At 42.4% G+C, this 41505-nt stretch carries 33 protein-coding genes; 28 read left to right on the forward strand and 5 right to left on the reverse strand.

Going from position 1 to position 41505, the window contains the following annotated elements; genetic code table 11:
* Window positions 1-117: 117 nt before the first annotated feature.
* Entirely contained in the window at window positions 118-1608 is a 1491-nt protein-coding gene (locus tag EKM61_RS04510) for a flavocytochrome c (RefSeq protein ID WP_068224112.1), read from the forward strand.
* A gap of 188 nt (window positions 1609-1796) precedes the next feature.
* Here EKM61_RS04510 and EKM61_RS04515 read toward each other — a convergent pair whose 3' ends face one another.
* On the reverse strand, window positions 1797-2666 hold the full coding sequence (locus EKM61_RS04515; protein ID WP_068224117.1) for a YitT family protein: 870 nt from the start codon (window positions 2664-2666) through the stop codon (window positions 1797-1799).
* Window positions 2667-2784: 118 nt separating this feature from the next.
* Between EKM61_RS04515 and dapB the strand changes: the two genes are divergently transcribed.
* From dapB to EKM61_RS04540, 5 genes are all read left to right on the forward strand, one after another.
* Window positions 2785-3573 (forward strand): 4-hydroxy-tetrahydrodipicolinate reductase, encoded by a 789-nt coding sequence (gene dapB / locus EKM61_RS04520; RefSeq protein ID WP_068224120.1) that lies wholly within the window; start codon window positions 2785-2787, stop codon window positions 3571-3573.
* Window positions 3570-4778: a CCA tRNA nucleotidyltransferase gene (locus tag EKM61_RS04525; RefSeq protein WP_068224123.1), complete on the forward strand. Its 1209-nt coding sequence runs from the start codon at window positions 3570-3572 to the stop codon at window positions 4776-4778. Before dapB ends, EKM61_RS04525 begins: the two co-directional genes overlap by 4 nt.
* A gap of 396 nt (window positions 4779-5174) precedes the next feature.
* On the forward strand, window positions 5175-7058 hold the full coding sequence (locus EKM61_RS04530) for an ABC-F family ATP-binding cassette domain-containing protein (RefSeq protein ID WP_068224126.1): 1884 nt from the start codon (window positions 5175-5177) through the stop codon (window positions 7056-7058).
* Window positions 7059-7073: 15 nt separating this feature from the next.
* A complete protein-coding gene (locus EKM61_RS04535; RefSeq protein WP_068226214.1) occupies window positions 7074-8021 on the forward strand; it encodes a thymidylate synthase in 948 nt (315 codons plus the stop codon).
* Between the two features lie 12 nt (window positions 8022-8033).
* Window positions 8034-8528 carry a dihydrofolate reductase gene (locus EKM61_RS04540; RefSeq protein ID WP_068280573.1) on the forward strand — a complete coding sequence of 165 codons (495 nt, stop codon included), beginning with the start codon at window positions 8034-8036 and terminating at the stop codon, window positions 8526-8528.
* 606 nt (window positions 8529-9134) lie between these two features.
* Here EKM61_RS04540 and trhA read toward each other — a convergent pair.
* Complete coding sequence (gene trhA / locus EKM61_RS04545; protein ID WP_068224133.1) at window positions 9135-9782, reverse strand: PAQR family membrane homeostasis protein TrhA; 648 nt, start codon at window positions 9780-9782, stop codon at window positions 9135-9137.
* Window positions 9783-9935: 153 nt separating this feature from the next.
* Between trhA and EKM61_RS04550 the strand changes: the two genes are divergently transcribed.
* The 6 genes from EKM61_RS04550 to ppsA all read left to right on the forward strand — a co-directional run bounded on the left by EKM61_RS04550 (window position 9936) and on the right by ppsA (window position 16853).
* On the forward strand, window positions 9936-10781 hold the full coding sequence (locus EKM61_RS04550) for a DegV family protein (protein WP_068224134.1): 846 nt from the start codon (window positions 9936-9938) through the stop codon (window positions 10779-10781).
* Window positions 10782-10850: 69 nt separating this feature from the next.
* Complete coding sequence (locus tag EKM61_RS04555; RefSeq protein WP_225359746.1) at window positions 10851-11738, forward strand: SGNH/GDSL hydrolase family protein; 888 nt, start codon at window positions 10851-10853, stop codon at window positions 11736-11738.
* Window positions 11738-12370 carry a YpmS family protein gene (locus EKM61_RS04560; protein ID WP_068224137.1) on the forward strand — a complete coding sequence of 211 codons (633 nt, stop codon included), beginning with the start codon at window positions 11738-11740 and terminating at the stop codon, window positions 12368-12370. The genes EKM61_RS04555 and EKM61_RS04560 overlap by 1 nt, the downstream gene beginning before the upstream one ends.
* Window positions 12370-12597, forward strand: a complete 228-nt coding sequence (locus EKM61_RS04565; RefSeq protein WP_068224139.1) for a YozE family protein — start codon at window positions 12370-12372, stop codon at window positions 12595-12597. Before EKM61_RS04560 ends, EKM61_RS04565 begins: the two co-directional genes overlap by 1 nt.
* Before the next feature lie 16 nt (window positions 12598-12613).
* Window positions 12614-14050 carry a S41 family peptidase gene (locus EKM61_RS04570; RefSeq protein ID WP_068224141.1) on the forward strand — a complete coding sequence of 479 codons (1437 nt, stop codon included), beginning with the start codon at window positions 12614-12616 and terminating at the stop codon, window positions 14048-14050.
* Between the two features lie 409 nt (window positions 14051-14459).
* Window positions 14460-16853: a phosphoenolpyruvate synthase gene (ppsA, locus tag EKM61_RS04575; RefSeq protein ID WP_068224143.1), complete on the forward strand. Its 2394-nt coding sequence runs from the start codon at window positions 14460-14462 to the stop codon at window positions 16851-16853.
* A 259-nt stretch (window positions 16854-17112) separates the two neighbouring features.
* Here the strand turns inward: ppsA and EKM61_RS04580 are convergent, their stop codons facing one another.
* Window positions 17113-17670 carry a TetR/AcrR family transcriptional regulator gene (locus tag EKM61_RS04580; protein ID WP_125636164.1) on the reverse strand — a complete coding sequence of 186 codons (558 nt, stop codon included), beginning with the start codon at window positions 17668-17670 and terminating at the stop codon, window positions 17113-17115.
* Between the two features lie 141 nt (window positions 17671-17811).
* Here EKM61_RS04580 and EKM61_RS04585 point away from each other — a divergent pair, with 141 nt between their 5' ends.
* From EKM61_RS04585 to EKM61_RS04630, 10 genes are all read left to right on the forward strand, one after another.
* A complete protein-coding gene (locus EKM61_RS04585) occupies window positions 17812-18681 on the forward strand; it encodes an SDR family oxidoreductase (RefSeq protein WP_068224151.1) in 870 nt (289 codons plus the stop codon).
* Window positions 18682-19450: 769 nt separating this feature from the next.
* Window positions 19451-20305 (forward strand): ribosome biogenesis GTPase YlqF, encoded by an 855-nt coding sequence (gene ylqF, locus EKM61_RS04590; RefSeq protein WP_068224154.1) that lies wholly within the window; start codon window positions 19451-19453, stop codon window positions 20303-20305.
* The gene (locus tag EKM61_RS04595; protein ID WP_068224157.1) at window positions 20298-21056 is read left to right on the forward strand and encodes a ribonuclease HII; all 759 of its coding nucleotides are present in this window, start codon (window positions 20298-20300) and stop codon (window positions 21054-21056) included. The genes ylqF and EKM61_RS04595 overlap by 8 nt, the downstream gene beginning before the upstream one ends.
* A 59-nt stretch (window positions 21057-21115) precedes the next feature.
* Entirely contained in the window at window positions 21116-21988 is an 873-nt protein-coding gene (dprA, locus tag EKM61_RS04600) for a DNA-processing protein DprA (protein WP_068224160.1), read from the forward strand.
* Window positions 21989-22098: 110 nt separating this feature from the next.
* The gene (gene topA / locus EKM61_RS04605; RefSeq protein WP_068224165.1) at window positions 22099-24177 is read left to right on the forward strand and encodes a type I DNA topoisomerase; all 2079 of its coding nucleotides are present in this window, start codon (window positions 22099-22101) and stop codon (window positions 24175-24177) included.
* A gap of 15 nt (window positions 24178-24192) precedes the next feature.
* Window positions 24193-25503 carry an FADH(2)-oxidizing methylenetetrahydrofolate--tRNA-(uracil(54)-C(5))-methyltransferase TrmFO gene (trmFO, locus tag EKM61_RS04610; RefSeq protein ID WP_068224168.1) on the forward strand — a complete coding sequence of 437 codons (1311 nt, stop codon included), beginning with the start codon at window positions 24193-24195 and terminating at the stop codon, window positions 25501-25503.
* Between the two features lie 66 nt (window positions 25504-25569).
* A complete protein-coding gene (xerC, locus tag EKM61_RS04615; protein ID WP_068224171.1) occupies window positions 25570-26475 on the forward strand; it encodes a tyrosine recombinase XerC in 906 nt (301 codons plus the stop codon).
* Window positions 26476-26498: 23 nt separating this feature from the next.
* Window positions 26499-27044 (forward strand): HslVU peptidase proteolytic subunit, encoded by a 546-nt coding sequence (gene hslV / locus EKM61_RS04620; protein ID WP_068224173.1) that lies wholly within the window; start codon window positions 26499-26501, stop codon window positions 27042-27044.
* A 15-nt stretch (window positions 27045-27059) separates the two neighbouring features.
* The gene (gene hslU / locus EKM61_RS04625; protein WP_068224176.1) at window positions 27060-28475 is read left to right on the forward strand and encodes an ATP-dependent protease ATPase subunit HslU; all 1416 of its coding nucleotides are present in this window, start codon (window positions 27060-27062) and stop codon (window positions 28473-28475) included.
* A 189-nt stretch (window positions 28476-28664) separates the two neighbouring features.
* Window positions 28665-29555: an aldose 1-epimerase family protein gene (locus EKM61_RS04630; RefSeq protein ID WP_068224186.1), complete on the forward strand. Its 891-nt coding sequence runs from the start codon at window positions 28665-28667 to the stop codon at window positions 29553-29555.
* Between the two features lie 78 nt (window positions 29556-29633).
* Here the strand turns inward: EKM61_RS04630 and plsY are convergent, their stop codons facing one another.
* On the reverse strand, window positions 29634-30254 hold the full coding sequence (gene plsY / locus EKM61_RS04635; protein WP_178378329.1) for a glycerol-3-phosphate 1-O-acyltransferase PlsY: 621 nt from the start codon (window positions 30252-30254) through the stop codon (window positions 29634-29636).
* A gap of 305 nt (window positions 30255-30559) precedes the next feature.
* Here plsY and parE point away from each other — a divergent pair, with 305 nt between their 5' ends.
* From parE to pflA, 4 genes are all read left to right on the forward strand, one after another.
* On the forward strand, window positions 30560-32572 hold the full coding sequence (gene parE / locus EKM61_RS04640; RefSeq protein WP_068224188.1) for a DNA topoisomerase IV subunit B: 2013 nt from the start codon (window positions 30560-30562) through the stop codon (window positions 32570-32572).
* Window positions 32573-32590: 18 nt separating this feature from the next.
* Window positions 32591-35050, forward strand: a complete 2460-nt coding sequence (parC, locus tag EKM61_RS04645) for a DNA topoisomerase IV subunit A (RefSeq protein WP_068224190.1) — start codon at window positions 32591-32593, stop codon at window positions 35048-35050.
* Window positions 35051-35419: 369 nt separating this feature from the next.
* Entirely contained in the window at window positions 35420-37681 is a 2262-nt protein-coding gene (gene pflB, locus EKM61_RS04650; protein ID WP_068224192.1) for a formate C-acetyltransferase, read from the forward strand.
* A gap of 167 nt (window positions 37682-37848) precedes the next feature.
* The gene (gene pflA / locus EKM61_RS04655) at window positions 37849-38664 is read left to right on the forward strand and encodes a pyruvate formate-lyase-activating protein (RefSeq protein WP_068224194.1); all 816 of its coding nucleotides are present in this window, start codon (window positions 37849-37851) and stop codon (window positions 38662-38664) included.
* A gap of 78 nt (window positions 38665-38742) precedes the next feature.
* Here the strand turns inward: pflA and EKM61_RS04660 are convergent, their stop codons facing one another.
* Window positions 38743-39189 carry a universal stress protein gene (locus tag EKM61_RS04660; protein WP_068224197.1) on the reverse strand — a complete coding sequence of 149 codons (447 nt, stop codon included), beginning with the start codon at window positions 39187-39189 and terminating at the stop codon, window positions 38743-38745.
* Between the two features lie 194 nt (window positions 39190-39383).
* Here EKM61_RS04660 and EKM61_RS04665 point away from each other — a divergent pair, with 194 nt between their 5' ends.
* Window positions 39384-40340 (forward strand): LysR family transcriptional regulator, encoded by a 957-nt coding sequence (locus EKM61_RS04665; protein WP_068224198.1) that lies wholly within the window; start codon window positions 39384-39386, stop codon window positions 40338-40340.
* 43 nt (window positions 40341-40383) lie between these two features.
* Window positions 40384-41313 carry a manganese-dependent inorganic pyrophosphatase gene (locus tag EKM61_RS04670; RefSeq protein ID WP_068224200.1) on the forward strand — a complete coding sequence of 310 codons (930 nt, stop codon included), beginning with the start codon at window positions 40384-40386 and terminating at the stop codon, window positions 41311-41313.
* Window positions 41314-41505 lie beyond the last annotated feature (192 nt).

Here is a 41505-nt window from a genome sequence, read left to right on the forward strand (position 1 = left end):
GAGCTTGCGTTTATTTTTTTGCCAAAAAAGCCAATAACCACACGCCTTTGGCGTGATTATTAGCTTTCAAGTTTCAGTACAATATCTAATGTAGGATAAAAAGAGGAGGGCTATGTTGTGAAGCAAGGGAAGTTATTTACTGTTTTTGCGTCTGCGTTGTTGCTCGTTTCTAGTTCATTGGGTCTGGTCAGTGGGGTTAGTGCTGCCAGTAAGACGGATGTAACGACATCGGCGTCGAAGGCAAAGTACACGCCAGACAAGGATTTGAAGGGTAAGTACGATGTTGTTATTGTTGGGGCCGGTGGTGCTGGGATGGCGGCCGCTTTGTCTGCCAAGCAGAAGGGCTTGAACCCAGTTATTTTGGAGAAAATGCCAGTTGCTGGTGGCAATACGCTGAAGGCTTCATCGGGAATGAACGCTTCAGAGACCAAAGTTGAAAAGGCAAATGGTGTCAAGGATAGCAATAAACAATTTTACGAAGAAACGCTTAAGGGCGGCCAATACACGAATAATAAGGCACTTTTGCATTATATGGTAAATCACTCAGCGTCCGCGATTGATTGGTTAGATAGTATGGGCATGAAGCTTGATAAACTAACTATTTCTGGTGGGATGAGTGTTAAACGAACACACCGACCACATGATGGTTCAGCGGTCGGGCAGTATTTAGTCAATGGCTTACTGCGAAACGTTAAGGAAAAGAAAATTCCAGTATTCGTAAATGCTGATGTGACTAAAATTAACGAAAAGAATAACAAAGTTTCCGGTGTCAAAGTTGTTATGAATCAAGATAAGACGAAAACAATTAGTTCCAAGGCCGTGATTGTTACCACTGGTGGTTTTGGTGCTTCTAAGAAAATGATCAAACAATATCGGCCTGATCTAGCGAAATACGTGACGACTAATCAAGCTGGTAGTACTGGTGATGGGATTAAGATGATCAGAAAATTAGGCGGCTACACGGTTGATATGAATAAAATTCAAATTCACCCAACGGTTTATCAAAAGCCACCATATTTAATTGGTGAGGCAACTCGTGGTGAAGGCGGCATCTTGGTTAATAAACAAGGTGATCGTTTCACAAATGATATGTCTACCCGGGACAAGGTTTCGGCCGCAATTAACAAGCAATCCGGGAAGATGGCCTACGTTTTATTTGACGCCGGTGTAAAGCAACGTTCTTCAGCGATTGATGAGTACGAAAAGAAGGGCTTCACTAAGAAGGCCGCAACAGTTGAAGAATTGGCTAAGGAAATCAACGTCCCAGCCGCTGAATTACAAAAAACTGTGACAACTTGGAATCAGGCTGTTGCTAATAAGAAAGATACGCAGTTCCAGCGAACAACTGGTATGGATCATCAGTTGAATCAGGGACCTTACTACGCGATTCCAGTTGCGCCTGGTATTCATTACACAATGGGTGGCGTGAAGATTAACACTAAGACGCAAGTGCTCAAGAAGTCCGGCAAGGCAATTCCTGGTTTGTACGCTGCTGGTGAGGTTGCTGGTGGTTTGCACGGCAATAATCGAATTGGTGGGAACTCAGTTGCAGATATCATCGTGTTTGGTCGGCAAGCAGGTGACCAAGCAGCGGATTATTTGAAATAATTAATTAGGTTATAAACTAAAAACTGAGCAGCATGTCCGCAAATTAGACATGCTGCTCAGTTTTTGATTTCTATTCATTTTGGTCCTAACTGTCGTTGAAAATTAGTGTGACCAACCTTTTATTGACTGATTTAAACGTGCTTGAATAAGCAGTAGACGTTGTTTTTCCAACATGCGCCAACCCATCCCTAAAAAAACGATCGTCCCTTGCGTTTATAAGTAAAGCCCTCACCAATTGCCTCGTGAACGTTGATGATCGACACGAAGGCTTGCGGATCACGATAGGCAATAATTCGTTTGACGGCGGCGATTTCATTTGGTGCGACCACGCAATAAATGATTTGTTTTTGTTGATTTTGGAAGCCGCCGGTACCATTGAGAAAGCTAACGCCGCGTTCAAGTTGTTCCATGAGATCGCTGGAGATTGCTTGATAATTTTCACTGATGATTAGGACACCTTTGGCCGCGTACGCTCCTTGTTGGGTGAAATCAACGACTTGGGAGAAAATGAATGAGGCCAGCAGGGTGTACATCATGTGGCGAATATCTAGGTAGCTTAAGGATAATAGTAAAACAACGGTGTCAAAGATCAGCATTGTGCGGCCCATGGAAACGCCGCGGTTACGCTCGATAATTTTAGCAATCACGTCACTGCCACCAGTTGTGCCGCCGGAACGGTAGATTAAGCCGCTGCCGAAACCGCCGCAAAGCCCGGCCATGACACCAGCAATGAAGAGGTCGTGGTGCAGGTTGAGTTGAACGGGCAGTCGTTGCCAAATCCACAAGAAGACGGATAACATGACGGTTCCGTAAATGGTTAGAATTAAAGCGTGGCGACCTAAATATTTATAACCGATAAAAATTAACGGAATGTTAAGCACCAGGCTTGAGTAGGCGGGATTAATTTGGAACCAGTAACGCAAAATTAAAGTGATCCCGGTAATGCCACCCTCGGCCAAGTGACTGGCAATGTTAATGCTGACGAGGCCTAGTGCGTAGAGTGCACAGCCTAAAGTGATGAGCAATAAGTCTTGTAGTCTAATCCGTGTATTTTCCAAATAACCGCCTCCAAAGTAGCCCTCAATTGCATTATACCGAATTAAGCTAACTTTACCCGTTTTATTAGAAAGTAAATTTTGTTACTATAGAAGTATCTTGAAGAAAAGGGTGATCGGTTTGAAGAAAATTGTTGTCGCTGGTTTTAAAGGGCGCATGGGCTCTACCGCAGCAAAGATGGTTTTAGATAATGAAGATTTTGACTTAGTTGGGGTTTATGATCCACGAGCAACGGAGACAAGTCTCGCTGGGGATGCCACTTTTAATAACGTTGACGTGCCAGTTTTTACTGAACGCGAAGCTATTCTTAGCGTTAAGCCCGAGATTTGGATTGATTTCACCGTTCCCGCAGCTGCCGTTAAAAACACTAAGTTTGCCCTTGAACACGATATTTCACCAGTTGTGGGCACGACTGGCTTCACCGATGACGATGTTAAACAGTTACAGGCCATTGCCAAAAAGCGCCAAGTTGGTGGCCTAATCGCACCTAACTTTGGCTTAAGTGCCGTTTTAATGATGCAGTTTGCTAAGCAGGCAGCCAAATACTTCCCTGATGTTGAAATTATTGAAATGCACCACGATAATAAATTAGATGCCCCAAGTGGCACGGCTTTAAAGACGGCTGAAATGATGCAAAAAGAGCGGGGCGACAAGCCACAAGGTAATCCTGATGAAACTGAATCCTTACCTGGTGCGCGGGGTGCTAACTACCACGGCATGCGCATTCATAGTGTTCGCCTTCCTGGTTTAATTGCCCACCAACAGGTTCAGTTTGGCGCTGTCGGTGAAGGCTTGACGATTCGGCAGGATACCTATGATCGTGCTTCCTTCATGACTGGCGTTGCGTTAGCTTGTCGTAAGGTAACCGACCACCACGAATTATTTGATGGATTAGAGTATCTACTATGAAATTAAGCACCATTCCCGAAGAATTCACCCAAGCAATACCGATTATTCAGGCAATTGAACAGGCCGGTTATGCGGCTTATTTCGTTGGCGGTAGTGTTCGTGACGCCATTTTAGGTAATAAAAAAATTCACGATGTTGATATTGCCACCAGCGCCTACCCGGCCGAAGTGAAGGCTATTTTCCGGCGAACGATTGATACGGGCATTCAGCACGGCACGGTCACAGTGATGGAAAAGGACAATGCCTATGAGGTGACAACCTTTCGCACGGAATCCACTTACCAGGATTTTCGCCGGCCTGATCACGTTACCTTTGTCCGTTCTTTAGATGAAGATTTAAAACGCCGGGATTTCACGATTAACGCCTTAGCTTTGCGCCACGATGGCACGATCATTGATTTATTTGATGGCCTGACGGATTTGAAACACGGTTTGATTCGGGCAGTCGGTATTCCTGAGGAGCGTTTTCATGAAGACGCCTTACGCATGATGCGCGCAGTGCGTTTTCAAAGTCAGTTAAATTTTGAGCTTGAACCGTTGACTGAAGCGGCAATCGCTAAAGAACATGACTTGTTGGCCAAGATTGCGGTGGAACGAATTCACGAAGAATTTGTCAAACTATTATTGGGCCAAAATCGGGCGGCTGGTTTGAAAACTTTTGTCGAAACTGACCTCTACCAAAAATGCCCCGGTTTTCGTTCCGCCGGCGCCAATCTATTACGAATTGCCGACTTACCGGATAGTCGTCTAGTCCGCGAAAAGAGTGTCTGGCTACTGATTGCCTATGAATTAGGTTTGGACACAACGGCAACGCGGCAGCTATTAAAGCAGTGGAAATCGTCTAACGAATTAGTGAACAACGTTGGCAACAACGTCACTTTGCTGGCAAAATTTTTGGCCGATCACATAACTAACTGGGATTTATATGCTGCTGGTCGCGATAATTTATTGTCCGTTAATGAAGTTGCCACTTTGCTGGGTGCCGGCCAGACTCCGGCAACGTTGACGACGGTCTATTCGTCCTTAGCAATTCACGACAAGCACGAATTAGCCGTTAACGGCGCCAATTTAATTCAACAGGCTGGGGTTAAACCAGGTCCGTTATTAGGCGATATCTTGGCCAAACTGGAACGGCAAGTGGTGGAAAACCAGTTAGCTAATGATAAAGCTAGCTTGTTGGCGGCGGCAAAAGAACTTCTAAACTAAGGCGTGTTTGGAAAATAGCCTTAATTAGTGATTTTTCTAACCAATTTAGTTGAGTAAAGATGTTAAAATTGATTCTTTAGATGGTAAAACAGCAGATTGCGTTAACTGCTGTTTTATTTTTATCATTGGTTAATAAATGTTTTTTTGCAAATAGCTTACTGTGACTGGAATGTAGTTGAAGAGCGTGGTTACAGCGGTTAAATGCTATTACTGATAGCCGTTTAATTGGCGGAAACGTGTTTGGAAAAGCAGGTTCCTGCGGTTGGCTACAACAGCCAAATCACCTTTTTCAAAGGTGATTCGTCTGTTTAGGCCAATCCTCAGAACCTGAACGCTTTTCCAAACACTCTGTTTTTATAGTATGATGGACTGTGAATATAGTTGGGGAGAAAATGTATGCAAACTTTAGCAGTAGAAGATCTGACCAAAATTTATGGTGAAAAAACGCTGTTTGATCATATTTCGTTTATGATTAAGGAAGGCGACCGTATCGGTTTAATTGGAACTAACGGAACGGGGAAAACCACTTTACTGAACGCAATTACTGGTTTGGACAGCTATGATGCGGGGTCTGTGGTGACGCCGAAACAGTACCGAATTAGTTATTTGCAACAGATACCACAATTAAATGATGAGTTGTCAATCATGGCCGCTGTTTTTGCCGGGGATAACCCGATTTTTAAAACGATTCAAGAATACGAAGGTGCGCTGCAACAATTAGGGGAACAGGCCACTAATGAAAAAGTGCAGGACCGTTACACTAAGGCCGAACAGGCGATGAACCGTGATGACGCTTGGACGGCGGATACGCAAATTAAATCAATTTTAAATCAGCTTAAGATTACCGATCTCAATCAGAAGATTGGGACGCTATCCGGTGGGCAAAAAAAGCGGGTCGGTTTGGCGCAGGTATTGATTGAGGCGCCGGATCTATTAATCCTTGACGAACCTACCAATCATTTGGACTTTGAGTCAATTGCCTGGTTGGAGTCTTATTTAAGTAGTTACAAGGGTGCTTTGTTGGTCGTAACCCATGATCGTTATTTTCTTGATCGGGTGACTAATCAGATTTATGAGCTTTCTTTTGGTAAACTGGAGGCTTACACCGGCAACTATGAAAGCTACTTAGGGCAAAAAGTGAAGCGGGATGCGACTGAAAGTGAACAAGCCGCTAAGCAGAAGAAACTTTATAAAAAAGAATTAGATTGGATGCACGCTGGCGCCAAGGCACGTTCTACGAAACAGCAGGCCCGCATTAATCGCTTTAATGACCTGAAGGAATCGGTCAGTGGTGGCACGAATAGCCAAGATGATGTTGATATCAACCTGGGCCAGCAACGTTTGGGCAAAAAGGTGTTGCAACTTAAGGATGCAAGTCTGACTTTTCACGACCACGTGATTATGAAAAACTTCGACCTCATGATTCAAGGTGGCGCCCGCTTGGGAATTACCGGTGAAAATGGTGCCGGTAAGACAACCTTCCTAAACGCTTTGACGGGCAAGTTACCTTTAACTAGTGGCACCTTGATTCTCGGTGAAACGGTCAAAATTGGTTTTTATACGCAGATTACAGAACCGATGGATCCAGATAAACGCTTAATTACTTATTTGCAAGAAGTCGGTGAACAGGTCGTTAATAAAAATGGCGATACGGTGAGTGTGACGCAATTATTAGAACAGTTTCTTTTTCCACGATTTATGCACGGCACACTGATTCGCAAGCTATCTGGTGGTGAAAAACGCCGCCTGTATTTACTGAAAATTTTAATGACGCAACCGAACGTTTTATTACTCGATGAACCAACGAATAACCTTGATATTGGCACATTGACGGTGCTTGAAAATTATCTAAAAACCTTTAATGGTGCTGTTATCACAGTTTCACATGATCGTTATTTTCTTGATCACGTTGCGGATGAATTGTTGATCTTTGATGGCAGTGGTGAGATTGAACGTTTCACCGGCCAGCTATCGGATTACTTAAAAGAAGCCGCTAAACCAAAGCAAACTGCTCCTAAGGCGGCCCCAGCACAAAAAACACAAAGCACGGAACAGGCAAAAAAAGTTAAATTAACTTATAATGAAAAGAAAGAGTGGGCAACCATTGAAGCCACAATTGATGGACTTGAGCAACAACTCGAACAAGTTCAGAAAGAAATGGCCAACAATGGGGCCGATTATGGTAAGTTAGCGGAACAACAACAGTCAGTGGATGAGTTAAATCAACAGATTGAAGAAAAAATGCAACGGTGGGATTATTTGAGCCAGTACGCAAACTAAGGCGGTGCAATGAACTTGGAAGAGGAATATTTAAACCTAGCTCGTAAAATTTTGAAGGATGGTCACTATAAGGACGATCGGACCAATACTGGGACTTACAGTATTTTTGGCTACCAAATGCGTTTTGATTTAAGCCAAGGATTTCCTTTATTAACAACTAAAAAGGTGCCTTTCGGTCTCATTAAAAGTGAATTGCTCTGGTTCATTAAGGGCGACAGTAACATTCGTTATTTGTTACAGCACAAGAATCATATTTGGGATGAATGGGCTTTTGAGCGTTACGTGAATAGCAAAGATTACCAGGGCCCTGATATGACTGATTTTGGCCACCGGCACCTGAGCGATCCTGAATTTAATCAGCAATATCAAGAACAGATGCATTTGTTTGACGACCGAATTTTAGCTGATGAGGCTTTTGCCAAACAGTACGGCGAGCTGGGTAATATTTACGGTAAACAGTGGCGGGCTTGGAAAACGAGTCAGGGCACAACCATTGATCAACTTAAAAACGTTATTGATGCAATTAAGAAGACCCCGGATTCTCGGCGCCTGATCGTGTCGGCCTGGAATCCAGAAGATGTTCCCAATATGGCCTTGCCACCATGCCACACTATGTTTCAATTTTACGTTAACGATGGTAAATTAAGTTGTCAGCTTTACCAACGTAGTGGCGATGTTTTCCTTGGGGTACCGTTTAACATTGCGAGTTACGCGTTGTTAACAGCCTTAATCGCTCACGAAACTGGGCTTGAGGCTGGTGAATTTATTCACACGTTAGGCGACGCTCATATTTACAAAAACCACGTCAACCAAATTGAAGAGCAATTGCGGCGGGAAGTCCGACCAGCACCAACGTTAGTCTTAAATCCTGACAAGCAAAGTATTTTCGACTTTGACGTCAGCGATATTAAGGTAACGAACTATGATCCGCAGCCGGCCATTAAAGCGCCAGTTGCGGTGTAATGAGGTGAGCAAATGTTAGCTTATATGTGGGCTGAAGATAAGAATCACTTGATTGGCGCAAAGGGTGCTTTGCCCTGGCATTTACCTGCCGATTTGAAACATTTTAAGGATGTTACTATGGGTAAGCCAGTCATTATGGGGCGCAAAACTTTTGTCGGAATGGAACAGGCACTGCCTAATCGACTTAATATTGTATTAACGCGAAAAAAAGAATTGACCGTCCCTGATGGCGTTATGGTGCTTCACAGTAAGCAGGCCGTTTTGGATTTTGCGGACCTACACAACGATGAAGAAGTTATGATTATTGGCGGTGCTAAGATTTTCAGTTTATTCGCCGATGTTGTGCAGCGCCTGTACATTACGCGCATTGATGGTGCTTTTTCGGGCGATACGTACATGCCAGAGCTTAATTGGAAAGCTTTTGAAATGATCGACCATTTTGATGGCAAAGTTGATCAGGACAACAAGTACCCGTATACGTTTGCGACTTACCAACGGAAGAGCTAAGGCTTGCCGCGAAGGTAGAATTAGTTTGGTTGATTGAAAAATAATGTAAAAGTTATTTAAAAAGTATGTTAAAAAACGCGAAATGGAGGCCGAAATTGGTCGTCTATTTCGCGTTTGTGTTTTTTGGATTGTTTGTTGTAGGTGAAGTTATGTTTGAAAATTGGCTTTGATTGGATTTAGTCTGGCCAATTTGGCGGAAACGTGTTTGAAAAAGCAGATTATTGCGTATAGCTACGCCGGTCGAACGATCCGCTGCGCGTCTCTTTTCGCCCGGCTGCCATGTTTCTTGCGGTGACTGAGACGAACTTAGTCGAGGAAACACAGTTATGGACTTTATAACTGTGCTCCCTAGTTTTCGCCACAAGAATGGTCAACGTCCGTAGCATCAAAGAATATTGGCGTTCTTCGCTAATATTCCTCCTACATTGCGGAGTAGTAGGCTATACTTCATAATCTGAACGCTTTATCAAACACTCTCGACTAAAATGTGCCTAAAAAGGCAGCTTCCTGCGCTTAGCTACAATCGCCAAATAATTCATTGCATGAATTATTCGTCAATTTAGGCTAATGCTCAGAAGCTAGACGCCTTTTGAGGCACTCTGCTTTTTATACAAACAACAAAATCGAAAAGTACATGAAGCCTGTTCCTAGTAGAACAAATAGGTGCCAGATGACGTGGATGAATTTGATTCTGGGGAAGCTATAGAGGACTGCGCCTAGGGTGAAGGCCACTCCTCCGGCGACTAGTAGCCAGAAGCCAATTGGGCCTAGGTGCTGGTAAAGTGGTTTCATGGCGACTAGGCAGCCCCAGCCCATTAGCACGTATATGACGGTTGTTAAGTGATTTAATTTATTGCCGGCAATTGATTTAAAGATAACGCCAAATATCGCTAAGGTCCAAATCACGGCACATAAGACGTAACCCAGTGTATTGTGTAACGCGATTAGGCAATATGGCGTGTATGATCCGGCGATGAGTAAGTAGATACTGCAATGATCAAATACTTGGAAAACGTGCTTGGCCCGGGTAAAAATTAGACTATGAAATAAAGTCGAACTGAGATAAAGGATCATGAGCGTAATGCCGTAAATTGTGTAAGCAATTGTTTGACCAACTGTGTTAGCTTTGATCAACAAAAAAATTAGGCCGACGACACTTAAAACAAAGCCAATACCGTGAGTTACTGCATTTAGGACTTCATTGACGATGAGGTAGCGCCGAGAAAATGGTGACTGCTGAAAAGTACCATGCATAACTGTTACTCCATTCTTTAATTTTTAGCTGTAGCAGTGAAAAACAGAATTTAATCTGCTATACTAGTCAATATTAGATAAATACCATGTCCACAATTTCATTGTAGCATGGTTTAAAAAACCTTAGTAAGAAAGTGTGGCTGAATAAAAGTCATGGCAACTATAAAAATTGTAACCGATTCTTCGGTTCAACTCACACCAGAAGAAATTGAACAGAATCACATCACTGTTATACCGTTGTCCGTTATGATCGACGACACGGTGTACGTGGATGGTAAGACAATTACTCGTCCTAAGTTTATTGAATTAATGGGTCAGGCGAAGGCTTTGCCCAAAACCAGTCAGCCGCCAATTGGCGAATTTATTGAGCTCTTTGATCAGCTGGGTGAAGATGGCAGTCAGGTTATTGCCCTTCATATGACGGATGCCATTAGTGGTACCGTTAATACAGCGCGCCAAGCAGCTCAATTAAGCAAAAGCGACGTTACCGTTCTAGATTCCCGGGAAACTGATCGCGGGATGGCTTTTCAGGTCTTAACGGCTGCTCGGATGGCCCAACAAGGAAAAACCAAGGCCGAGATTTTAGCTGCTTTAGAACGGGTTAAGGGCAGTACTAAACTTTATATGGCAGTTATGACCTTAGACAATATTGTTAAGGGTGGTCGGGTTAGCCGGGTAACTGGTTTGATCTCCAACATTCTTAATATGAAGGTTATCTTTGAGATGGTCGATGGTGAACTACAAGTTCGAACCAAAGGCCGGGGCATGAAGACCGTTAACAATTTTATGCGCGAATTAATTGCCAAGTTGGAAAAAATTCCGAATATCAAGGAAATTGGTATTTCCCACGTGGCCGCGGATAAGGTAGTTAATGGGTTTAAAGCCGATTTGGAGAAGGCGTTACCTAAAGTTCCTGTCTTAGTTCGCGACACAAGTCCGATTATCGCAACTTATGCCGGGCTAGGCGCTTTTGCCATTATGTATTACACGGAAGATTAATGATTTTTAAAGGGCGTAGACGTTATTTGTCGTAGCCCTTTTATTTTTAAATTGTAAGGAGTTGGCAAGTTGAAAGTCCTGAAGCGATTACGGGATATCTTGCTTGCACTAGTTGTACTGGGAATTGTTGCGCTAGGCGTTTACTTTGGGTTTAACCATTTTTATCCAGAAACTGTGCAGCAAAAGACCCACCAGGTGACCAAAAAGAAGCAACCAGCTAAAAAGAGCCAAATTAATTTGGTGGCATTAGGTGATTCGTTAACGCAGGGTGTTGGTGATCAGAACAAGGCTGGCGGGTACGTGGGCATGATTAAGCACTCGTTAGTGGATAAGGATCAGGTTCAGGTTAAAACAGCCAACTACGGGGTTGCTGGCGATACGAGTACTCAGATCGATCACCGCTTGCAATCCCAAGCAGCAATTCAGACCTCGCTCAAAAAAGCAGATGTCATTGTGATGACAGTTGGCGGTAATGATCTGATGGGTGTTGTCAAAAAGGATATGCTTGATACTAACGAAAAGGATATTCAAGTGGCGCAAAAAAGTTACACCGCACACTTAACGACCTTGCTGGGGCACGTGCGGCAATATAATGCTAAGGCACCGATCTTTTTGTACAGTATCTACAATCCTTTTTACGTTTATTTCCCTAAAATGACTAAAATGCAGGATGCCGTTGTGAGCTGGAATACAACGTCACAACAAGTTTTGCAACAGAGCCAACCTAGTCATTTCGTCAATATTTGTAATCTAATGTCTAAAAGCTCAGTTTTAACGAAACAAGCTAAGGACAGTAGTGGTGGCAGCAGTAGTAGTAATAGTAGCAGTAGCGATAAAAAGAATCCGTTAATTTCGACTGAGGATAACTTTCACCCCAACGTGACGGGCTATCGGAAAATGACGCAAAAATTATACACTAGCATGCAGCAAAACCAGAAAGAGTGGCTAGAAAAATAGTGACAACAAGAACACAAAAAAAGACGAAGCCAACGCCAACTAGTTTTAATATTTGGAAATGGCTTTTTATAATCTTAGTGGCAATTATCGTCGGTACCGGCGTCTATTTTGGCCACAAAATAACCCAACCACCGGCCCAGACCGCCCCGAATGAACAATTAATTAAGCGCCAAGCAACTTTTTCGGTTAATTTAAATAAATCCCAAGTGAACGATGTTATCGGTTATTATTTAAACCACTATTTGAAGAAAACCAAGATTAAATACACTTTCGATCTTGGCGATCAGGCCGTCTTAAAGGGCAAATTCAAATTATTGGGTTACGGCGTGCCCTTTAGTATTTACCTGGATCCGTACGTGATGGAAAATGGTGATGTTCAATTAAAGGCCAAGCGAATGGAAATCGGCGCGTTATCCGTGCCAATTAAAGTTGTGATGAATTACATTGGCAATAGTTATAAATTCCCTAAGTGGGTCGTTTTGAATAGTAAAAAAGAGACGATTCAACTGCGACTTAATCAGTTTAAGATGAAAAACGGGATGCAGATCAAGGCTAAGAAAATCGACCTAGCAAATAATAAAATCAATTTAGATGTTTATCTGCCCCAGGTAACCAGTGAAGGAGGACAATGATGCGAAAAAGTTTCTATCAATTTTTAATGACGCAACGTAACCCTAACAGTCATGATGAAGTTGCGGAGTTTGCGGCAAATGCTTTTTTTGATCAAAGCTTTCCTAAGTTAGAAGAGGATTACGATAAAATTTCCAAATACCTTGAAGAAAACGGTGGTTATTTACCGACGATGACAATCTTCGATGAGGCGTTTCAACGATATCAGGAACAGGCAAGTTCACTGTAGTTAGCGGAGGCAAGTTATGGCACAGAAGAAGCGTAAACGGCAGGTTCGCCTGCCTATTTTTATTAGTTCAGTTGTATTAGCGTTTGTCGTGGGTGTTTTTGGTACGGTGATTTTGTTAACCGCCCACTTTAATGCGCAACAGGCAGCAACTGGGAGTTATCCAGCGGGCTTTGAAAAGCTAAATGCAGTTTACCAAACGATTGACCAAAATTATTATAAAAAGGTCAGCAAAAAGAAATTAATGAATGGGGCCATTAACGGCATGATTAGTAGCCTAGGCGACCCATATTCAGAGTACTTAACTGGCAGTGATGCTGGCGATCTTAACAACACAATTTCTGGTAATTTTGAAGGAATTGGGGCCGAAGTTCAAAAAGCTGGCGGTCGCATTCAGATCATTTCGCCGATTGCTGGTAGTCCGGCCAAAAAAGCGGGCTTACGGGCCAATGACGTTATTATGTCAATTAATGGTGACTCAACTTCTGGTTTGACGGTTAATCAAGCCGTCGCCAAAATTCGCGGTAAAAAAGGCACTGACGTCAAATTAACGATTAAACGAGGCGACCATAATTTTAATGTCACCGTTAAACGCGATGTCATTCCGGTTAAAACCGTTAACGCCCATATCGTCAAGAAACAACCAACTGTTGGCTACATTCAGATCACGACTTTCTCTAACCCAACCTTTAAAGAAATGAAAACGGCGGTTAAAAAATTACGGAGTGAAGGGGCCAAATCCTTTATTGTCGATGTTCGGGGCAACCCTGGCGGCTTAATGGATCAAGCACTGAAGATTTCTAGTATGTTCCTGAAAAATGGTCAAACCATCATGAAGGTTCAACCACGGACAGGCCAACCAGAAGTTTATAAGGCCAGTAAGAAGAAGGACGGCGGCTTTAAGATTACTGAGCCAACTACCGTTTTGATCGATGACGGTAGTGCCTCAGCTGCCGAAATCTTCTCGGCCGCTTTAAATCAATCGGCCCACGACCCATTAGTTGGGACTAAGTCGTTCGGTAAGGGCACTGTCCAAAACGTCACTAACTTTAAGGATAAGAGTGAATTCAAAATCACGATTGCCAAATGGTTAACGCCAAACGGTGATTGGATCAACAAAAAGGGCCTAACGCCAACAACGAAGGCCGATTATCCAAGTTACGCCTATCTGTCAGTGGTCAACGGCAAGAAAACTTACCAACAAGGTGACGTTAATACCAATATCAAGACGCTGCAAAAGGCCCTAACTGCCTTAGACCAGAACCCAGGCGAAGCAAACGGCTACTTTAGTCCGCAAACCGAGCAAGCAGTGAAAGCTTACCAAGCCACTGCCAAATTACCTCAAACTGGTAAACTTGATCCAGCCACAATTGACAAAATGCAAGTTGCCTTGACTCAGAAAATCAGCCAAAATGATGTCCCACTAGAAAAAGCATTAGCACAAATGAAAAAATAACGACTAACTTTAACGGAGATTACCTATGTAGTGATTTAGTGGTTGAAGCCATTAAGTTGTAACTCTGTTGAGTTAAGTTTGTTTGAATAGTGCTAAGGTTTCAGAATTCGATTAACGTAAAGCCCTTTAAATAGGGCTTTTTGTTTGGCTAAAAAAATTACACTGCGTAAAATTTTGCTAGATCGAGTAGTAAAAAGGCGTATTTTGCCCAATTATTCGAATCTTTCGTTAAAACCAATTCATGATTCTTACAGTACTGCTGGGGACATTTTGGATACTAATAGGCCTATCACTTCCCCTTTATGCGAAGTTGAACTACAATGAAGTATATTGACGTAATCGCTTTCACCAAAAACCTGATGTTTGCGGTCAATAAAATTTAAGTGATTAATTACAGGGAGGTAATTTCATGAGTAGTCGTGATACGGCAAATGTTTTATGGTTTAATGAATTGCACCGTGAGGATGTTAACCTAGTAGGTGGTAAATCTTCGTCACTGGGGGAAATGACCTCTTCAATGGATATTCCAGTGCCATATGGCTTTGCTACGACTGCGCGGGCCTATCGTTACTTTATGGACCAAACGGGATTAAATGATAAAGTTAATGCTTTGCTTGATGGGATCAAAGATTATGAAAATTCGGATGAACTACGCGTGGCCTGCGAGCAGATTCGTAATTTAATTGTTGGGGCGACTATGCCAGAAGATTTGGCGAATGATATCAAACAAGGGTACGCTGAACTGGCCAAGAAGGTCGGCCAGGACAATCCATTCGTTGCGATTCGTTCTTCCGCAACGGCTGAGGATTTACCAGATGCTTCGTTTGCCGGCCAGCAGGAATCTTATTTAAACATAAAAGGTGCCGCGGACGTTGTTGACCGGGTCAAGCAATGTTATTCTTCACTCTTTACTGACCGGGCGACCTATTACCGCCACAAACAAAATTTCCCCCAAGAAAAAGTAGCTCTCTCAGCAGCAATTCAGATGATGGTCTTTTCTGAGGCATCCGGCGTCATGTTCTCCGTTAACGTTGCCAATGGTGATGACACTAAGATCGTGATCGACGCCATCTATGGTTTAGGCGAGTACATTGTTTTAGGCAAGGTTACACCAGACCACTTTGTAATCGACAAACAATCGAAAAAAATTGTTGAGAAAAACATCATTAAGCAATCGGTTGAATTAGTTCGACTTCCCGATGGCGGAACCAAAGAGCAAGCCGTTCCTGCCGAATTACAGGAGCAGCCAGCACTGACGGATAAGCAAGTGATTGAGTTGGCTGGTTACGTTTTGAAAATTGAGCAACACTACGGCTGCTACATGGATATGGAATACGCCTTAGATGCTAATACTAAACGGCTGTGGGTCGTGCAAGCACGGCCAGAAACTGTCTGGTCACAGCGTAATAAGAAGAAATCTGCTGCTGATGACGATAACGTAGTTGCAGCGGCTGATGCCAAAGTTGCCGTTCGGGGCTTACCAGCTAGTCCTGGTTTAGCCAGTGGTGTGGTTCACGTCATTGATGATCCGAAAGATATTGATCAATTCAAATCGGGCGAAGTTTTAGTGACACTAATGACTTCACCGGATTGGGTTCCGGCTATGAAAAAGGCAGCGGCAATCGTTACCAATAATGGCGGGATGACTTGCCACGCGGCGATCGTTTCCCGCGAAATGCAGATTCCTTGTATCGTTGGAACTAGAAGTAAGAACCTTGCGGCAACTGATGCCCTTAAAGATGGCGATGTGGTAACCGTTGATGCTAAAAACGGGGTCGTTTATCATGGTAAAGTTGCCAGTATGTTCAAGCCAGACGACGCACCGGCAACTGCTCAAGCGGTGGTTGCGGAAACCTTTGCGCCAACTGCTACCGGCGTCATGATGAATCTCGGCGATCCCGAATTAGCCGATAAGTATGCTTCCTTACCAGCTGATGGGATTGGTTTGATGCGGGAAGAATTTCTCTGGACCACTTATATTCACGAACATCCGTTATATTTAATTGATCAAGGTCACCCGGAAAAGGTGGTCAATCAGTTGGCTGACGGCGTTGCCAAAGTTGTTCGAGCAATGGCCCCGCGACCTGTTATCCTGCGGCTTTCAGACTTCAAGTCAAGTGAATACCGAAACCTTAAGGGTGGCGAGAAATATGAACCACATGAACCTGCCGATTTATTAGGCTGGCGTGGAGCTTCGCGTTACTACGATCCTAAGTACATCAATGCCTTCAAGCTTGAATTAGCGGCGGTTAAAAAAGTCCGCAATGAATTTGGCCTGAAGAATCTGAACGTCATGATTCCGTTTGTACGGACAGTCGCCGAAGCCGAAAAGGTCACCACAATTATGCACAATGAAGGCTTAGTTCGTTCTGCGGACTTCAAAGTCTATATGATGGCAGAAATTCCGTCCAATATTATTCTGGCCGACCAATTCAACCAATTCATTGATGGCTATTCAATTGGATCAAATGACCTAACCATGCTGATTCTGGGCTGCGATCGGAATAACGATACGGTTGCCAGTCTCTTTGATGAACGAAATCTTGCCGTTAAACGCGCTATTCGGCACCTAATTGAAACCGCTCACAAAGATGGCAAAACTGTTTCAATCTGTGGTCAAGCGCCTTCAGAATATCCCGATTTCACAAACTTCCTAATTCAAAGTGGCATTGACTACGTTTCGGTTAACCCGGATATGGTTAAGGAAACTAAGCGCAATGTGGCCCACTTTGAACAACGAATTATGCTTGATAAGGCCACTGGAAACGGCCTGCAAGATCAAACTGATTATGATTGGAAATAATCAAATTGAAATCTAGAAAAAATTAAAGAGAACCTGTTTCAATAAGTAGCCAACGCCTTGTTGGTTACGGCTAAGCTTTTTGGAGAATCAATTGTCTTTTAATTGGTTCTCTTTTTTTGGTTACGATCGTTTAAGTGAGCATAGCTTTATAGCTGTTTGACCATTATTGAAGTTATCTGCTCAAATTTTAACAATTAGTACTGGAACTGTTTTCCCTTCCGCTGAATTAACGTAGCTCGCGAACGCTATAGAAATATCATTAATTCACGATACCTGAAATATGTTTTGCAAGTTCAGCGCTGACAAGCATTGCCATTTGTTCAGCACTTTCTTTCATTCCCGTTTGACTCCAGGCTAGAAGGGTACTGAAAAAGCCACCAACTACAAAGCGAATATTATAATCCGTAACTTCGCCAGGACATTCTTCGACACAAACGATGGATTCAGAAAAAGAAACGACAAAACTGACCAATTTATCAAATAATATTCCAGTTAATCGTGATCGTTGGAGATTGAGAATGAATTGCAGGTGCGGCCGAAAACAAACAAAAAAAGTGTAGCTTAGTTCGTAATTATTAATCTTGTCTTTTTTAAGCTGTGCCTGATAATCGGCCATAATATCGTTAAGGTGTTCGGAGATCAAATCTTCCAAAATATTGTAATGTCGGTAAAAGGCCATCCGCGAGACCCCCGCCTTACGGGTAACCGCTGAAATAGAAAGATCATTGAGATCCGTAAAAGTCATTAACTGCATTAAAGCATTAAATAGACTTTCTTTTGTGAGTTGGGTTTGTTCACTATTGGATTGATTAGCCATAACAATTTTCCTCCTTTTGTAACAGCAGCCCCTTATTTGATTGAATTGTAAGGTTTCAATCACTAGACTGTTACTGTATTTGAGCTATTATACACCTTGGCCTTATTTGGCAAGAGTCTAAACAAACGGAGGAATTTTAATTTGAAAACATGGTTTATTACTGGTGCAACAGGCGGTTTAGCCTCACAAGTAGTGAAGCGTTTATTGGAACGTGGTGACCAAGTTGCTGCAACGGTGCGCAAAATGGGTGCCTTAGATCAAATCCAAAAGAATTACGGTCCTCACCTACGACAATATCAGTTAGATTTAACAAATCCAGATCAGATTAGTGAAGTTGTCGGGCAAGCATTTAATGATTTTGGGTCGATTGATGTTATTTTAAACAATGCCGCTTACGGTCTATATGGTGCGGTTGAAGAAGTGAGCAATGAACAAATTCAACGATTATTTCAGGTAAATGTATTTGGATCGTTGCGGGTGGCTAGAGCAGTCATGCCATTTTTACGTCACCAGCACGATGGTCAAATCGTTCAAATTGCTAGTATGGCGGGAGAATATTCAGAACCGGCAATGGGGCTTTATAGTGCCTCAAAATGGGCAATTGAAGGTGCCTTTGAGGCCTTATCAAAAGAGGTTGAGCCATTTGGCGTTAAAGTTTTGATTGTGGAACCTGGTGGAATTCGAACTAATTTTGCTGGTAAAAAGGCTTCAGTTGGAAAGGCCATGGATGCTTATCAGGATACGCAAGTAGGCAAGTTTATGAACCGCTTAACGGGACAAGTGTCCGCTGTGGATGCGGAACGGATGAAACGATTAATTGTTGGTGATCCCGGGAAAATGGCCGAGCAAATCATTCATCGTGTAGATCGTGGTGCCGGACCTTTGCGAATAGCGTTGGGAAGTGATGCTTACACTAAAATCCGTAAGAGTCTTGAGCAGCGGTTATCTGATTTAGATGCCCAGAAGAAGATTTCTTATTTGACTGATGCGGATGATACGAAAATAAAGTAAACTAGAGGAACATCATTTAGAAAAATACCCTATTTTCAAATTCTACCTGAATAAAAAGGACCTAGTAGCGGTTAAAAAAATCCGCTATCTAAAGTATCTTTGTGTTAGCATTTCAACTAGCCGTCCTGAATTTAATTATTGATTTATGAGTGAATTATCGAGTTGGATACAATCTACGACTCTACCGATTCACTCTTTATTTGGGTTAGAAAAGATTTTAAAAGGTTGCCTGTTTTTATAGATAATCTTTTGAACGAATCATTTATAATGATGGATTTATAGTCAATTAATTTCGTAGTTCAGGAATGATTTTTCCATTAAAAGCAGTGTGGTTATTTGAGAATTACAGCAAAATAATCATAATGATGGTAAAATAGATCAAGCTAATTAAGCCCTATTTTGTCCTTTTGTGGTTCAAAAAGGATAAAACATGTATTTTGAAGAAAAATATGAGTTCACATGGAAGAAAAACGCCATTTCCTACAGTTTTCGCCACATTTGTTGTTCAGTTCTGACGGACAGGGAGCGGTGAAAAAGTTGGTTTCGGCGACGTTTTAGTCCCGGCCGCGCCCCCCTCAACATTTAGAAAAAATTGATAATGGAATTTATACACTTGAAAATGCCATACAGAATAAATTGGTGGTGGCAGTTAGTCGATATTGCATTAAGTAGGTAATAAATTGGGTAAAAGAAAAAGATACTCAAAAGTTACTTAATTTACAAAAAAAACCAGGGTGCTTAAGGCCTTGGTAAAAAGGAGTTACACACTATGGCAACAATTCAATGGTACCCCGGGCACATGGCCAAGGCCAAAAAACAAGTTCAAGAGAACTTGCACTTGGTTGATATTGTTTTAGAGATTGTTGACGCGCGAACGCCGAATTCATCCCGGAACCCAATTTTGGATAAGATCATCGAGCAAAAACCACGCCTAATGATTTTAAATAAGGCTGATTTGGCTGATCCAGTGCAATCGGCCGCTTGGATTAAGGAATTTACGGCCAATGGTCTGCCGGCAATTGCGCTGGATTCCCAGCACAATAAGGGCGTTCAGCAAATTGAAAAGATGGCCCAACAGATCTTACACGATAAAATTAAACGACAACATGAGCGTGGCATTAAGAACAAGCCGATTCGGGCTATTTGCATTGGCATCCCCAATGCTGGTAAATCAACGATCCTAAATCGCTTAGTTAAAAAGAATGTGGCTCAAACTGGCGATCGTCCTGGGGTGACGAAGAAGCAGCAGTGGTTGAAGGCCGGTAAAAATATGGAGTTACTGGATACGCCAGGAATTTTGTGGCCCAAGTTTGAGGATCCCTTGGTTGGAAAAAAATTGGCCTTAACCGGTGCGATTAAGGATTCGATTTACCACGCGGACGACGTTGCCTTGTACGCTTTGGATCACTTTAAGGCAACCAATCCCCAGTTGCTACTGGAACGTTATCGCTTGGCACCGGAAGATCTGAATTTATCGACAGCCGATTTATTGCTTAAAATTACACAAAGAATGGGCTTAAAGGACGATTTTGATCGTGCCAGTGAACGCCTGATTCTCGAGATCCGTAAAAATAAATTAGGTCGCTACACCCTAGACACGCCAGGTGATGAAATTAATGGCTAAGGAATCAATTAAGGCGATTCGTGAAAAATTATTGCAGGATCCTTCAGCGGATTATTTGGCCAGCTTGGCAACTGATCCCCGTAAAGGTGTGCAACAATTATTGCAGCAGGTCGCTAAACGACAAGCGGCGCAAAAGCAGCAACTGGCGACGTTCTTGAGCAAACGTCATTTTGAAGATCAACTATGGCCGCAGTACCCACTGATTGCTGGTATGGACGAGGTTGGACGGGGGCCACTAGCTGGTCCTGTGGTTACGGCTGCCGTGATCTTGCCCCATGATTTCGCCGTGCTAGAAGTTAATGATTCCAAACAGTTGTCGCCCCATAAGCGGGTGCAGTTGTACAACCAGATTCTTGAAACAGCCGTGGCAGTCAGTGTTGGCGTGAGTGATGTTGCGGTGATTGACCGAGTGAATATTCTTGAGGCAACTAAACTGGCGATGCAGCAGGCAATTCGCGATTTGGCCGTTCAACCAGATTATGTGTTAATCGATGCGGTTAAGGTGGACACTGGCATTCCCGCTACTAGCATGTATAAAGGTGACGCGAAAAGCATCAGTATTGCTTCCGCCAGCATCGTTGCCAAGGTCATTCGTGATCGGTTAATGATTGCCTATGACCGTGCCTATCCAGGCTATGATCTGGCTCAAAACGCCGGCTACGGAACGCAGAAACATTTGGCGGGTCTTGCTAAATATGGCGTTACGCCAGCGCACCGGAAAAGTTTTGCCCCGGTCAAAAAATATTTATAATACTTTAAGAACTCCTTTACGTAGATTATTAATAAATCCCGTTAAAGGAGTTTTTTGGAATGCAAAAACGTGAATTACTCTTACAGTTACATTTGGCCCAGGGCATTGGTTTGGCCAGCGAAAACCACTTGGCAAAATTATTGGCCAAGTTACCTGCGGATTTTGATTGTAATCATTTGAAAACCACCCAACTGGCTACGTTGGCTAAGTTGACGACCGCTAACCGCAGCCGCTTTAGTGCTGATTTTCGAACGGAGGAGCACTTAGCTCGTTGCTGTCAACAAGGGGAGAACTATTTGACAATTTTTGACGCGGCCTATCCAAAACGACTACGGGAAACTTATCAACCGCCAACTGTCCTGTTTTACCAAGGAAATCTCGCGCTACTACAGACCACTTGTTTAGCGATTGTTGGTGCGCGGCAAGCCACTAGTTATACGCCGCAAGTACTTAAGAATTTCTTACCTAGTTTAGTCAAGGTCCGGTGCACAATTATGAGTGGTTTGGCTCAGGGCGCTGACGGTTACGCCCACCAATTGACCTTGGCCAGCGGCGGGCAAACAATCGCGGTGATCGGCACTGGGTTAGATACCTATTATCCCAAACAAAATGCGCAGTTACAGGCTCAAGTTGCTCAAAACGGGCTAGTTCTTTCTGAATACCCCTTAGGAAGTCGGCCGGAGCGGTACCATTTTCCCCAGCGTAATCGAATTATCGCCGGTTTATGTCACGCCTTGTGTGTCACTGAGGCCCGGCACCACAGTGGTAGTCTGATTACGGCCAACTTGGCCTTACAGGAAAATCGTTCCGTTTTGGCCGTTCCCGGTTCGATCACGGCGCCCCTATCTGCTGGGTGTAATGAATTAATTTTGGCCGGCGCCAAACCAGCCTTAACGCCCCGAGATATTTGGGAAGAATTACAGTATTTCTAAGTATATATAGTAGGAAAAAGTTTTTGAAAGTTGACAAAACTATTAATAATGGCATATGATGTTTAGCGACTTCGTTGAGTTAAAAAAAGACGAATCGAAAGGGGATTGTCATGGCCTATAAAAACCTCGTGATCGTGGAATCACCGTCTAAAGCCAAGACGATTGAAAAGTATTTAGGCCGTAACTATAAAGTAGTTGCCAGCCTCGGCCATATTCGTGATTTACCAAAAAGTAAAATGGGTGTGGACGTTGAAAATGATTACGAACCACACTACATCTCTATTCGCGGTAAAGGCGATACCATTAAAAATTTAAAAAAATACGCTAAAAAAGCGGAGCGCGTCTACCTAGCATCTGATCCTGATCGTGAAGGTGAGGCCATTGCCTGGCACGTTTCCCATATTTTAGGTTTAGACCCAAAGGATAAAAATCGGGTAACTTTTAACGAGATTACTAAAGACACCGTCAAAAATGCCTTTAAGGAACCCCGTAGCATTGATATGGACCTAGTTGACGCCCAGCAGGCACGGCGAATTATGGATCGCCTAGTTGGCTATTCAATTTCACCGCTATTGTGGAAAAAGGTTAAAAAAGGCCTAAGTGCCGGCCGCGTCCAATCAATTGCACTGAAAATAATTATTGATCGAGAAAACGAAATTAAGGCGTTTAAGCCCGAAGAATACTGGACGATTGATTCACAGTTCAAAAAAGGCACGTATAAATTTGACGCCAGTTTCTACGGTTTAAACGGTAAAAAGTTAGCTTTAAGTAATGAGGATGCTGCCAAGGATATCTTACAGCGGATTAAACCGAGAGCTAATTTTGACATTACCAAAGTAACTAAGCGGGAGCGCAAACGTTTTCCCCAAGCACCATTTACAACCAGTTCACTGCAACAAGAAGCAGTTCGGCGTTTGAATTTCCGGACCCGGAAAACGATGATGGTGGCTCAGCAGCTGTATGAAGGCATTAATTTGGGTGGTCGTCAAGGCAGTGTTGGTTTAATTACCTATATGCGAACTGATTCCACTCGAGTTTCGCATATTGCCCGCCATGAGGCCAGTGAGTTTTTACACGCTAACTATGGTGAAGAATACGCGGCCCTGAAGATTCGTAAAACCAAGAATCCAGAGGGCGCCCAAGATGCCCATGAAGCGATTCGGCCTTCGTCAGTTAAGCGGACACCAAAGAGCTTAGAGGGCGTTTTGAATAAAGATCAGATGAAGCTGTATAAGTTAGTCTGGTCACGTTTTTTGGCCAGTCAAATGACACCGGCTATTTTAGATACGATGGCCGTTACCATCGAGCAAAATGGTGTCACCTACCGGGCAAATGGCTCTAAGATGAAGTTTGCTGGTTTCACTAAGGTTTATGATGCACCTGGTAATCAGGATAAAAAAGATAATATGCTGCCTGATTTAGTTGAAGGCGACCACGTTAAATTAGTTAAAAATGATCCCAATCAGCATTTTACCCAGCCACCGGCACGTTATTCTGAAGCAACCTTGATTAAAACTTTGGAAGAAAACGGTGTTGGCCGACCATCAACCTACGCACCAACAATTGAAACGATTCAACGGCGTTATTACGTCAGGTTGATCACCAAACGTTTTGAACCAACTGAATTAGGTGAAATTGTTAATAAGATTATTGTCGAATTCTTCCCCGATATTGTTAACATTGATTTTACTGCTGGTTTAGAAAATGATTTGGATAGCATTGAAGAAGGCAAGACGAAGTGGATTAAGGTGGTGGATGAATTTTACCAACCATTTGAAAAAGAGGTCACTTCCGCCGAATCTAAGATTGAAAAAGTTCAAATCAAGGACGAATTAGCGGGCTTTAACTGTGATATTTGTGGCGCACCAATGGTCATCAAATTAGGCCGTTACGGTAAGTTCTACGCCTGCAGTCGTTTCCCTGATTGCCGTAATACCAAGGCCATCGTCAAAGAAATCGGCGTTGTTTGTCCGACCTGCCATAAGGGTCAAGTTGTCGAACGTAAATCAAAGAAAAACCGAATTTTCTATGGTTGCAGTCGTTATCCTGAGTGCGATTTTGTGACTTGGGATAAGCCAGTTGGGCGTGATTGTCCGAAAGACGGTCATTACTTAGTTGAAAAGAAAATTAAAGGCGGCAAACAAGTTATTTGTCCAAACGGTGATTATGAAGAAGCCGTTCAAAAATAGAAATGAGGTTCTAAGATGACAACATCCCCAAGTGTTAATGTGATTGGTGCTGGGCTTGCTGGTAGTGAAGCAGTTTGGCAAATAGCAAAGCGTGGCCTGCACGTTGATTTATACGAAATGCGTCCGGTTAAGCTAACGCCGGCGCACCATACAGGTGACTTTGCCGAGCTGGTTTGTACCAATTCTTTGCGGGCCAATCAGATAACTAATGCGGTTGGTTTACTTAAAGAAGAAATGCGCCGCTTGGATTCAGTTGTTTTAGCTTCAGCCGATGCTAATGCAGTACCAGCCGGTGGTGCCTTAGCCGTTGACCGGGGACCTTTTTCCGAACAGATCACGGCTAAAATCAAGCATTTGCCCAACGTCACGGTTCATGCTGAGGAAGTCACTGAATTTCCTGCAGGCCCAACGGTTGTCGCTACGGGTCCTTTAACCTCAGAGTCTTTGGCCAAGCAAATTCAGGCTTTGAATGATAGTGATAGCCTTTATTTTTACGACGCAGCGGCGCCCATCTTAAATCAGGACTCGATTGATTTTGACAAAGTCTATTTGAAATCCCGTTACGATAAAGGTGCGGCTGCCTACTTAAATTGCCCGATGACCAAAGACGAATTCGAGACTTTTTATGAAGCGTTAGTGACCGCAGAAACGGCTGAAACCCACAGCTTTGAAAAGGAAAAATTCTTTGAAGGCTGTATGCCAATTGAGGTTATGGCTAAAAGGGGCATTAAAACCATGTTGTTTGGCCCCCTTAAGCCAGTTGGTTTGGAAGATCCCAAGACTGGTAAAATGCCTTACGCAGTTGTTCAACTACGGCAGGATAACGCTGCTGGCAGCCTGTACAACATTGTCGGTTTTCAAACCCATTTAAAATGGGGCGAGCAAAAGCGTGTTTTCCGGTTAATCCCTGGGTTAGAACAGGCCGAGTTTGTCCGTTATGGTGTGATGCACCGTAATACATTTATGAAATCACCTGATTTGTTGGAACCAACTTATCAGTCTAAACGTCGGCAAGATCTTTTCTTCGCTGGTCAAATGACTGGCGTTGAGGGCTACGTTGAAAGTGTCGCTAGTGGTTTGGTTGCAGGCATTAATGCCGCCCGCTTTGCCAATGACCAGGAATTACTGACTTTTCCAACGGAGACGGCCATGGGGGCAATGGCACATTATATTACTCATGCGTCCGCCAAACATTTTCAACCAATGAACGCTAATTTCGGGATTTTTAAAGCACTACCTAATAAAATTCGCGACAAAAAATTACGTAACCAAACACTGGCTGATCGTTCCTTAGCAACCTTAGCCGAATTTTCACAAAAACTTTAAAGGTCCAACATTTAAATCCGCCAACCTGTATGCTACAGTTAATGTAATCAGGTTGGAGGGATTTTTTTGCTTGAATTAAGCTGGCTGGACTTATTCATTCAGTATTTAGAAGTTGATCGGCGTTACAGTCCAGAAACGATTAAGGCCTATAAGGAAGATATTTTGGCCTTTATTGATTTTTTGAAATCAAATGGTGGCGTGACTTCACTGAAAGCGATAAAATTATTTGATGTAAGGACCTATCTGAGCCACTTATATGAAGTTAAATATAGCCGTAACTCAGTTTCAAGAAAGATTTCTAGTCTGCGTTCATTTTATAATTACCTCGTTAGAAATGATTTAGTGGCGGAAAATCCCTTTGAAACCGTCCAATTAAAACGGCATAATGCTCACTTACCTCAATTCTTTTACGAAAAAGAAATGACGGCCTTGTTTGCTGCCGCCAAGGGTGATCAACCGTTGGACCTACGTAATTCGGCGCTATTAGAAGTTTTGTACGCCACCGGAATTCGGGTGAGTGAGTGCGTCAATCTCACTTTGACCAACGTTGATTTTGACCTGGGCCTGATGTTAATTCATGGTAAAGGCAATAAGGATCGTTACGTGCCCTTTGGCCAATTTGCGGCGATGGCGTTAGACAGCTATTTAACCGATTGCCGCACGCCACTAATGGCAAAGTACCACGTTGAACATGATTACGTGTTCGTTAATCATTACGGTAAGAAATTGACGGCCACCGGAATTGAGTATATATTGAACCAAATTATTAAAAAAAGTAGTTTAACGGCGGATATTCACCCGCATATGTTGCGCCATACGTTTGCGACCCATTTGCTAAACAATGGTGCTGATCTGCGGACGGTACAGGAATTACTGGGGCATAGTAGTTTATCGACGACGCAGATTTATACTCACGTGACAACTGAGCATTTACAGCAAGATTACCGGAAATATTTTCCCCGCGCCAAATAAGAGAGTTTAAAGGAGTTAATAAAATGACAGCACCAAAATTTGAAGCAACTACGATTTGTGCAGTTAAACATAACGGTCACCTTGCAATGGCTGGCGATGGTCAGGTGACCATGGGCGAAAGTGTCATTATGAAGGGTACCGCTAGAAAAGTGCGCCGAATTTACAATAATGAAGTCGTTGTCGGTTTTGCCGGCAGTGTTGCCGATGCGTTTAATTTAGAAGATCGGTTTGAAAAAAAGTTAAACGAATACAGTGGTAATTTAACCCGGGCGGCAGTTAAGCTCGCCCAAGAATGGCGCTCCGACCAAACCTTACAGAAGTTGGAAGCACTGTTAATTGTTATAAATAAAGACCAATTACTACTGGTTTCTGGTAGTGGTGAAGTGATTGAACCAGATGATAATATTTTGGCCATTGGTTCAGGTGGTAACTACGCCTTGGCCGCCGCTAAGGCCTTAACTGTTCACGCAAAGGATATGTCCGCAAAAGAAATTGCTGAAACGGCAATTGGAATTGCTGGCGACATTGATATTTTTACCAATCACCACATTATTAGCGAAGAATTATAAAAGTGAGGTTTAATTATGCAAGAAATTGAAAAAACACCCAAACAAATTGTTCAAGCATTAGATGAATACGTGATTGGCCAGAATGACGCTAAAAAGGCAATTGCAGTCGCATTACGTAATCGGTACCGGCGCATGCAGCTTTCTAAGGGGATGCAAGAAGAAATCACCCCGAAGAACATGTTAATGATCGGACCGACTGGGGTTGGTAAAACCGAAATTGCCCGGCGTTTGGCTAAGATTGTCTCGGCGCCATTCGTCAAAGTTGAGGCAACTAAGTTTACTGAAGTGGGCTACGTTGGCCGCGATGTTGAATCAATGGTTCGGGATTTACTCGACGTTGCGATTGAAATGGAAAAGGACGAACAGTACAAAACCGTTCGCAGTGAGGCCGCTCGCGAGGCCGATAAACATTTGGTCAAATTACTGGTTCCCGGAGTTAAAAAGGAACAGAACCAAACGAATCAATTTCAAAATTTAATGAGTGCTTTTACGGCAATGCAAAATGGCCAAAATCCAACTACAACACCGGAAAATAACGAGGAAGTCACGGATGACGTTCGTGATCAACGCCTTTCCGTCAAGGAACAATTAGATCGCGGTTTGTTAGAAAACCGTGAAGTCACGATTGAAATGGATGATCCTAAGCAGGCCGTTGCGATGAATAATAATATGATGGGCCAAATGGGGATCGATTTATCCGAAACCTTAGGTGCATTAACACCAAAGCGGAAAATTAGTCGGACTGTAACCGTTAAAGAAGCCCGGGAAGTCTTTATTCGGGAAGAATCCGAAAAATTAGTGAATGCGGCGGATATTTATCACGCAGCGATTCAACGTGCGGAAAATACGGGCATTATTTTTATTGATGAAATTGATAAAATTGCAGCAACTGGTCAAAAAAATAGTGGTGAAGTATCCCGTGAAGGTGTTCAGCGGGATATTCTGCCCATTGTTGAAGGTTCGGCGATTACGACTAAATACGGCACGATTAACACGGACCATGTCTTATTCATTGCTTCTGGGGCCTTTTCGGACAGCAAACCCAGCGATTTAATTGCTGAATTACAAGGTCGTTTTCCAATTCGGGTTGAGTTAGACGATTTATCAACTAAAGATTTCGTACGCATTTTGACGGAACCAAATAATGCCTTAATTAAGCAATACATGGCCCTAATTGGGACCGATAATATCCACACGACTTTTACCAAAGAAGCCATTGAGCGGATTGCTGCGATTGCCTATCAAGTTAATCACGAAACGGAAAATATTGGTGCCCGGCGTTTGCACACAATTTTAGAGAAATTACTTGAGGATATTTTATATGAAGGCCCAGATATGGAAATGGGCGAGATCACGATTACAGAGCAATACGTCAACGATAAAATCGGTGATATTGTGGCGGATACTGATTTAAGCCGTTACATTTTGTAGCAGGGAGTGTTTGGAAAAGTGGTTAGATTCTACTTCGCAATTAGGAATATTACTGGCCTCGCTGACGCTGGCGACTCAATTCGTTTCGGTCACCGCAGGAAGCTGCTTTTTCGAACACGTTTCCATTAAAATAATTAGAAAAATACCAGCAGGCCTAGTTTGCAAACACGGCCCAAGGGGGAGCACACAATGACAGTAAGTATTGAAAATGAGTTTTTGAAGGCAACGTTTAAGGAACATGGTGCCGAGCTAATCAGCCTTATTTCAAAGGATTCTGGTAATGAGGCCATTTGGCAGGCTGATCCCAAAGCTTGGGGCCGCCACGCACCAATTTTATTTCCCATTGTTGGTCGCTTAAAAAACGATGAATATCGTTATCAAGGTAAGACTTATCACATGACGCAACATGGTTTTGCCCGGGATAAGGATTTTACAGTGGTTGAACAAAAGGCGGCTAGTGTTAGCTTACAATTAACGGATGACGAGCAAACGCGGCAGGTATTTCCCTTTGCTTTTGAATTAACCGTTAATTATCAATTATTGGATAATCAGCTAATCGTGGGGTACCAGGTTCATAATCCAACAACTAACGATCTTTACTTCTCAGTGGGTGGACACCCTGGCTTTCAGATCCCCTTAACGTCCGATACGGCATTTGAGGATTACTACATCAGTTATGATCCAAAGAAAACTCGCGTGCAGATTCCTTTGCAGGGTGCCTATAACGACGCCGAACATAAGACGTTAGCGTCTACTGATACAGATCACGATCTTAGCCATGAGCTATTTAAAAATGATGCTTTAATTTATGAATTACATCAGGAAAATACGTTTACGCTAAAAAATGATCAAAACAAATCCGCAATTTCAGTCACCGTTCCTAATGCGCCTTACACGGGAATTTGGTCACCGTATCCGGTCACGGGTAACGTTGTCTGCATTGAACCGTGGTGGGGAATTGCCGATAATATTGCGGCTAGTGGTGAATTAACTGAAAAAATGGGCATTAACCATTTGGCGGCTAATGAAACCTTTAACGGTAAATTTATGATTACGGTTCACCAACAACGAGCATTTTAAATAAAAATAGAGGTTGCAGCAAAAAGTTGATTTTGCCGCAATCCCTATTTTTATTTTTGACCGTTTTAGTGATCATATTTATTTCGGTTTGTGGTAGTGAAAGCCAAATGGCACCTTACTTTCCGTTCCATTTTTAATTCGTTTAAGATTGTCGCGGTGTAAATAAATGATAAAGACCATTAAGATTGCCGCAACAATGGTTAAGACACTGTCGTGGAAGAATAAAGATAGTATGACTAAAATAATCATCCCCAGCGTGCTGGCCACGCTGACCATGCGGGTGAAGTAAACTAGGCTACCAAAGACGAGCCAGCTTAAAGCAAAGAATAATGGATTATACCCTAGAACCATGCCGGCACTTGTCGCAACTGCCTTTCCACCATGAAAGTGATTGAAAATCGAAAACGAATGGCCAATAACAGCGGCCACACCGACAATCAGCGGATTAAACAGTGGGTGACTGAAGCTTTGAAAGAAATACGGTAGACAGGCCGCTAGAGTTCCTTTCAGCATATCCATAAATAAAACGACAATGCCTGCTTTTTTACCAAGGACGCGGAACGTGTTGGTGGTTCCAATATTGCCGCTGCCAAGTTTGCGAATATCCTTATGAAAAAAAAGTTGCCCGACCCATAAACCAGAAGGAATTGAACCAAGTAGGTAGGCTAATACAAACATGATAATTATTTTTAAAGTCACGACGGAGTCCCCCTCAATGTCGTTACTAAGATAGTGAGAAACTTAGTGTATTTTAGCATGTTTTGGCTCGTTTCGCCAAACATGGCGTAAAAAATGTGTTAAAATAGATTATCGAATATACGTTCCCTTTTTGACTTTTTAGCATTAATTTAATAAGGTATGATAGTGACTTAACACTATAAATTAAAAATTTGATAGTTAGTTTACTTTGAGAATGACTGTTACGTGATTATTGTAACAGTCATTTTCACGGAAACATAACTTTAAGTTGCCAGTATAATTTTAAAAATCAAGGAGTTTTTTGAATGAAACAGCAAAAAGTAACCTATGATGATTCATCAATTCAAGTGCTTCAGGGTTTGGAAGCCGTTCGTAAGCGGCCAGGTATGTACATTGGCTCCACGGACAGCAAAGGTCTCCACCATTTGGTTTATGAAATTGTGGATAACGCCGTTGATGAAGCATTAGCGGGTTTTGGTAAAGAGATTGATATTACAATCCACGCGGATAATAGCGTTACCGTTCGGGATTTTGGTCGGGGAATGCCAACCGGGATGCATTCTTCTGGTATTCCCACGATTGAAGTCATTCTAACCGTGCTTCACGCCGGCGGTAAGTTTGGTCAAGGTGGCTATAAAACTTCTGGTGGGTTACATGGTGTCGGTTCTAGTGTGGTTAACGCCTTGTCCGAAACTTTGACGGCGACAGTTGTTCGCGATGGTCAAAAGTTTCAGGAGAAGTTTCATAATGGTGGTCAACCAGTAGGTACATTGAAAAAATTGGGTAAAACCCGGGAACCAAACGGAACAACGATTACCTTTAGGCCCGATGCCACGATTTTTACGACGATCAACTTTAATTTTGCAACGTTGGCGGAACGAATTCGTGAGTCGGCTTATTTGTTGCGTGGGGTTAAATTCACTTTTACGGATGAGCGTGGCGAGGGTCAACAGGAAATTTTTCATTATGAAGAAGGTATTAAAGAATTTGTTGGTTACCTAAACGAAGATAAGGATGTCTTAGGGCCAATTATGGATTTCACCGGAACTAAGGATGGTATTTACGTTGAGTTTGCCGGCCAGTATAACGACGGCTATTCCGAAAACATCTTATCTTTTGTTAATAACGTGCGCACCAATGACGGCGGAACCCATGAGGCGGGTATGAAGACGGCCTTAACCCGGTCCTTCAACGATTACGCCCGGAAGATGAATTTGTTAAAGGAAAAAGATAAGAACTTAGAAGGCTCTGATGTTCGTGAAGGCTTGGCGGCCATTATTTCAATTCGGGTTCCCGAAGAAATTTTGCAGTTTGAAGGCCAAACTAAGGGTAAATTAGGGACACCGCAGGCCCGAGCCGCCGTTGATAATGTCATTGGTGAAAAGTTGGCCTATTACCTACTTGAAAATGGCGATTTTGGTCAAATGATGGTTAAAAAGGCCATCAAGGCCCGTGATGCCCGGCAGGCCGCCCGTAAGGCCCGGGATGATAGTCGAAATGGTAAGCGTAAGAAAAAAACCGAGCGCCTATTATCCGGCAAACTAACACCAGCCCAATCGCGCAATAGTAAACGCAATGAACTATACCTAGTCGAAGGTGATTCCGCCGGCGGTTCGGCCAAACAAGGCCGTGATCGTAAATTTCAGGCGATCTTACCATTACGGGGTAAGGTCATTAATACGCAAAAGGCCAAAATGGATGATATTTTAAAGAACGAAGAAATTAGCACGATGATTTATACGATTGGTGCCGGTGTTGGACCGGAATTTAACGTTGCGGATAGTAATTACAACAAAGTCATCATTATGACCGATGCGGATACCGATGGTGCCCATATTCAAATCTTACTGTTGACCTTCTTTTACCGTTACATGAAGCCGTTAATCGAGGCCGGCCGCGTTTATATTGCCTTACCACCACTTTATAAGTTGCAAAAAGGTAGTGGTAAGAGCCTTAAAATGAGTTACGCGTGGACCGATGAGGAACTGGCGGCCCAAACTAAAATCTTTGGTAAGGGCTTTAATTTGCAGCGCTTTAAGGGTCTTGGCGAAATGAATGCTGATCAATTGTGGGAAACTACGATGGACCCGGCAACGCGGACGTTAATTCGTGTTCGGATTGATGACGCTGCTTTGGCCGAACGCAGGGTGACCACTTTGATGGGTGATAAGGTTACCCCCCGCCGGAAATGGATTGAAAAGAACGTTGAATTTTCAATGGAAGAAGAAGGCAGTATTCTGGAGACAAAGACGGCCGGCCATTCCGGATCGGTTAAGGCGGCTGAAAAAGAGATCGATTTATTTGATAAAGGTAAATAAAGTGAGTGGTGAAATTTAATGAGTGAAAACCAAGAAAACATTCAAGAACTAACGCTTGAAGAGGTTATGAGTGATCGTTTTGGACGGTATGCCAAGTACATTATTCAAGAACGTGCCCTACCAGATATTCGGGATGGCCTAAAGCCGGTTCAGCGACGAATTCTTTACGCAATGAATCAAGACGGCAATACTTATGATAAGGGCTTCCGTAAATCGGCTAAATCAGTGGGGAACGTTATGGGTAATTTTCACCCCCATGGTGATTCAAGTATTTACGAGGCGATGGTCCGCTTAAGTCAGGATTGGAAACTCCGGGCACCGTTAATTGATATGCACGGTAATAATGGCTCAATGGATGGTGATTCACCGGCCGCAATGCGTTATACTGAGGCACGACTTAGTAAAATAGCCGGTGAGTTATTAAAAGATATCGATAAAGACACCGTTGATTGGGTGCTAAATTTTGATGATACCGAAGAAGAACCAACTGTTTTGCCAGCACGTTTTCCTAATTTATTGGTCAATGGGGCATCCGGCATCTCTGCCGGCTACGCAACAGAAATTCCACCGCATAATTTGACTGAAGTTATTGATGCATTAATTTACTTAATCGATAACCCCCAGGCCTCATTGGATAAACTAATGACCTACGTCAAGGGGCCAGATTTCCCTACTGGTGGCATTATTCAAGGGCTAGACGGTATTCGGCAGGCCTACGAAACGGGAAAAGGACGGATTGTTGTTCGCTCGAAAACCAGCTTTCAGGAATTACGTGGTGGCCGTCAACAGATTGTGGTCAGTGAACTACCATATGAAGTTAATAAAGCAGTCTTAGTTAAACGAATTGACGAAATCCGGCTATTGAAAAAAGTCGATGGTATTTCTGAGGTTCGAGATGAAAGTGATCGGCGGGGGATGACCGTTGTGGTCGAACTTAAGAAAAATGCCGACGGACAGGGAATTTTAAATTATTTATTGAAGAATACTGATTTACAAATTACGTATAACTTCAATATGGTTGCGATTAATAAACAACGGCCTGAACAACTGGGACTAAAACCAATTTTAGAGGCTTATCTGGCACACCAACGTAATGTTATTACGAAGCGGACCCAATTTGATTTGAAGAAGGCACAAACGCGGCAACACATTGTCCTCGGATTAATTAAGGCTCTGTCAATTCTGGACCAAGTTATTAAGGTAATTCGCCAAAGTGAAAATAAAAAGAATGCCAAAGATAATTTGGTGACCTCTTTTGCGTTCACGGATGCTCAGGCCGAAGCCATTGTTTCGTTGCAACTGTACCGCTTAACGAATACGGATATTACGGCTTTACGCAGGGAACAAGCAAACTTGGCCGAAATTATCAAAAATTGTCAGCAAATTCTAAATGATCCAAGTGAATTGGCAAAGGTTTTGAAAAAAGAATTACGCCAAATTAAGAAGGATTATGGCACGAAGCGTTTAAGTGAAATTCAAGCTGAGATAGAGAATATTAAAATCGATACTAAGGTTTTAGTTCCAGAAGAGGATGTTATCGTTGCTGTAAGTCATGATGGTTATTTGAAGCGTAGCAGTCTACGTTCGTATAATTCAACGACCAATGATGATAATGGGCTTAAGGAAGATGACTTTTTAATTTTTCAACAAGTTTGCAGTACGTTAGATCATCTCTGGTTGTTCACTAATAAGGGAAACTTTATTTACCGAACGGTTTATGAACTGGCTGATGTTCGCTGGAAGGATACTGGCGAACACATTTCACAGACGATTGGGTTGGACGCCGACGAAGAGATAATCCAAACTTTTGCTTTCTCCGATCTTCAGCAACCTGGTTACTTTGTATTGGCAACGACGGATGGTTACATTAAGCAAACACCATTCAAGGATTTCGCACCAACGCGAACCTACAAAACACGTGCGGCACAAGCAATTAAATTAAAAGCAAGTTCGACCGACGTTACTGACGTTATTTACGTTTTACCGGAGACTAACCTCGATGTTTTTCTGGCCAGTCAGCACGGTTACGGACTGCGTTACGCCTTAAGTGAAGTTCCGGTAACAGGCGCTAAGGCAAGCGGAGCCAAGTCAATGGCCTTGAAAGATGATGATTCGGTGGTGAATTTGGCCTTAGTTTCACCTGATGAGGCAACTCCCGTGGTGATCATTACGCAACGTGGTGCTTTAAAACGAATGAACGCTCAAGAAATTACAAAGACAACTCGCGCTCGCCGGGGAATGTTGTTACTTCGTGAATTAAAACGTAATCCACACCGGGTTCAAATCATGACAACGGCACCAAAAGATAAGGTGTTAATTGTCCAGACAACAACCCGAAAGAAGTTCACTTTAACAATGGGTGAACACCCACTTGCCGATCGCTATTCTAACGGCTCTTTCGTGATTGATACCGTTAAAGATGGCATCCCTGTTTTGGCTTATCCAGTAGTTGAAACTGAAATTGAGCCACAAGAGTAATATCTTGTTCTCTTCAAAAAGATTGATCAGAAGTTATTTTGCAAGTTTAATTTGTAAAATAACTTCTTTTTTTGCGGAAAAAGGCTATTTCTTTACTCAATAAATAATTTCTGTTATAAAAGTAATACAGACTGTACCATTTTCAAATATAACAGTGTAACCGATTAATATAGTACAGCGAGCGTATTCTTCGTACTTAAATGAATTTAAGGCCACATAACAGTTTGTTGGAGAACAAAATAAGATAAATCGGTCTAGATATTGATAGTATAATAAAGAAAGGGCTTGCAAAGAACAACGGCTATGTTATACTAACTTATGAAAACTGTTACACAAAGTTTGTTAGAATTCACTAGGGAGGTACAAAGTATGAAAGAACTTAAAACCGAAACAACACAGAATTATTGGGATGGTTTCACTGCAGGTGACTGGCAGGGTGAAATTGATGTTCGTGATTTTATCCAGCAAAACTTGACCCAATATGATGGTGACGAAAGCTTCTTGGAAGGCCCGACTGAAGCAACAACAACGTTAAATAATAAAGTTATCGCATTGAAGCAAAAGGAACGTGAGGCTGGTGGTGTCTTAGACGCAGACACAAAGGTTCCAGCTACCTTAACTTCACATAAAGCAGGTTATATTGAAAAAGATCTAGAAAAAATTGTTGGTTTACAAACTGACAAACCGTTAAAACGTGCCTTTATGCCCTATGGTGGTATTAGAATGGCAGAAGATGCGCTGGAAGCTTATGGTTATAAACCGGATCCAGAAATGCACAAAATCTTTTCTGAATGGCGTAAAACACATAATCAAGGTGTTTTTGATGTTTATACACCAGATATGCGCAAGGCGCGCCATTACAAGATCGTAACTGGTTTACCTGATGCTTATGGGCGTGGCCGCATTATTCCTGATTTACCACGGGTTGCCTTATATGGGATCGACCGTTTAATTGAAGACAAGATGGCCGATGGTGCTAATTTAGGCGACGGTGAGATGACTGATTCTGTACTTAGATTACGTGAACAAGTTAGCGAACAAATTCGTGCCTTAACTAACATGAAGGAAATGGCCGCTAGCTATGGTTATGATATTTCACGGCCAGCCGCTAACGCACAGGAAGCCGTTCAATGGTTATACTTTGGTTATTTAGCCGCAATCAAGACCCAAAACGGTGCTGCAATGTCCGTTGGCCGAATTGATGCCTTCATGGATATTTTCATCCAGCGTGATCTTGATAAAGGCTTAATCTCCGAGAAGGACGCGCAAGAATTAATTGATCAATTCGTTATGAAATTACGTTTGGTTCGTTTCATTCGGACACCTGACTATAATGATCTGTTCTCTGGTGATCCAATTTGGGCTACCTTATCAATGGCCGGTGTTGGCATGGACGGTCGTCATCATGTTTCTAAGACTTCATTCCGTGTTTTGAAGACCTTAGAGAACATGGGCGCCGCACCAGAACCAAATATCACCTTACTTTGGGACAAACGCTTACCAGATGGCTTTAAACGTTATGCTTCTGAAGTTTCAATTGATAGCTCAACGATTCAATATGAAAACGATGAATTATTACGTGACCAATGGGGAACAGACTATTATGGCATTGCTTGCTGTGTTTCCGCACAACCTGTTGCTGATGGTGTTCAATTCTTTGGTGCTCGTGCCAATCTTGCTAAGGCAGTTCTTTACGCCATTAATGGTGGTGTTGATGAACTTGCTGGCGCACAAGTTGGCCCCAACGCTGAACCAATTACAAGTGATTACATTGATTATGATGAATTCATGCGTAAGTTTAGCGTTCAGACAGATTGGTTAGCCGACGTTTACGTTAACGCTTTGAATGCCATTCACTATATGCATGACAAATATGACTATGAAGCTGAAGAATTGGCACTTAAGAACACGCGCCTTGATTATACTTTTGCAACTGGTATTTCTGGTTTGTCACACGCCATTGATTCGATCTCCGCAATTAAGTACGGCCACGTTAAGATTATCCGTAATGAAGCTGGGATTGCAGTTGACTTCAAGGCTGACAATGATGATTACCCACGTTATGGTAATAATGATGATCGTGCGGATCAAATTGGTAAAGATTTGATCAAACAATTCTATAACAAGATGAACACGCATCATTTATACCATGATGCCAAATTATCAACATCAGTTCTCACCATTACATCTAACGTTGTTTATGGTAAGAATACTGGTACAACACCAAATGGCCGCCAAGCCGGCGAACCATTCTCACCCGGTGCTAACCCAGCCTATGGCGCCGAAAAGAATGGGGCCTTAGCTTCATTAATGTCAACTGCTAAATTACCATATAAATACGCAACTGATGGTATCTCAAATACATTTGGGGTAACACCACGTACACTTGGTAACGATGTTGAAGGCCAAAAGGATACCTTAGTTAACATGGTTGATGGTTACATGGAAAATAAGGGCATGCATTTGAACATCAATGTCTTTAATCGTGATACATTACGTGACGCTCAGGCTCATCCTGAAAAGTACCCAACCTTAACCGTTCGGGTTTCCGGCTACTGTGTCTACTTCGCCGATTTAACGAAAGAACAACAAGATGATGTTATTTCACGGACGTACTTTGAAGCGATGTAACTAAAAAGTTAGAAAGTGGATGAGTTTTCATCCACTTTCTAGTAAAGAGCATTAAACTACGAGTGTTTAGAAAATTGCTAGAAAAACACTAGTAAAAGTAACTTTCAAACGTGATCTAGGTTTAGTGTTCTTTACTAGAAAGTAGTTTCTTACTAGGGGTGACAGTTATGAAAATTTATGAACAAGATTTATCCGCAGCAACTGCGGTTACAGATAAAGCACCAATCGGTTACGTTCATTCAATCGAAACGTTTGGTTCAGTTGATGGACCCGGAATCCGTTACGTTGCGTTTCTACAGGGTTGTCGCATGCGTTGCCAATTTTGCCATAATCCAGATACTTGGAATATTGGAACAGGTGACGAGGTGACGGCTGACGAGATGTTAGCGGATGCTAAACGCTACCGGGCCTTTTGGGGCACACAGGGCGGCATCACAACTAGTGGTGGCGAGGCCTTACTGCAAATTGATTTTATTCTTGATTTGTTTAAGAAGGCCAAGGCAGATGGTATTACAACCTGTTTAGATACCTGTGGTCAACCGTTCACCCGCAAACAACCGTGGTTTGGTAAGTTTGAAGAGTTAATGAAATACACTGATATTTCAATGGTTGATATCAAACAAATCAATCCCCGGGAGCATAAACGGTTAACTGGTTGGAGTAATGAGAATATCTTTGATATGTTAGATTATATGCTGGAACACGATAAGCACGTTTGGATTCGCCATGTCTTAGTTCCGCAACGGACGGATTATGATTATGAATTGATTCAGATTGGTAATTACATTAAAACGATCGCACCAATCGTTGATAAAGTGGAAATATTACCTTACCACACAATGGGCGTTCCTAAGTATGAGGAACTAGGTATTAAGTACCCCTTAGATGGCATTGAACCACCAACGACATTACGGGTTAAAAACGCCGAACGCCTATTGCATACCAGCGATTACACGAATTACAAAAATTTTCCTAATTATTAAAGAAACAATAAAAGACTAGGACATTTGTCCTAGTCTTTTACTGTTTCCGAACATTTCTTAGATTGTTTTGGGGGAAAGTTACTTTTCTTCGTGATCGGTCACAACTAAAAGTGGTGTTGTCGCGTGGCGGACAACATAAGCGGTTGTTGATCCAAGGATGAGGCGTGATAGCGCATCAATCCCTGATTTACCAATAACAATGAGATCTGCCTTATATTCTTTAGGTAAATCCTCGGCAATTAAGTTTTTTGGAACACCATATTTAACGACTGTTTTAACGTTAACATTTTGCTCTTTGGCACTTTGTTCGGCAACTTCCAGGAGCTCAGTTGCCCGGCTTTTTAAGTTATCTAGTAAGTTACCAGAAACCGTCAAACCGTAGCCATAGGGGACATACTGCATGTCATTAACGATTGAAACAATATAAAGTGTGCTGCCAAATACTTTTGCGAGCTGAATGGCCTCCTCAACTGCATGATTGGCATTAGGACTACCATCAGTGGGAACTAAGATTGTCTTGTACATCGTTATCACCCTTTCTTGTATTTCAATTTTAGTATAACGAGAATTAGCAATTATTAATAGTTTTATGCATTGACCTAATATTAAAAGCCTATTTTTTAAAATTTTATTGGGATTTTAGGCATTTTAAATTGCTTTTATTTATGTAATTCATTATGATAGTCATAGGTATTTCACTATAGAAAAGAGGGACCAAATTGAAGACAAAACAAGAAAATATCTTTTCTTCTAAAACGTTAACTTATTTCTTACAACTTGCGGAGACAATGAACTATACGCAGGCTGCCCAGCTTTTAGGAATCACACAACCAGCGTTAACCCAGCAAATTAAGAAGTTAGAACGAACCGTTGACGCGCCATTATTTTACTCGGTTGGTAAGAAATTACATTTATCTGATGCCGGACGGACAATGCTGAAAACAACGCACGAAATTTATGACCTTCTAAATCAGGCGACGGATGAAATTCAGCAAACAACCAGCGCAACTCAAGGTAAAATCTCAATTGGTTTATTGGCTTCCATTGAGGACCGTGTGTTAGAAGATTTTGCAATTAAGTACTACAAACAAAATCCCAAAATTGAACTAAGTTTTCACATGTTAACCCGTAAAGAAATTTGGGAACGACTTGAAAATAATCAGATTGATTTGGCGGTAATGTATTTACCTGATGATAGTATTAAAAATTGGAAACCATACCAGTCTAAAAAAATCATTAGTGAAGATCTGCTTTTCTTACACCATAACGAAAAACTGGCTAAACGAAAGAAGATTAAGTACAAGGATACGATTGATAATGATTGGGTGACTTATCCCGGCCAATATTATTTAAATTCCTTTATTAAAGAAGCCTATAAGAACCAATTGGTTGATGCGCCAAAGAGTGTGGCTCATTTCACGACGCCTAATCAGATTATGCGTTTCTCCAACGCTACTGGGCTTTACACGGCCTTACCGAATTCATACGTTCAGGCTAATGCCGCTACGGCCAATTTATGGTCGGCGCCATTTGATCCGGCCATTCGCTTTGATTTAGCCTTTGTTTTCCGCAAAGAAAAGAATCAGATTCCGCGGATTGCTAATTTCTTAAGTGGATTTGATCAATATATTGCGACGGAAGATTATATTTCACGCCTCAAATCAATTACGGAATAAATTAATTATTCAATATTTTAATTACTAAGGAGTGTTTTGTTAAATGAGTAAGCAGTTAATTTTTGGACACCAAAATCCAGATACTGACGCTATTGTGGCTGCAATGGCATTTTCATACTTGGAAAACAAGTTGGGTAAAGAGACAGAGGCCGTTGCGCTGGGGGAACCCAATGATGAAACTAAATTTGTTTTAGATCATTTTAATGCAAAAGCACCTCGTGTCATCACCTCTGCAGCTGCAGAAGTGAGCCAGGTAATGTTGGTTGATCACAACGAGGCCCAGCAGAGCGTGGCCGATATTAAGGACGTTCAAGTAGTTGCGGTTGTTGACCACCATCGAATTGCTAACTTTGAAACGGCTAACCCTTTATTTTATCGTGCTGAACCAGTAGGGTGTACCAGCACTATTTTAACTAAGTTATATCATGAAAATGACGTGGTTATTCCTAAACAATTAGCTGGTTTAATGTTGTCAGCAATCATTTCTGATACGTTGTTGCTAAAATCCCCAACGACTACCGACGATGATCGCCAGGCCGTAAAAGAATTGGCTAAATTGGCTGGTGTGGACGAAAATCAATATGGGTTAGAAATGTTGCGTGCCGGAACTAACGTTGATGATAAGTCTGCGAGTGAATTAATTGATGCGGACGCCAAATCATTTACGATGGCCGGTAAATCAGTTCGCGTTGCTCAGATCAATACTGTTGACGTTAATGATATCTATAAACGTCAGGCTGATTTTGAAGCTGCCATTACTGCCGCAAATAAGGCTGAAGGCTATGACTTGTTTGTTTTGATGGTCACTAACATTTTAGATAGTGATTCTGATGTGTTGGTGGTTGGCGGACCAACTGCACCAGTTGAACAAGCATTTTCTGCTAAACTAACCAATAAACGCATCGCCTTACCTGGGGTTGTTTCACGTAAGAAGCAGATTGTCCCACAATTAACTGATGCTTTTAATGCTTAAGTAATTAAAAATAGTGGCTCTCTGTCAAATCCTGTTGATAGCCAATTTTACAGCGTTAGAAGTTAGGCAACTTCTAACGCTGTTTTTTTATTTGGTTTGGTGCGCATTTGTTGTAGTTTGATCCGTGAAACTAAATGGTGATAGTTACGAAAACCAAAAGCCGTTCGCTGGATCTGTTTGATCATACGATTG

The organism is Loigolactobacillus backii (assembly GCF_003946275.1).
Taxonomy (GTDB): domain Bacteria; phylum Bacillota; class Bacilli; order Lactobacillales; family Lactobacillaceae; genus Loigolactobacillus; species Loigolactobacillus backii.

What these genes read in the sequence shown, in the direction of transcription:
- EKM61_RS04525 (WP_068224123.1), top strand. Translation starts at nt 3,570, where the DNA reads ATGAAATTAAGCACCATTCCCGAAGAATTCACCCAAGCAATACCGATT.
- EKM61_RS04530 (WP_068224126.1), top strand. Translation starts at nt 5,175, where the DNA reads ATGCAAACTTTAGCAGTAGAAGATCTGACCAAAATTTATGGTGAAAAA.
- EKM61_RS04540 (WP_068280573.1), top strand. Translation starts at nt 8,034, where the DNA reads ATGTTAGCTTATATGTGGGCTGAAGATAAGAATCACTTGATTGGCGCA.
- trhA (WP_068224133.1), bottom strand. Translation starts at nt 9,782, where the DNA reads ATGCATGGTACTTTTCAGCAGTCACCATTTTCTCGGCGCTACCTCATC.
- EKM61_RS04550 (WP_068224134.1), top strand. Translation starts at nt 9,936, where the DNA reads ATGGCAACTATAAAAATTGTAACCGATTCTTCGGTTCAACTCACACCA.
- EKM61_RS04565 (WP_068224139.1), top strand. Translation starts at nt 12,370, where the DNA reads ATGCGAAAAAGTTTCTATCAATTTTTAATGACGCAACGTAACCCTAAC.
- EKM61_RS04570 (WP_068224141.1), top strand. Translation starts at nt 12,614, where the DNA reads ATGGCACAGAAGAAGCGTAAACGGCAGGTTCGCCTGCCTATTTTTATT.
- ppsA (WP_068224143.1), top strand. Translation starts at nt 14,460, where the DNA reads ATGAGTAGTCGTGATACGGCAAATGTTTTATGGTTTAATGAATTGCAC.
- EKM61_RS04580 (WP_125636164.1), bottom strand. Translation starts at nt 17,670, where the DNA reads ATGGCTAATCAATCCAATAGTGAACAAACCCAACTCACAAAAGAAAGT.
- ylqF (WP_068224154.1), top strand. Translation starts at nt 19,451, where the DNA reads ATGGCAACAATTCAATGGTACCCCGGGCACATGGCCAAGGCCAAAAAA.
- EKM61_RS04595 (WP_068224157.1), top strand. Translation starts at nt 20,298, where the DNA reads ATGGCTAAGGAATCAATTAAGGCGATTCGTGAAAAATTATTGCAGGAT.
- dprA (WP_068224160.1), top strand. Translation starts at nt 21,116, where the DNA reads ATGCAAAAACGTGAATTACTCTTACAGTTACATTTGGCCCAGGGCATT.
- topA (WP_068224165.1), top strand. Translation starts at nt 22,099, where the DNA reads ATGGCCTATAAAAACCTCGTGATCGTGGAATCACCGTCTAAAGCCAAG.
- trmFO (WP_068224168.1), top strand. Translation starts at nt 24,193, where the DNA reads ATGACAACATCCCCAAGTGTTAATGTGATTGGTGCTGGGCTTGCTGGT.
- hslV (WP_068224173.1), top strand. Translation starts at nt 26,499, where the DNA reads ATGACAGCACCAAAATTTGAAGCAACTACGATTTGTGCAGTTAAACAT.
- hslU (WP_068224176.1), top strand. Translation starts at nt 27,060, where the DNA reads ATGCAAGAAATTGAAAAAACACCCAAACAAATTGTTCAAGCATTAGAT.
- EKM61_RS04630 (WP_068224186.1), top strand. Translation starts at nt 28,665, where the DNA reads ATGACAGTAAGTATTGAAAATGAGTTTTTGAAGGCAACGTTTAAGGAA.
- parE (WP_068224188.1), top strand. Translation starts at nt 30,560, where the DNA reads ATGAAACAGCAAAAAGTAACCTATGATGATTCATCAATTCAAGTGCTT.
- parC (WP_068224190.1), top strand. Translation starts at nt 32,591, where the DNA reads ATGAGTGAAAACCAAGAAAACATTCAAGAACTAACGCTTGAAGAGGTT.
- pflB (WP_068224192.1), top strand. Translation starts at nt 35,420, where the DNA reads ATGAAAGAACTTAAAACCGAAACAACACAGAATTATTGGGATGGTTTC.
- pflA (WP_068224194.1), top strand. Translation starts at nt 37,849, where the DNA reads ATGAAAATTTATGAACAAGATTTATCCGCAGCAACTGCGGTTACAGAT.
- EKM61_RS04660 (WP_068224197.1), bottom strand. Translation starts at nt 39,189, where the DNA reads ATGTACAAGACAATCTTAGTTCCCACTGATGGTAGTCCTAATGCCAAT.
- EKM61_RS04670 (WP_068224200.1), top strand. Translation starts at nt 40,384, where the DNA reads ATGAGTAAGCAGTTAATTTTTGGACACCAAAATCCAGATACTGACGCT.